At 61.2% G+C, this 57671-nt stretch carries 53 protein-coding genes (1 of these 53 running past the window's edge); 24 read left to right on the top strand and 29 right to left on the bottom strand.

The annotated features are described in order from the left end of the window. The 5 genes from CO666_RS17820 to CO666_RS17840 form a co-directional block, all read right to left on the bottom strand. The coding region (locus CO666_RS17820; RefSeq protein WP_179869707.1) for a ThuA domain-containing protein at positions 1 to 372 on the bottom strand (372 nt) is incomplete at its 3' end. A 50-nt stretch (positions 373 to 422) separates the two neighbouring features. After that, the gene (locus CO666_RS17825) at positions 423 to 1448 is read right to left on the bottom strand and encodes an ABC transporter ATP-binding protein (protein WP_097613484.1); all 1026 of its coding nucleotides are present in this window, start codon (positions 1446 to 1448) and stop codon (positions 423 to 425) included. Positions 1449 to 1459: 11 nt separating this feature from the next. Beyond that, a complete protein-coding gene (locus tag CO666_RS17830) occupies positions 1460 to 2290 on the bottom strand; it encodes a carbohydrate ABC transporter permease (protein WP_097613486.1) in 831 nt (276 codons plus the stop codon). Then, positions 2290 to 3276: a carbohydrate ABC transporter permease gene (locus CO666_RS17835; protein ID WP_097613488.1), complete on the bottom strand. Its 987-nt coding sequence runs from the start codon at positions 3274 to 3276 to the stop codon at positions 2290 to 2292. The genes CO666_RS17830 and CO666_RS17835 overlap by 1 nt, the downstream gene beginning before the upstream one ends. Before the next feature lie 68 nt (positions 3277 to 3344). After that, the gene (locus CO666_RS17840; protein WP_097613490.1) at positions 3345 to 4607 is read right to left on the bottom strand and encodes an ABC transporter substrate-binding protein; all 1263 of its coding nucleotides are present in this window, start codon (positions 4605 to 4607) and stop codon (positions 3345 to 3347) included. Between the two features lie 270 nt (positions 4608 to 4877). Between CO666_RS17840 and CO666_RS17845 the strand changes: the two genes are divergently transcribed. After that, on the top strand, positions 4878 to 5891 hold the full coding sequence (locus tag CO666_RS17845; RefSeq protein WP_097613492.1) for a substrate-binding domain-containing protein: 1014 nt from the start codon (positions 4878 to 4880) through the stop codon (positions 5889 to 5891). Between the two features lie 67 nt (positions 5892 to 5958). On the opposite strand, the gene CO666_RS17850 is transcribed toward CO666_RS17845, so the two are convergent. From CO666_RS17850 to CO666_RS17895, 11 genes are all read right to left on the bottom strand, one after another. Then, positions 5959 to 6960, bottom strand: coding sequence for a sugar kinase (locus tag CO666_RS17850; RefSeq protein ID WP_097613494.1), 1002 nt, complete (start codon positions 6958 to 6960; stop codon positions 5959 to 5961). A gap of 18 nt (positions 6961 to 6978) precedes the next feature. Next, complete coding sequence (locus CO666_RS17855) at positions 6979 to 7794, bottom strand: carbohydrate ABC transporter permease (RefSeq protein WP_097613496.1); 816 nt, start codon at positions 7792 to 7794, stop codon at positions 6979 to 6981. After that, complete coding sequence (locus CO666_RS17860) at positions 7794 to 8732, bottom strand: carbohydrate ABC transporter permease (protein WP_097613498.1); 939 nt, start codon at positions 8730 to 8732, stop codon at positions 7794 to 7796. The genes CO666_RS17855 and CO666_RS17860 overlap by 1 nt, the downstream gene beginning before the upstream one ends. Next, entirely contained in the window at positions 8732 to 10060 is a 1329-nt protein-coding gene (locus tag CO666_RS17865; RefSeq protein ID WP_097613500.1) for an ABC transporter substrate-binding protein, read from the bottom strand. Before CO666_RS17865 ends, CO666_RS17860 begins: the two co-directional genes overlap by 1 nt. 55 nt (positions 10061 to 10115) lie before the next feature. Then, the gene (locus tag CO666_RS17870; protein ID WP_179869708.1) at positions 10116 to 10793 is read right to left on the bottom strand and encodes a GntR family transcriptional regulator; all 678 of its coding nucleotides are present in this window, start codon (positions 10791 to 10793) and stop codon (positions 10116 to 10118) included. 7 nt (positions 10794 to 10800) lie between these two features. Continuing rightward, complete coding sequence (locus CO666_RS17875; RefSeq protein WP_097613504.1) at positions 10801 to 11685, bottom strand: dihydrodipicolinate synthase family protein; 885 nt, start codon at positions 11683 to 11685, stop codon at positions 10801 to 10803. 112 nt (positions 11686 to 11797) lie between these two features. After that, on the bottom strand, positions 11798 to 13102 hold the full coding sequence (gene repC / locus CO666_RS17880; protein WP_097613506.1) for a plasmid replication protein RepC: 1305 nt from the start codon (positions 13100 to 13102) through the stop codon (positions 11798 to 11800). 153 nt (positions 13103 to 13255) lie between these two features. Continuing rightward, positions 13256 to 14257: a plasmid partitioning protein RepB gene (gene repB / locus CO666_RS17885; RefSeq protein ID WP_097613508.1), complete on the bottom strand. Its 1002-nt coding sequence runs from the start codon at positions 14255 to 14257 to the stop codon at positions 13256 to 13258. 4 nt (positions 14258 to 14261) lie between these two features. Beyond that, positions 14262 to 15455: a plasmid partitioning protein RepA gene (gene repA, locus CO666_RS17890; RefSeq protein ID WP_097613510.1), complete on the bottom strand. Its 1194-nt coding sequence runs from the start codon at positions 15453 to 15455 to the stop codon at positions 14262 to 14264. A gap of 284 nt (positions 15456 to 15739) precedes the next feature. After that, the gene (locus CO666_RS34190; RefSeq protein ID WP_179869709.1) at positions 15740 to 15910 is read right to left on the bottom strand and encodes a hypothetical protein; all 171 of its coding nucleotides are present in this window, start codon (positions 15908 to 15910) and stop codon (positions 15740 to 15742) included. A 3-nt stretch (positions 15911 to 15913) separates the two neighbouring features. Continuing rightward, entirely contained in the window at positions 15914 to 16666 is a 753-nt protein-coding gene (locus tag CO666_RS17895; RefSeq protein WP_097613512.1) for an SDR family oxidoreductase, read from the bottom strand. Positions 16667 to 17008: 342 nt separating this feature from the next. Between CO666_RS17895 and CO666_RS17900 the strand changes: the two genes are divergently transcribed. The 5 genes from CO666_RS17900 to CO666_RS17920 all read left to right on the top strand — a co-directional run bounded on the left by CO666_RS17900 (position 17009) and on the right by CO666_RS17920 (position 22895). Then, on the top strand, positions 17009 to 20641 hold the full coding sequence (locus CO666_RS17900) for a PAS domain-containing protein (RefSeq protein ID WP_097613675.1): 3633 nt from the start codon (positions 17009 to 17011) through the stop codon (positions 20639 to 20641). Further along, complete coding sequence (locus CO666_RS17905) at positions 20638 to 21279, top strand: response regulator transcription factor (RefSeq protein WP_097613514.1); 642 nt, start codon at positions 20638 to 20640, stop codon at positions 21277 to 21279. The genes CO666_RS17900 and CO666_RS17905 overlap by 4 nt, the downstream gene beginning before the upstream one ends. Positions 21280 to 21281: 2 nt before the next feature. Further along, entirely contained in the window at positions 21282 to 21659 is a 378-nt protein-coding gene (locus CO666_RS17910; RefSeq protein WP_097613516.1) for a response regulator, read from the top strand. A gap of 1 nt (position 21660) precedes the next feature. After that, positions 21661 to 22353 carry a response regulator transcription factor gene (locus CO666_RS17915; protein WP_097613518.1) on the top strand — a complete coding sequence of 231 codons (693 nt, stop codon included), beginning with the start codon at positions 21661 to 21663 and terminating at the stop codon, positions 22351 to 22353. A gap of 188 nt (positions 22354 to 22541) precedes the next feature. Beyond that, positions 22542 to 22895, top strand: coding sequence for an ArsR/SmtB family transcription factor (locus CO666_RS17920; protein ID WP_085740363.1), 354 nt, complete (start codon positions 22542 to 22544; stop codon positions 22893 to 22895). Between the two features lie 338 nt (positions 22896 to 23233). Here CO666_RS17920 and CO666_RS17925 read toward each other — a convergent pair whose 3' ends face one another. The 6 genes from CO666_RS17925 to CO666_RS17950 all read right to left on the bottom strand — a co-directional run bounded on the left by CO666_RS17925 (position 23234) and on the right by CO666_RS17950 (position 31571). Further along, positions 23234 to 24421 (bottom strand): galactarate dehydratase, encoded by a 1188-nt coding sequence (locus CO666_RS17925; RefSeq protein ID WP_097613676.1) that lies wholly within the window; start codon positions 24419 to 24421, stop codon positions 23234 to 23236. A 12-nt stretch (positions 24422 to 24433) separates the two neighbouring features. After that, positions 24434 to 25639 carry a mandelate racemase/muconate lactonizing enzyme family protein gene (locus CO666_RS17930; RefSeq protein WP_097613520.1) on the bottom strand — a complete coding sequence of 402 codons (1206 nt, stop codon included), beginning with the start codon at positions 25637 to 25639 and terminating at the stop codon, positions 24434 to 24436. Then, positions 25636 to 27387, bottom strand: coding sequence for an ABC transporter ATP-binding protein (locus CO666_RS17935; RefSeq protein WP_097613522.1), 1752 nt, complete (start codon positions 27385 to 27387; stop codon positions 25636 to 25638). Before CO666_RS17935 ends, CO666_RS17930 begins: the two co-directional genes overlap by 4 nt. Positions 27388 to 27394: 7 nt before the next feature. Further along, positions 27395 to 28516: an ABC transporter permease gene (locus tag CO666_RS17940; protein ID WP_097613524.1), complete on the bottom strand. Its 1122-nt coding sequence runs from the start codon at positions 28514 to 28516 to the stop codon at positions 27395 to 27397. 9 nt (positions 28517 to 28525) lie between these two features. Continuing rightward, on the bottom strand, positions 28526 to 29512 hold the full coding sequence (locus CO666_RS17945; protein ID WP_085740648.1) for an ABC transporter permease: 987 nt from the start codon (positions 29510 to 29512) through the stop codon (positions 28526 to 28528). A 118-nt stretch (positions 29513 to 29630) separates the two neighbouring features. After that, positions 29631 to 31571 carry an ABC transporter substrate-binding protein gene (locus CO666_RS17950; protein ID WP_097613526.1) on the bottom strand — a complete coding sequence of 647 codons (1941 nt, stop codon included), beginning with the start codon at positions 31569 to 31571 and terminating at the stop codon, positions 29631 to 29633. Between the two features lie 302 nt (positions 31572 to 31873). On the opposite strand from CO666_RS17950, the gene CO666_RS17955 reads away from it, so the two are divergent. From CO666_RS17955 to CO666_RS17995, 9 genes are all read left to right on the top strand, one after another. Continuing rightward, positions 31874 to 32587, top strand: coding sequence for a FadR/GntR family transcriptional regulator (locus tag CO666_RS17955; protein ID WP_097613528.1), 714 nt, complete (start codon positions 31874 to 31876; stop codon positions 32585 to 32587). A gap of 21 nt (positions 32588 to 32608) precedes the next feature. Beyond that, positions 32609 to 33439, top strand: coding sequence for an NAD-dependent epimerase/dehydratase family protein (locus CO666_RS17960; RefSeq protein ID WP_097613530.1), 831 nt, complete (start codon positions 32609 to 32611; stop codon positions 33437 to 33439). Further along, a complete protein-coding gene (locus tag CO666_RS17965; protein ID WP_097613532.1) occupies positions 33436 to 34311 on the top strand; it encodes an SMP-30/gluconolactonase/LRE family protein in 876 nt (291 codons plus the stop codon). Before CO666_RS17960 ends, CO666_RS17965 begins: the two co-directional genes overlap by 4 nt. 34 nt (positions 34312 to 34345) lie before the next feature. Then, positions 34346 to 35299 (top strand): dihydrodipicolinate synthase family protein, encoded by a 954-nt coding sequence (locus CO666_RS17970; RefSeq protein ID WP_097613534.1) that lies wholly within the window; start codon positions 34346 to 34348, stop codon positions 35297 to 35299. A gap of 146 nt (positions 35300 to 35445) precedes the next feature. Beyond that, positions 35446 to 37032 carry an ABC transporter substrate-binding protein gene (locus CO666_RS17975; protein ID WP_097613536.1) on the top strand — a complete coding sequence of 529 codons (1587 nt, stop codon included), beginning with the start codon at positions 35446 to 35448 and terminating at the stop codon, positions 37030 to 37032. Positions 37033 to 37037: 5 nt separating this feature from the next. Continuing rightward, on the top strand, positions 37038 to 38135 hold the full coding sequence (locus CO666_RS17980) for an ABC transporter permease (RefSeq protein ID WP_097613538.1): 1098 nt from the start codon (positions 37038 to 37040) through the stop codon (positions 38133 to 38135). A gap of 4 nt (positions 38136 to 38139) precedes the next feature. Beyond that, positions 38140 to 39075, top strand: coding sequence for an ABC transporter permease (locus tag CO666_RS17985; RefSeq protein WP_097613540.1), 936 nt, complete (start codon positions 38140 to 38142; stop codon positions 39073 to 39075). Further along, positions 39072 to 39929: an ABC transporter ATP-binding protein gene (locus CO666_RS17990; protein WP_097613542.1), complete on the top strand. Its 858-nt coding sequence runs from the start codon at positions 39072 to 39074 to the stop codon at positions 39927 to 39929. Before CO666_RS17985 ends, CO666_RS17990 begins: the two co-directional genes overlap by 4 nt. Next, on the top strand, positions 39926 to 40669 hold the full coding sequence (locus CO666_RS17995; protein WP_097613544.1) for an ABC transporter ATP-binding protein: 744 nt from the start codon (positions 39926 to 39928) through the stop codon (positions 40667 to 40669). The genes CO666_RS17990 and CO666_RS17995 overlap by 4 nt, the downstream gene beginning before the upstream one ends. Positions 40670 to 40693: 24 nt before the next feature. Here CO666_RS17995 and CO666_RS18000 read toward each other — a convergent pair whose 3' ends face one another. Further along, positions 40694 to 41779: a hypothetical protein gene (locus CO666_RS18000; protein WP_097613546.1), complete on the bottom strand. Its 1086-nt coding sequence runs from the start codon at positions 41777 to 41779 to the stop codon at positions 40694 to 40696. 275 nt (positions 41780 to 42054) lie between these two features. Here CO666_RS18000 and CO666_RS18005 point away from each other — a divergent pair, with 275 nt between their 5' ends. The 3 genes from CO666_RS18005 (at position 42055) to CO666_RS18015 (ending at position 43685) form a co-directional block, all read left to right on the top strand. Further along, on the top strand, positions 42055 to 42714 hold the full coding sequence (locus CO666_RS18005) for a methyltransferase family protein (RefSeq protein WP_097613548.1): 660 nt from the start codon (positions 42055 to 42057) through the stop codon (positions 42712 to 42714). A gap of 151 nt (positions 42715 to 42865) precedes the next feature. Next, a complete protein-coding gene (locus tag CO666_RS18010; protein ID WP_097613677.1) occupies positions 42866 to 43372 on the top strand; it encodes a hypothetical protein in 507 nt (168 codons plus the stop codon). A 109-nt stretch (positions 43373 to 43481) separates the two neighbouring features. Further along, positions 43482 to 43685: a cold-shock protein gene (locus CO666_RS18015; RefSeq protein WP_097613550.1), complete on the top strand. Its 204-nt coding sequence runs from the start codon at positions 43482 to 43484 to the stop codon at positions 43683 to 43685. A gap of 170 nt (positions 43686 to 43855) precedes the next feature. On the opposite strand, the gene CO666_RS18020 is transcribed toward CO666_RS18015, so the two are convergent. From CO666_RS18020 to CO666_RS18035, 4 genes are all read right to left on the bottom strand, one after another. Next, entirely contained in the window at positions 43856 to 44098 is a 243-nt protein-coding gene (locus CO666_RS18020; protein WP_097613552.1) for a DUF982 domain-containing protein, read from the bottom strand. Between the two features lie 185 nt (positions 44099 to 44283). Beyond that, positions 44284 to 45630, bottom strand: coding sequence for an SLC13 family permease (locus CO666_RS18025; RefSeq protein WP_097613554.1), 1347 nt, complete (start codon positions 45628 to 45630; stop codon positions 44284 to 44286). A 207-nt stretch (positions 45631 to 45837) separates the two neighbouring features. Beyond that, on the bottom strand, positions 45838 to 47352 hold the full coding sequence (locus tag CO666_RS18030) for a malonate--CoA ligase (RefSeq protein WP_097613556.1): 1515 nt from the start codon (positions 47350 to 47352) through the stop codon (positions 45838 to 45840). After that, on the bottom strand, positions 47349 to 48737 hold the full coding sequence (locus CO666_RS18035; RefSeq protein WP_097613559.1) for a malonyl-CoA decarboxylase: 1389 nt from the start codon (positions 48735 to 48737) through the stop codon (positions 47349 to 47351). The genes CO666_RS18030 and CO666_RS18035 overlap by 4 nt, the downstream gene beginning before the upstream one ends. A 172-nt stretch (positions 48738 to 48909) precedes the next feature. Between CO666_RS18035 and CO666_RS18040 the strand changes: the two genes are divergently transcribed. From CO666_RS18040 to CO666_RS18050, 3 genes are all read left to right on the top strand, one after another. After that, positions 48910 to 49560 (top strand): GntR family transcriptional regulator, encoded by a 651-nt coding sequence (locus tag CO666_RS18040; RefSeq protein ID WP_097613561.1) that lies wholly within the window; start codon positions 48910 to 48912, stop codon positions 49558 to 49560. 162 nt (positions 49561 to 49722) lie between these two features. After that, complete coding sequence (locus tag CO666_RS18045) at positions 49723 to 50640, top strand: DMT family transporter (protein ID WP_097613563.1); 918 nt, start codon at positions 49723 to 49725, stop codon at positions 50638 to 50640. A 311-nt stretch (positions 50641 to 50951) separates the two neighbouring features. Beyond that, positions 50952 to 51944 carry an Lnb N-terminal periplasmic domain-containing protein gene (locus CO666_RS18050; protein WP_097613565.1) on the top strand — a complete coding sequence of 331 codons (993 nt, stop codon included), beginning with the start codon at positions 50952 to 50954 and terminating at the stop codon, positions 51942 to 51944. Between the two features lie 73 nt (positions 51945 to 52017). Here CO666_RS18050 and CO666_RS18055 read toward each other — a convergent pair whose 3' ends face one another. Next, positions 52018 to 53265, bottom strand: a complete 1248-nt coding sequence (locus tag CO666_RS18055; protein WP_097613567.1) for a DUF763 domain-containing protein — start codon at positions 53263 to 53265, stop codon at positions 52018 to 52020. A 110-nt stretch (positions 53266 to 53375) separates the two neighbouring features. Between CO666_RS18055 and CO666_RS18060 the strand changes: the two genes are divergently transcribed. Beyond that, positions 53376 to 54884 carry a phospholipase D-like domain-containing protein gene (locus tag CO666_RS18060; protein ID WP_097613569.1) on the top strand — a complete coding sequence of 503 codons (1509 nt, stop codon included), beginning with the start codon at positions 53376 to 53378 and terminating at the stop codon, positions 54882 to 54884. Here CO666_RS18060 and CO666_RS18065 read toward each other — a convergent pair. After that, complete coding sequence (locus CO666_RS18065; protein ID WP_097613571.1) at positions 54831 to 55790, bottom strand: lysylphosphatidylglycerol synthase domain-containing protein; 960 nt, start codon at positions 55788 to 55790, stop codon at positions 54831 to 54833. The genes CO666_RS18060 and CO666_RS18065 overlap by 54 nt on opposite strands. A gap of 181 nt (positions 55791 to 55971) precedes the next feature. Between CO666_RS18065 and CO666_RS18070 the strand changes: the two genes are divergently transcribed. Beyond that, the gene (locus tag CO666_RS18070) at positions 55972 to 56700 is read left to right on the top strand and encodes an endonuclease/exonuclease/phosphatase family protein (RefSeq protein ID WP_097613573.1); all 729 of its coding nucleotides are present in this window, start codon (positions 55972 to 55974) and stop codon (positions 56698 to 56700) included. Positions 56701 to 56904: 204 nt separating this feature from the next. Continuing rightward, positions 56905 to 57671, top strand: partial view of a methyl-accepting chemotaxis protein gene (locus CO666_RS18075; protein WP_097613678.1) — the 5' portion only. Its footprint extends 1738 nt past the window's final position; the window shows 767 of its 2505 coding nt (coding positions 1–767); its start codon is at positions 56905 to 56907; its stop codon lies off the right edge, out of view.

Raw genomic sequence — 57671 nt, forward strand, 5'->3', positions numbered from 1 at the left:
GCCCGCCTCGCGCCATTTCAGCGCGCAGGGTGTTCCCATCAGCCGCTTGAAGATCTTCGAGAAATGGCCGGAATGCAAAACGAGAAGGCCCATGCCTTCCCAGACGCGCTTGGCAACGCGCTCGACGACGACGTCGGAGACCGCACCGTGATCCTTGTGGCCCCACCAGGTCAAGACGTCGGTTTCGGCAAGGCGGGCTTCGCTCAAGCCGTGCTCCGGTTCCTGCAGCGTCGCCGTAGTGGCGGATATGGCGGGATCGGTATTCAGCGCATTGGCGATCGCCGTGTGCATGCCTTCGGGATAGATGCCCCGGACGATCTCATTGGTAGTCTCGTGGATATTCTCTCCCCAGACGATGGTGCGAATGGTCACGTCGTTCACTCCTGGCAATTAAAGGGATCGGGTTTTGTGAGGAAAGAAGATCAGGCCGCCTGCATCGATACGCGCTCCAGCGCCCGGCCCGACCGGTCGAACCGGTGGACATGACCGGCAAGCGGCGCAAGCCCAAGCGTCTGGCCCGGCTCGTGACGGGCGACACCCAACTCCCGCACGATGAGCGGCTCGTCTGCTCCGATATCCAGATAGACGAAGCTGTCGGAGCCGAGGATTTCCGAATGGATGACCGTGCCGGTCCAAGCCGGCGGCTCGGCTGTGACGCGAATATGCTCGGCGCGCACACCGATCGTATGGCTATCATAGGGCTGCGCCAGCCCGCCCGACAGGAAGTTCATTTTCGGCGACCCGATGAAGCCGGCGACGAAGACCGAATTGGGGCTTTCGTAAAGTTCGAGCGGCGTGCCGATCTGCTCGACGACACCGTCCCTCAACACGCAGATCCGATCGGCCAGCGTCATGGCCTCCACCTGATCATGCGTCACATAAATCATCGTCGTACCGTGCATGCTGCGATGAAGCTTGGCGATCTCAAGCCTCGTCGCGACGCGAAGCGCCGCATCGAGGTTGGACAGCGGCTCGTCGAACAGAAAGACCTTGGGATCGCGTACGATCGCCCGGCCGATGGCGACGCGCTGACGCTGTCCGCCGGAAAGCTGCCGCGGCAGGCGATCCAAGTAGGGTGAGAGCTGCAGCATGCCGGCGGCATGTTCGACGCGCCGGCAGCATTCATCCTTGGTGCTCCCGGAAAGCTTCATGCCGAATGCCATGTTGTCGAAGACCGTCATATGCGGATAGAGCGCGTAGGACTGGAACACCATGGCGATCCCTCTCTTCGACGGCGCGTGCCGGTTTACCGTCTCGTTGTCGAAGGAGAGTGTTCCCGAGGTGATGTCTTCGAGGCCGGAGATCAGCCGCAGCAGCGTGGACTTGCCGCATCCGGACGGCCCCACGAACACCATGAACTCGCCGCGGCGGATGTCCATCGTCACGCCCTTGATCACCTCGAAAGCGCCGAAGCTCTTGCGGATGTTTTCCAGTCGGATTTCTGCCATGTCCTACTCCCTCAACCCTTCACGCCGCCGGCGGTCAGCCCGGAAATGATCCGGCGCTGGAATATCAAAACGAGAATAACAACCGGGACGGTGACGATCACCGAAGCTGCCATGATGTTGCCCCAGGGGATTTCGAACTCGCTGTTGCCCGAAAGCAGGGCGATGGCAACCGGGACGGTGCGCTGCGTATCCGACGATGTGAACGTCAGCGCAAAAAGGAACTCGTTCCAAGCGGTGATGAAGGCGAGCAGCCCTGTTGTCACCAGCGCCGGCCACATCAGCGGCATGAACACCTGGGTGACGATGACCCATGGCGAGGCGCCATCAACGATCGCCGCCTCCTCGATCTCGATCGGCAATTCCCGCATGAAGGTCGTCAGCACCCAGACGGTGAACGGCAGCGTGAAGATCATGTAGGAAAAGATCAGCGCGAAGGGTGTGTTGAAGATGCCGATCCAGCGGATGAGTTCGAAGAGGCCCGCAAGGACGGCAATCTGCGGAAACATCGACACCGACAGGATGGTCAGCATCAACAGGGCTCGTCCACGGAAGTGCACCCGTGCCAAAGCGAACGAAGCGGTGATCGAAAGCAGAATCGATGCTGAAACCACGACGCACGCGATCATCGCGGAGTTTGCAAGACTGCGGGCGAAACTGCCCTGGCCCACTACAGAAGCATAGTTGCCGAAAGAGATCGAGGTCGGCCAGTAGTCGACCTGGAAAAGCGCCGTACCGGTCTTCAGGCTCGTGAGGATCGCATAATAGAATGGAAACACCGCAATGATGACGATGATCATGACCAGCAGATAGAAGAGCGTATTCTTGGCGATCGAAAGCAGCATCAGCGTTCCTCCCCGCCGAGCCTGACGCGGCCGAGCCAGATGTAGAGGATGGTGACGGAGGCGATGATGAGGAAAAGCACCGTCGACGCCGTGGCGCCGTAGGCGAATTTGTCGAAGTCGAACAGGTTTTCGCGGGCCATGACCGACATGGTCTTCGTCTGCGCATTGTTTGGCGTCAGGACATAGATCAGGTCGAAGATGCGCATCGCATCCAGCATCCGGAAGATCACGGCAACCATGATCGCCGGCCGGATCAGCGGCAGCGTCAGACGCCAGAAAACCTTGATCGGATTGACGCCGTCGATCCTGGCCGCTTCGTAAATGTCCGCCGGAACCATCTGAAGTCCGGCCAGGATCAGCAGCGCCATGAAGGGCGTCGTCTTCCAGACGTCGACGATCAGCACCGCGACCATGGCCGTTTCCGGATTGGCGGTCCAGGCAATCTTCTCGCTGATCAGGCCGAGGCCGAGCAGAACATCATTCAGAATGCCGAACTGGTCGTTGAGCATCCAGGCCCACATCTTGGCCGAAACGATGGTCGGGATCGCCCAGGGGATGAGGATTGCGGCCCGAACGATCCCACGCCCGACGAACTGCGCGTTCAGCACCAGCGCGACGATCAACCCCAGCACTGTCTCGATCGCCACCGAAAGAAAAGTGAATTTGGCCGTGTTCCAGACGGCATTCCACCAGACTGGATCGGCAAGCAAACCGCGATAGACGGTCTTTCCGCTCTTCAGCGTCACCCACGACAGGTAATTGGCGAAGCCGACGAACTGCGCATTGCCAAGGTCGTTGAGCGACGCATTCGTAAAACTGAAATAGATCGTCCTGAAGAGCGGCCAGCCGGCGACGATTGCCAGGATCAACAGCGTCGGCGCCAGAAAAATCCATGCGGATCGAATGCGCTCGGACCGCAGTTCCGTCGAGGCTCGGAGAACGGAAACCTTCGGTTCGATTGCTTGTGGAGCTACAATTTCAGTCATGAAACGCCCATCCCTGTTTGGCCCTGCGGAGACCGGACCGGCGACCTCGCGGTCGCCGGTCCCGGTACTCACCAGGCGTCACCCTTGAGGGTCGTCAGGTCGGCTTCGAGGAGCTCGAGGTTTTCGGCAGCCGAGCCGCTGCCGGACAGCGTGTTATGCACTGCCGTCCAGAACTTCGAGGATACTTCATTGTACTTTACCTTGGCTGTCGCCGAAGGACGCGGCACTGCGTCCTGGAAAATGGGTTTCCAGTTCGGCATGAAGGGCTGCGCGGCGGCAACGTCCTTGTCGTCATAAAGGTCTGTCAGTGTGGGCAAGTTGGACAGTTCGATCGCGCGCGCCTTTTGAACGTCCTTCGAGGCCAGGAATTTTACCAGCGCGATGGCTGCCTCCTGCTTTTCCGAATATTTCGAAACCGCGAGATTCCAACCGCCAAGCGTCGAGGACGGCTTGTCGCCAGCGGCCGCCACCGGCAGCGTCATCACGTCGAACTTGCCTTTCACGGCGCTGTCGGCTCCATTGCCGAGAGAATAGGCATAGGGCCAGTTGCGCATGAAGACGGCATTGCCGGTCTGCCAGACGCCGCGCGATTCCTCTTCCTGATATGCAAGCACGCCCGGCGGGGAGATCGTGCCGATCCAGCCCTTGGCGCGTTCAAGCGCTGCCGCCGCCTTCTCGTTGTTGATCGAGATCGTCCCGTCCGGCTCGACGATCTGGCCACCGCCCGACGACTTCACCCATTCCAGCGCGTTGCAGGTCAACCCTTCATAGGAATTGCCCTGGAAGACGTAGCCCCAGAGATCCTTCTGGCCCGCCTGGCGTTCCTTATCCTGAACCTCCTTGGCGGTTGCGGCCATCTCGTCCCAGGTCTTCGGCGGCTGCTTGCCATATTTCTCCAGCAGGTCCTTTCGGTAGTACAGCGCCGGAGCATCGGTAAACAACGGCAGCGCCACGAGCCGGCCATTGACCGTCTGCGAGGCGATGATCGACGGAAAGAACTGGCCGGCCACGTCCTTCGTAGCCTCCTTGAGATCGATGAACTGGTCGGCAAGCTGCGGCGCCCAGATGACATCGGTCTGATAGACGTCGATATCTTTGTTTCCGGCGGCAAGCCACAAGCGATATTGGGAGAACTGCTCGCTGCTCGATGATGGCATGGTGACGAGCTTGACCTGGTTGCCGGTATTCTTCTCAAAAATCGCCAGCTGCCTGCTCAGGAATTCGACGTTTTTCCCCGTCGTGTTGGCGGCGAATGAAATTTCAGCCGCATGGACAGGTCCGGCAGCGATAGCGACGCTGAGCACGGAAAAGGCTAAGGCAAATGTTTTCATGATCTCCTCCCAGAAATTGAAATCGATTTGGTATGCAAACCATTGCAGAAGGTCACGCCAGCGTCAAGCCATTATAAACATCATCCATTAGTTGCATTTTGACAGGAAAATAGCCAAGTTACAGGGTTAAGGCGGTATTTTGCGATCCCCACAGGCAGCCGCTCAGGGCAATAAATTGAAATCGCTTTCAATTTTGGTCAAACTGTCACTTGTCCGTTGCGCATTGCCAACGCTTCGTCCATTGATTTGCCGGGACAAAGAAGACATCCGATGAAACTTCGTGAATTTGCAAAGCAGCTTGGGCTCTCTCCGACAACGGTCAGCCGTGCGCTCAGTGGCTACCCCGAGGTGAGCGAAGCCACGCGCGCCCGAGTGGCGAGCGAGGCAATGCGGCTTGGCTATCGCCCCGATATCAATGCCGTGCGGCTAAAGACCGGGCGAGCCGGAGCGATCGGCGTCATGATGGGGCGCTCGGGCGAAATCCATTTCGCTGAATTCATGGCAGGGATGGCACAGCGCCTGGAAACGGCCGATACGGATATTCTCATCACGCCTATTACCGCACACAATGACGATGACGAGATACAGGCCTACCGGCGCCTGATCGAAAGCCGCCGCGTGGATGCAGTGATCATCCATTCGCCTCGCCCCAGGGACCCGCGGATCGAAATGCTCAACAGCCTGGGCCTGCCTTTCCTGGTCCACGGCCGCTCGGAGACCGAGCACGTTCATGCCTGGCTCGATATCGACAATGAAAATGCCGTGCGTCGAGCCACCGAACACCTGCTCGATCTCGGGCACCGACGCATTGGCATGATCAATGGCCTACGGGGCAAGACCTATTCTATTCATCGCGAACAGGGTTTTCGGATAGCCCATCAGGAGCGTGGGCTGGCCGCAGATCCCAATCTGATGGTCTGCGATAAATTCTCCGACGAGAGCGGCTTTCGCCACGCCCGGTCTTTTCTGGAGAGCGTTAATGCCCCGACCGCCATCGTTGCCGGTTCCACGATGACAGCCCTTGGTGTCTACCGCGCCGTCCGTTCGCTTGGGATGACGGTGGGCCAAGATGTTTCCGTTATCGCCCATGACGACGTCTTCCCCTATCTGACGGCCGAAAATATGGTGCCGTCACTGTCGAGCACGCGATCCTCCATGCGTGCTGCGGGCACACGCTGCGCCGAGCTGACACTGCAGCTTATCGCTGGGCGCGCCGCAGACGATATCCACGAATTGTGGCCGGTCGAACTGATACTTCGAGAGAGCACGGCGCCGCCGCGCTGACTGAGCAACCTCTCTGGACGTCGGCATCAACCTCGACCACTTGGGTGTAAGCGGGGAGAAACTGAACTCATGACGCGGGCGGATCGCTTCTTCGATCTGCCTGCCCGCACGATTGCTGTCCAATGCCCCAACCGCGGAGGGCATCGCAAAGCTCCGCTCTGGTGGGCGCGCCTGTGCGCCCGCCGAACACCTGGCATTTGAGCGCTGCCGCCATGGACGACACGCGCATCGTCTCTGCGATCGGCAAGCCTTCCGCGGTAGCCAGCGCGAAAGCGCCATGGAAGATATCGCCGGCTGCGAGCGTATCGACCGCCCTCACCTTCGGAGCGGCAAGATGGACGATTTCTCCGGTTGCGTCATCGAACCAGAAGCTGCCGTTTTCACCTGCCGTAACGCTGATGAAGGCATGCTCGAATTTTCGCTTGAGAAGGCCGATGGCCTTGACCGGTTCGGTCGTTCCGGTCAGGCGCTCGGCGGCCGGCTGTGAGAAGACGATATGGCTGGCGGCCGGCGCAAGCATCTCGATCACCCCCTCGCCCGCCACGTCGCCATCGAGAATGGCCGGCCTGCCCGCCTCTCTCGCCGCCGACAGCGTCCGCAGCGCAAGCTTCGGCCATCGGACGTCGACGAGAACCGCATCGAAAGCGGAAACATCCCGGTTGGTGACCGGCTTGACCGTCTCGTGCAGGGCCGCATCGTAGAAGGGTACGATCAGGCGCTCGCCCTCGTCATCGACGAGGATCGTCGAGACGGCCGAGCGGGCGCCTGCCACACGCACCATACCGCTCGTGTCTATGCCGCTATCGCCGAGCTCGGCAATGATCCGGTCGCCGGCGGCATCATCGCCGACCGCACCCCAGAGGCTGGCATTGCCACCCAGCCGGGCGACGGCAAAGGCGGCACTCGATGCCATGCCCTCGGCGACCTGCAGCATATCATAGGGCAGAATTTTGCCCTGGCCGGTCGGTAACGAGCGCACGCGAAACAGCGTGTCCAGGACCGCCGCGCCGACACACAAAACGCTGCGCGCCGGACCGGCGGGCGGGTCGAAGGCAGAAGAAGTCGCCAAAACCGTCCTTTCACCCGCCTACTTGACGGCGCCGGCCGTCAGGCCGGCCACGATCTGCCGTTGTGCAAACACCGTCAGGATCAGCACCGGCAAGGTGACGATCAAGGCGGCGGCGGCGAGTGGCCCCCAGCTGACCTGTTCGAAAGATAGCATATTGTAAACGGCGACCGGAAGCGTGCGCGTCTCACGGCTGGCGAGCACGATGCCGAAGACGAAATTGTTCCAGGAGAAGATGACCGAGAGGATGAAGGCGACGACGATGCCGGGCTTGGCGATCGGCAAGGCAACCAGGCGGAAGACCTGCCAGGGTGTCGCGCCATCGATGCTTGCAGCTTCTTCCAGCTCCATCGGCGTCGTCTCGAAATAGCCGATCATGATCCAGACGACGATCGGCACGGTGACCACGAGATGGATGATGATCTGCGGCAGGAGCGTGCCGAGCAGGTTCAGCCATTGGAACAAGAGGAAAAGTGGGATCAGGAAGGAAAGGCCGGGCGTCATACGCGCGATCATGATGACCATGGCGGACTTTTCCGCCTTCAGGCGGGCGATTCCATAACCGGCCGGCACGCCAATCACGAGCGCCAGAAGCGTGGCCGCACCCGTCACCAGCACCGAATTCCAGAGATAGAGGAAGAAGTTGTTCTCCTCGAACACCTTCACATAATTCGACCAGGCGAAGCGTTCGGGGATGAAGATCGGCGGATAGGCGCCGTTGTCGATCTCATATTTCAGCGACAGCGAGATCATCCAGAGGAAGAACAGGACGACCGGCGAGATCATCACCAGAGCAACGAACAGCAGTCCGATGCGATCGAGCGTCTTGCGCTTCATCAGCGTGCCTCCCCGTCGGACCAGTTCACGCGCTGCCGGATCATCATCAGGACGAAGGAGAGCAGCACGATGAGGATGAAGAAGACGACTGCCATGGCCGAACCATAGCCGATGTCGTAATAGGCGAAGGCGGTGTTGTAGAGGTAGATGTTGATCGTTTCCGACGCCGTGCCGGGGCCACCCTGGGTCATGGCATAGATGATGTCGAAGCTCTTCACCGCATCGATGCTGCGGATGATCACCGCGATCATCAGGAACGGCGCGATCATCGGCAGCGTCAGGTAGCGGAATTTCTGCCAGACATTGGCGCCGTCGATCTCGGCACTTTCATAGGGCTCGCGCGGCACCGCGGCGAGACCGCCGAGCACGATCAGCATGACGAGCGGCGTCCACTGCCAGCTTTCGACCAGAACCAGCGAGGGGATGACGCTCGCCTGATTGTAGATCCATTCCTGCGGGCCGATGCCGACGAAGGAAAGGAGATAGTTGAGCACGCCGAGCTGCGGATGGTACATCATCGTCCAGACGAGGGCGATGGCGACCGGGGTCGCCATCATCGGCATCACGAAGATGCCGCGGATCAGACCCCGCAGCGGGAATTGAGCATCGAAGATCAGCGCGGCGAGCGTCCCCAGAAACAGCGGAACCACCACGGAGAGCGTCGTATAGAGCACCGTATGCCAGAGCGACTCCCAGAAGCGCATGTCGGTGGCAAGTCTGATATAATTGTCCAGCCCCGCAAAGACCTGCGATTGGCCGAGCGTCCAGCTGTTGACGCTCATCCACACCGTAAACACCCAGGGAAAGACGATGACGGCGGATATGACGATGAGCGCCGGGATGACGAAGGGCCAGTAGTTGGGAGCAAACCGATCCGGTTTGCCCCCTCCCTTCGACGCCTTGGCCGCCGCTGATGTTTCGAGGCTTGCCGAGGTCATTATCCCTCGCTTTTCGCCAGGACGGGCTCGAATTGCGCCGTCGCGGCTTTGAGCTCCGTCTCAGGATCGGCGCCGCCGATCATGTTGGTAAGACCGACGCCATAGATGTCGCGGAACTCGGTGACCGGAATGATGACCGGCAGGGCAAGCTGCGAGATCTTGCCGGAGCCGACGACGGCATCCAGCCATGCCCCCGGCATCTTGACGCCTTCGCGGACCTTGGCATCCTCCAGCACGGACTGGCGGAAGGGCACGCCGGCGCCGGCCTGCAGCAGGCGTGCGCCCATTTCATGCGAAATCGCCCATTGGCAGAAGAGATAGGCAGCTTCCTTTTTCTGGCTTGCCGCGACTACGCCAAGCCCGTCGCCGAAGGTGCCGGCGGCCTGTGCCTTCGGGCCTTTCGGCATGATGCCGTAACCGACCTGGCCGACGACGCGGGACTTTTCCGGATTTTCGATCGGCGGAGCAAAGCCGACGCCATCGAGCCACATGCCGATCTTGCCCTGCAGGAAGGCCGACTGCGCCTCGGCCCAGTTGAAGCCGGAGACGCCGGGAGGGGCGGTCTTGGTCATCAGCCGCTGATAAAGCTTGGCCGCATCGACGGCTTCCGGCGATGTCGTGCGCAGCTTGCCATCGGGGCCGAGCGGGCTCGAGCCGTAGCCGAGCAGCAGCGACGTCCAGACCGGCGTATTGGCGTTCTTCAGGCCGCGGGCAACGAAGCCATAGGTGTTGGTCGAGGGGTCGGTCAGCGCCTCCGCAGCACTTGCCAGCTCATCGAAGCTCGTGGGGTAAGCAAGCCCCTTCTTCTCGAACAGCGTCTTGTTCCAGTAGATGATCCAGTAGTCGACCGAGAAGGGAAGAGAGCGCAGAACGCCGCCGGCATCCTTGGCGAAGGCGAGGCCGGCTTCGGCGAAATCGCCCTCCGTCAGCGATGGGTCGGTCAGCGACGGGTCCTTGAGGAAGCCGCTGATATCGGCAAGCCAGCCGCCCTTTTCGAACTGCCGCTTCTGGACATGATAGCTCATGTGCACGACGTCGAAGCTCGGCTTGCCGGAGCTGAGCTCGATCGTCGTCTTCTGGCGCTGCTGCTGTTCCGGCGTCGCTTCGGCATTGACCTTGATGCCGGTGAGCTCCTCGAATTCGGGCAGGTACTTCAGCAGTATTTCGCTGCGCGGGCTCTTGACCAGGTTGACTTCGAGGGTGGTGCCGGCGAAGCGCTTCCAGTCGACCGCGGCAAATGCCGCGCGCATGCCGAGCATGCTGCCGGCCCCGAGCGCGGCCGTCCCCGCCAGAAAGCCTCTCCGCGTCGGATTCAAAAATGATGGCATGTGAGTCCTCCTCCTTTTGCCGGCGATCTCCTCACCTCCGGCTGATTATTCCCGGTTATATCCTCAGCGCACGATCCCTTGCACCGTTGATGTGTGCGACAAGGCTGTTGACGGCGTCTTCCGCCGATCGTCGTTCGATCGCCTCGAGCACTTTCAGGTGCTCGTCCATGACAGGCCCGACGTGACCCTCGATGCGGAAACGATCCTGACTGATCAGTCGCATCTTGATCGAGTTCACGCGGTAGGCGTTCGAGATGATGGTATTGCCAAGCGCATCGATAAAAGCGTCATGCATGCCCCAATCGACGGCCTGCGCATGCGCCTCCAACTCGTGCGAGCCATCGCCGCTGCGGATGGCGTCGGCGATATCCCGGTGCTGCTTCAAAAGCCCGGCGATCGTCTCGTCCGACGCCGACCGGGTGAAGAGCGCCACGGCCTCCTTCTCCAGGAAGACGCGCAGCTGGAACGCCTCACGAATAAGGTTGAGATCGATGTGAGCGATCTGCAAACCCCGTTGCGGCACGGTCTTGATCAGCCCTTCGGCTTCGAGCCTGGGGATGAGTTCACGGATGGCGCCGAGCGTCAGTCCCGTCAGTTCCACGAGACGGCGCTGGGAAACGAACTGGCCGGGACGCACGTCACGCGCAAGAAGATGGCGCGTGAAGCTCGCATATGCCTTTTCCCTGAGTGTCGGCTGCTCCTCCGTTTCGTTCATCGCCTCCCCCACCAACATGGCTGACCTATGCGGCTTTCGAGCGGAAAAGAGTATCGAAAGCGGCAGCGAGCTGCGCCTGCGCTTCGCCGGAGATCGAAATGAGCGGCGGACGAACCGCAATCCACGTCTTCTCCGTCGTCGTGTTCGCGATCATCGCCTTCACGGCCGGGATGACGGGGTGTTTCAGCAGTTCCACCACCATATTCTCGATGCGGATGTCGTCCCTGCCCTCCTCGGCCAGCGGCTTGAGTTCGCAGGACGCGAAATTCGCCATGCCCGATATGGCGCCCCGGCCGCCGAGCCGCACGGCTCTCGCGAGGTGCCGCTCGTCGCCGACCAGGATGATGAGATCGCTATGCGCCTTGAGCAGGCTTTCGGTGTACGGCCAGTCGCCGGAGGAATCCTTGACGCCGGTGACGACACGGGGAAAGGCGGCCTTGAGACGGCCGATTAGCGACACGCTCAGCGGAACCATGGTGAGCGACGGAAGGTTGTAGACGATGATATCACGCGCCTTTTCTCCCAGCATGGCGAAGACGGCCGCAAACCACTGGAAAACACCGTCGTCGCTGACATTCTTGAAATAGGACGGCGGGGCAAGAAGGATATTGCGAACGCCGTGGGAAAGAGCATGATCGGCCTGCATCGCCGCGTCCTCGGCGGCATCGACCAGCACGCCGACGATGATGTTTCCTGCCGCGATCCCGGCATCGAGGAAGGCCGCGAAGACGCGCTCACGTTCCCGGTTTCCGATGGAGGAGCCTTCCCCCGTCGTTCCGAACAGGGTTACGCTGGAACATCCGGCAGCGAGGCATCGCCTAGCCTGCGCGATCATAACGTCGATCGCAATATCGCCATTGCTGTCGAACGGCGTAGCAAGAGCGACGGACAGCCCGAATTTCTGGGTCAAATATGCTTCCTCCCGATTGTCGGGATTAGATGTAGCAGGCTAACATGTTAGTTGTAAAGAGGTGATTGCATGCTATCCCGCCATGCGATCGTCCACTGCCGTTTCCTTGCAATCAGCCCACATGTTTTGCCGTACTACCGTTCGCCCGCACGAGCGCCATCAGCATCGGGCCGATCGCAAACTCGCCCCTTTCGGTCCTTCGCGTGAGATCGCGGAGATAGCCGCCGGGCGAATTTATGTGTCCGCCCCTTTCCAGGATGCAGGCGATCACCGTCGCAGCATTTTCCGGCCCCATGCCGGCGCAGGCTTCCTCATAGGCCGACGGGCTGACGCCGAGCATCGAGCGGACGACGACCGCAGCCGACATCAGGTCGCGCCAATTGCCGATCGTTCCGCCCGGCCCATAATCGAGAATTTGCGGGCAGGCCTGAAGAACCAGACCAAGCGGGAAAGATTTCAACGTATGTGCCGCCGCCGGTTCGGCCGCGCGGGATCTCTTGCCGTTGACTGCGGCGGATGATGCGGGATGTTTCACCCTTTGCTCGTCCGGCGGCCCGGCAATCGGGTCGTTGTCGGCCGGCGGCTTCACGCCCTGCTTCGGTTCGAAGCTTGGTTCAAGTTCAGACATGGAGTTGGGGTTTGAATTCTGTTTGTGGCGCTCAGTTTGAGACTCATTGGCGTCTATTTTTTTTGATTTTATATGTCTTTCCAGCAGGTTGACGGCTTCGTCGCGCAACAGACCCATCTCGTCGAGCAGTGATGCCAATTCCTCGGCTCCCGCCACGCGCGGAATCTTGCGAACAAGATCTCGAAACATCGACGACATCTGCTCCCAGTCGCCGGGCACCGCTTCCTCGAGCGCTGCTGAGATCAGCTTGGAGACATCCCGCCGGCACACGGTGAGGCGTTCCCTGGTCACCCTGATCAGTTCCCGGTCGGCAATCACCTCGGCGGCCAGATCTTCAATCTCAACCGCACGTGCGAGCAGTGGGGCGACGCTGAAGCCGAAAGCCTCACCGATCTCGCCTGCCCCGTCGCGGCGCGCATAGCGCTTTCCGTTCGGGCTGTCCTTGCGCAGGATCAGCCCGGCCTCGACGAGCACGGCAAGATGCCGCCGGAGCGTGGCCGGCGTCATTCCCCGGGCACGCAGCGACAGCTGCGCGTTCGACGGGAAGACGATCAGGCCCTTCTCCTCGGAAATCTCGTCATCGGGGTAAAAGGTCAGAAGCGCGTCGAGCACCGTCAGCGCCCGATCGGTCACACCGAGTGCCGGCCGCGCCTCGCAGATTGCCCTGAACAGCTTCCACTTACTGCGTTTCATTCCCGGCTCGATGGCCTCGGCCAGTTGCTGGCTTGCCAGCATGCCAAGTGACATCGGCCGCCGCCCAAAGGGCGTCGTCACATATCCACTCTCCATTGCCTTCACCTTTGTTCAGGCAAAAGAAAACAGTCCACCAATTTGGTGCCTAAGACGCTTGACTGTGATTCGTGGAAATGCGATTCTCGATGTGCTTAAGATCTGAGAAGGGCTTCCACGACGGCGTCGTTGGGGGCCTTTTTCTTTTGCTCGTTACGCTCCTCTGTCCTTTTTGAACTCCTGAAACAGGCCCTGCAGCCTTTCCTGGACGAATTGATCGAAACCGGGGGCGGTCTTGCCGTCGAAGACGAAGGTCGCACCGGACGCGGTTTTCTTGACCATCACAGGCACGCCGCTGATCGCGGTTTTGGCAATTGCTGGCTTCGGCGCAGCGGTCCGCTTCGTTGCCAGCGCAAGGGTGCGGTGAAACCGCTCGTCGCTCGCCATTTTGCGCGCGTCGTCCGCGGACAACTCAGCGATGATCTTCTCGATGTCGGCGTCTTCAAGACGCTCACCCAGTTCCAGCCACCGCCGACGGCCGATATCCGGCGCCGCACCGATGGCGTTGATGAGATCAAGGGGCACCTGCCGGATGACGATCAGCATTCTCGACAGGGCCGCCTTGTCAACGCCGAGGGCCGCCATGATGACATCGCGGCCGAAGCTGCGTTCTTCGAGCCGCGACGCAAACAGCGCCCGCTCGATGTAGGAGAGATTGGTGCGGGCGCTGTTTTCCTGGCCCTGGCTGACGACCAACTGGCCGTCTGTGAGATCGCGGACGACCGCTCGTACCCTGATGCCGATCTCTTTCGTGGCCGCCAGGCGACGATGACCGTAGGCAACCTGATAGCGCCCCCTGGTTTCGGGGTGCGGACGCACCAGGATCGGAACCTGCTGCCCGTGCTCGCGGATCTGCTCGACGAGCTGGGCGAGCTCAACCGCGTCGATCGCCAGGCGGTCGCTGACGAAAGAGGCGTCGATCAGGCCGGTATCGAGCTCGACGATGGTCTGGCCGGCGGCGAGCTGTCGTTCCAGTTCACTCGCCCGCTCCATTTTCTCGGTAATGTTTCCGAGCGTTTTGGTGATGCCGCCGACCGGCGCGGAGCTACGCTCCTGCGGCACGAAACCGGCGATCGGTCGATTGTCGCGCGGTGCGACTGCTTCTGTTCTAGCCGGGCTCGGAGCGGAAATCTCGATGAGGTTCTTACGCGCCATCTCTCTATTTCCTCCCCCAGGTCGAACGAATATGCGCTTCGATCTCGCCGTTCACCAGGTTGAGGGAGTCCAGTGCCCGGTCATAGGTTCCGCGGGTGAACTGCGACCGCTCGACCTCGTAGAGGGTCTGCTTGGTGACGCCGGCGTCGGCGACCGCCGTCGATTTCACCATCGCATTGTGAAGCATGCGATTGCCGAAGATCGCCCGCATGAAGCCGGTCATCTGGCTCTGCGGCCCGTCGTTCGGTTCGAACCGGGTCACGAGATAGCGCATCCAGTCATAGCTGGTGCGTCCGCCGGCCTTCTCGACGACCGACATCAACTCGCTCGTCATCGTCAGAAACTGCGACATCGACATGACGTCAAGCATCTGCGGATGAACCGTGATCAGGACCGAGGTTGCCGCACAGAGCGCCGACATCGTCAGGAAACCCAGCTGCGGCGGGCAGTCGATGACGACGATGTCGTAAAGGCTTTCGATCTCCGTCAGCACTTCCCCGATGCGGGCGAAGAACATCGTCTCCGCGGTGCCCGACGACATCGCCTTCGGCGTCTCGTGCTCGAACTCCATCAGCTCGAGATTTCCCGGAATGAGATGCAGATTGGGCGTGTAGGTGGCGCGCACGATATCAGCGATGGCGCGCGGATCCTCATAGCGGATCGCGCCATAGATCGTTTCGCCCTCGCCGACGTCGAATTCCGGCTGATGGCCAAACAGGGCCGACAAGGAGGCTTGCGGATCGAGATCGACGGCGAGCACCCGGTAGCCCCGCAGCGCCATGAACTGCGCCAGATGGGCCGCCGTGGTGGTCTTGCCCGAACCGCCCTTGAAGTTCATGACGGAGACAATCTGAAGCTTCTCTCCCGGCCTGCGGGCCGGCACATATTTCGGCGTGCCGTTTCGCTCGTCGAGGACCCGGCGAATCCGATCCATGTCCGTTGCGCTGTAAAGCCGCCGTCCGTTTGCCAGCGGATCGGGCCCATGGCCGTCGGCCGCCACCTGCCGGAGATAACCTTCGCCGATGCCGATAAAGGCTGCAGCCTCCGCCGGCGAAAATGTTCTGATGGTCTTCTGTGACAGCGGGGGGAAGATTTTTGCCTGATGCTGCTGAAGTTGATAGGACAACTCCTTGGCATCCGTTGCCAGAAGCGACGGGAGATGCTCTTGATCGTCCTGAAGAGCAAGACTCGGCTGCATGATCTTTTTCCCAAATAACTGCGCAATTTTGAACGAAAGCGCTTCAGTTGCGCAGTTACTATATGCCGCGATTCGTGACCGAATTACAAATGCTTAACCAAAAGGCAGGTCGAGCGACGCGAAACGGGTTCGTCAATCCGGCAATTTCCGGGTCCAATTGCCGGTGATTCGCACCCGCCAAAAGCGCCGGCGAGCAAGGCCGACGCCCTCGTTATGCACATGAAGTTCATTGAATTTTTTGCGACGTCACCGGCGGCACCGAAAGCCTGTTGTCCGTCTTTTTTTCAGATGGTTGTTACCGGCAGCGCGTAACGGTTGCTTGCGCCCGGCGGTTGCCCGACGGGGTGATCCAGGATTGCGATCGACCCGCAGACGAAAATAAGCCGCCGGTCCGTTTGAGAAGGCTGCGAAAAGGCGATGCGAGAACAAACGGCCGGCAAAATGCCGATCGGCATGATCTAATCCGCCATCGATTGATAGAGCCATTCGGAGAGCGTCTCGGATGCCACCCGCGCGCCAGTGCCCGGAAGCAGTGCATCCTCGGTCAATCCGACACCGAAATAAGACGTGGACGGATCGGTTATCACCTGCCGCTCGTCTTCGTTTGCGGTGAGATAGATCCGTGCGATCTCATCGACACCGAACTGTTCCGGGCCGCCGATTTCGACGATACCGCCCAAAGGCGCCGAGACGGTCAATTCGGCCAGGAAGGCGGCGACATCTGCGGCTGCAACCGGCCTTATCAAGGCGGGCGGCAATCGAACGACATCGCCTTGCGCACCGATGTCGATCAATCCGCTGATGAACTCGTAGAACTGTGTGGAACGGAGGATCGTATAGGGGCGATTCGACGCCCGGATAAGATTCTCCTGCACCATCTTCGCGCGAAAATAGTCGCTTTCCACGAGCAGAGGCGTGCCGACGACGGAAAGGGCGAGATAATGCGCAATACCGGTTTCAGCGGCGGCCGCGAGCAAATTCTTCGTCGATGCCTTGAAGAAATCCAGGGCAGCGCTGTCGCCGAAGGAGGCGGCGTTGGTCACATCGACGACGATGTCGGTTCCCGCTATCGCCGCTTCGAGGCCCTCGCCGGTAACCGTATCGACGCCGAGCGACAAGGATGCCGCCGTAACTTCGTGGCCTGACCGGCGCAGGCATTCGCTGAGCCGCGTTCCGATGAGGCCGCTTGCTCCCACCACGGTAATTTTCATGTCGGCATCCTCGCGATCGATTGCATCGACAATGACCGGAAAGCCAAAAGCCTTCCATCATGCGCGAGGGTGGCTATCTTAGCCCTAGGTATAGCCAAGCAGACCCAAGGTTTAGGATAGCCATCGGGAACCACAAACGGCCTTCCCTCCTCGTTGGCGCTAAAGATCCGGCCGGCGGGTGCAGCGCTACCTCTCCGCGCAATGTATGGATTTCCATGAGTTGCGGCTGTGGTGCGGCGGGATTACGGTTCAATTATGAACGCGCCGGCCCCGACATCAAGAACGAGTGCTGCACCGAATACCGACGATCCCCGGGCTTTGCCTGCCCGACAGGAGCGGTTGATCATGAGCGTCTGGTCACACCGCCCCCGCGCTCTGTATCTGTGGCTCTTCACCGCAGCCTATGTGCTTGCCTGCGGCTTCGCCCAGTCGCTCGCGATCGTGCCGGGAACGGGTATTTCCATCTGGCCTCCGGGCGGACTTTTCATCGCGACACTCATTCTCGCCTCCAGGCGCAGCTGGCCATGGTGGATATTGGCCGGCTGCCTGGCTGAGCTGTTCAGCAACGCCCTTTGGTTCTACAGTCCGCTACCTGCGGCCTTCCTGATCTATGTCGGCAATGCTCTCGAAGCGGTCGTCGCGGCATGGTTGGTCAATCGGACCTTGAAGCGCCCGGCTCAACTGGAAACCTTGCAGGAGGTTCTTGCGTTCGTCGTTCTGGGCGCCGGAATTGCGCCAATCGTCAGCGCAACGATAGGAAGCGCAACGCTCGCCTGGTTCGGCATTCAATCGCAATCCTTCGTGACCGCCTGGCCTCTGTGGTGGATCGGTGACGCGACCGGTATCCTGATCGTTGCGCCGCTGGCGCTCACCGTCTTCCACAACTGGCGCGACAAGACCCGGCTGACGGCAGCGCAATGGCTGGAGGCTGGCGTCCTGGGCCTGATTTTTCTCGGTGTCGCCGCGCTTTCGCTCAGCGGCTATCTTCCCTTCGCCTACATCATCATGCCGCCGCTTCTTTGGGCCGCGGTCCGTTTCGAATTCAAGGGCGCGGCCATATCGCTCGCTCTCCTCGCCCTGATCACTGCCATCTTCACGATCACAGGCGCCGGCCAATTCGGCGATCCAGAGTCCCAGAAACACAAGCAGATCATGCTGCAGCTTTTTCTGGCCATCTCGGCGTTTTCGGCGCTCATCGTCGCGGCCATATCCAGGCAACACCAGCTGGCCGTGCTCACATTACGGCAAAGTGTGGAAACGCTGCGCGAGCGGGAACAGGAGCTCTCGCAGCTCGTCGATATGGTTCCGAGCCACGTCTGGCGCCTGACGCCCCAGGGCGAACCGACCTTTTTCAATAGACGAATGGTCGATTTCCTCGGTCTCGATGTCGCGGATTCGGACAGGACCGATATGAGCCGGCTGGAAGCGCTCATCGAGGCCGTCATTCATGCCGATGATGCGGCCGGCTTCAGGGAGGCGCTCAACCACTGCCTCGCCACCGGCGAAAACTTCGCCATGCGGTATCGGCTGCGCCGCGCCGACGGCATCTATCACTGGATGTCGAGCCGCGCCGAGCCGATGCGGGATCAGGCCGGCAGCATCGTCCAGTGGTATGGCCTTTGCCACGACATCGACGATCAGGTCCGCGCGGAAGAGGCGGTGCGCCAAAGCGAGCGAGCGCTGCAGCAGATGATCGACGCGGTGCCGGTTCGCGTCTGGAGCGTCGAGCCGACGAGCGGGTCGGTCTATTTCAACAAACGTTATCAGGACCATTTCCGCGCCGCCATCGCCGATTTCGACGCTCGCGGCGAGCCGCGCATCGAAGAGCTGCTACAGCAGCTGATTCACCCCGAAGATGCGCCCGGCGTTCAGCGCACGTTGAAAAATTGTTTCGAAAACGGCAGCGGCACCGCGATGCGGTTTCGCTGGCGAGAAAAAGACGACGTCTACCGCTGGGCGGAATGCAGGGTGGAACCCCGGCGCGATGACGACGGAACGGTCGTGCAATGGTACGGCGTTTCCCTCGACATCGACGAGGAAGTCCGTGCCCTGGAGGCATTGCGTGATCGCGAGCGCGAACTCTCGCAGCTCGTGGACATGGTGCCGGTTCAGATCAGACGCTTGACGCCGAAAGGCGAGCCGGTCTTCTTCAACAAGCGCCTGATCGATTTTTTCGGTCTCGACGTAGGGGATATGGATAGGCCCGGCATGAGCCGGCTCTCATCGATCATTCACACCCTCGTTCACCCCGATGATTCAACGAGACTGTTGGAGACGGTTCACCGCTCCCTTTCCAGCGGCGATCCCTTCTCGATAAAATACCGCATGCGCCGTGTCGATGGAGCCTATCGCTGGGTCGACGGCCGCGCCGAGCCGCTGCGGGATCAGAACGGCGCGATCATCCAATGGTATGTGATATCGGTCGACATCGATGATGAGATGCGCGCGCAGGAAGCACTGCGCGACCGGGAACGGGAGCTTTCGCAACTCGTGAATATGGTTCCGAGCCTGCTCTGGCGGCTTAATCCGGAAGGCGCTCCGACCTTCTTCAACCAGCGTCTGATCGATTTCCTGGGTCTCGACATCGTTCATATGGAAAAGCCGGGCGTGAGCAGCCTCGCGGCACTCATCGAAGCTGCCGTCCATCCCGACGATGCGGGGAGCCTCGCCGAAGCTCTCAACCATTCCTTCGCCACTGGCGAGCGCTTCTCCAAGCAGTATCGCCTGCGGCGTGCCGACGGCGTCTACCGCTGGGTCAAAGGCAGCGCCGAGCCGCTCAGGGACGAAAGCGGGCAAATCATTCAGTGGTACGGCCTCACCAATGACATCGACGATCAATTGCGCATCGAGGAGGAGCTGCGCGAGAGAGAACGCTCGCTCTGGCAGATCGTCGAAACGCTGCCGGCAATGATCGATTGCGCAGCGCCTGATGGAGAACCGGTATACCGCAACCCTCAACTCCGCGACTTCCTCGGATATAAGCTCGAAGAGCTTGACGGAACAGGAAAAACCCGGCTGGACGGCACACTCGATGCCGGCGTTCATCCCGACGACGTGGCGGGGGTCAAGGAGAATTATGCCCATTCATTGGCTACCGGCGAGCCCTATGCGCGCCGGCATCGTTTGCGGCGCTTCGACGGCGAATATCGCTGGGTCGAGACACGCGCTGCGCCGATGCGCAATGCCGAAGGCGTCATCGTCCAGTGGAACGTCATCTGCCTCGATATCGACGGAGAAGTTCGGGCGGAGGAGGATCTGCGTCAGGCGCGGGAGGGCCTTGCGCGGGCGAGCCAAGTTGCGAGCCTCGCCGAGCTTTCGGCCTCCATCGCCCATGAGGTGAACCAGCCGCTGGCGGCCGTCGTCGCAAACTCACATGCCTGCCAGCGCTGGCTCCTGGCCGAACCGCCGAACATGGAGCGGGCGCAAAGGACGGTCGAGCGCATCATCCGGGACGCCAACTCGGCCGCCGATGTCGTCAGCCGAATCCGCGCCCTGTTCAAACAATCCGCAGACAGGAGGGTTCATACAGCGCTTTCGGGCGTCGTCAACGAAGCGCGCAACCTCATAGCCGCGGAAGCAGCGCGCCGCCGCGCCCGGATCGAGGTGGAGATCGATAGCAACCTTCCGCTCGTCGCCATCGATCGCGTCCAGATCCAGCAGGTTCTGATCAATCTCATCCGCAACGGCATCGAGGCGATGGACACTATTGCCGGCGACAGGGTGATCGAGATGCGTTTGCGCCACACGGGGAATGCCGTCCAGACCGAAATCAGCGATCGCGGCCAAGGCATCGAATTTCCCGAGAAGATGTTCGAGCCGTTCTTCACGACGAAGGAAAGCGGCATGGGCATGGGCCTGGCGATCTGCCGTTCGATCGTCGAGCTGCATGGTGGACGATTGTGGGCCGAGAACAACAATCCGCACGGAGCGACGTTGATCTTTACCTTGCCGATAGAAACGAAGGCGGAGTCATGACGGCCGATGATCATATCGTCTTCATCGTCGATGACGATGAACGTATCCGCGAGGCGCTCGGCGAGCTGCTGGACTCGCACGGCATGCGCGCCGTCGCCTTCGAATCGGCCTGCGATTACGTGAGAGCGGATAAACCCGACGTGCCCGCCTGCCTTATCCTCGATATCGAACTGCCTGACATCAACGGCCTCGATCTGCAGAGCCAGATCGCCGACGGGGACCATCCGCCGATCGTCTTCATCACAGGGCATGGCGATATCCCTTCCTCCGTGCGTGCGATCAAGCATGGCGCGGTGGACTTCCTGACCAAACCCTTCAGCGATGCAGACCTCATGACGGCAATCCATGCGGCGATCGCCGAGGATCGGACAAAGAGATCGGGCCGCGCCGAACTCGACATGCTCAAACGGCACTACCTCGAGCTGACGCCGCGAGAGCGCGAGGTGCTGCCGCTCGTCGTCAGCGGCCTTCTCAACAAGCAGGCGGCGGCTGAATTGGGGATCAGCGAAGTCACGCTGCAAATCCATAGACGAAATGTGATGCAGAAAATGGCGGCGGCATCGCTCGCCGATCTCGTCCGGATCGCGGAGAGATTGGAAATACCGATAACCCACTCGCGCCGGGTGGGAGGGAATTGAACATGAACAAGACAAGACACATCGTGGCAATTGTCGATGACGATCCGAGACTGCTTGAATCGATGGGCGACCTTCTGGAATCGGCGGGTTATGTGGCCCGCGGCTTCTCGTCGGCGGGCTCGCTGCTCATCAACGGGCTGTCGGACCTCGACCTTCTCATCACCGATATCGGAATGCCAGGCATCGACGGGTTCGAACTGCGTGATCTGGTGAGCAAGTCACGCCCGGAGCTGCCGGTATTCCTGATCACCGGGCGCCACGAGATAGCGGATCAGAGCCGAGCTCAAGGCGTGGGCGGGTTTTTCCGCAAGCCTTTCGATGCCCAGGCCCTGCTGGCAGCCATCGCCAACGCTTTGCATAAATCGACAGATGGAGGGTAACATGAGAGTTGATCAGCCGTTGCTGCGGAGATCGGCGCCGTTATCATTGCAATACAGATCTGAAGAGGCTGAGCCGCTCGTCATTATCGTCGATGACGACGTATCGGTTCGCGAGGCGCTGTCGGAGCTGATCCTGTCGGCGGGTTTCCGATCGGCCAGTTATGCCTCGACCCGCGAACTGCTTGACGCCGATATCCTGGATAGTCCCGGCTGCCTGATCCTCGACGTGCGCATGCCGGGGGCAAGCGGCCTTCACCTGCAGCGCCATCTGGCCGAAAACGGCATTCCCAAACCGATCATCTTCCTGACGGGCCATGGCGACATCCCGATGACCGTCCAGGCGATGAAGGCCGGCGCCGTGGACTTTCTCACCAAGCCGGTGCGAGACCAGACGCTGCTCGACGCTATCACCGCGGCCATTGCGATGGACGCCGAACGAAGGGCGGAAGCCGCGGTCTCCAAGCGCAACATCGAGCGCCTGGAGACGCTGACGCAGCGTGAACGCGAAGTTCTGCACGAAGTGGCGCACGGCCGTCTCAACAAACAGATCGCCTTCGATCTCGGCATCAGTGAAGTGACGGTCAAGCTGCATCGCAGCAATGTCATGCACAAGATGGAGGCCGCCTCGATCGGCGAACTGATCCGGGCCTGGGAGACATTGCCGGCGCAGATGCGTCAGGCTGGGTCGCGTTAGCTTTTAGCCCGCATGCCTATAAGGGATCCCGGCTGTCCAATTTAATGCGCGCCGTATCCGATTCGCGCCAAAAAAGACGATCGGGCACAGACAAAGGGTTTCGGCGTCGCACCCTTGCGTTATCTCTAAATTAAAGCTCGGGGATATGATCAGGTGCCCGGCTTTGATTCCCCATAGGAGATCACGCCTTGAACAATCTATCGTCCGCCGCGCCTTCCCCTGAAACCGACGCCTTCGGCAACGAAGCAACCTTCCTGTCGGCCCTGGGGAATGCCAAACGGCTTCACATTCTGCATCTGTTGAGCGCAGGAGAAATGTCCGTGACCGTCCTGGCTGACGAGGTGGGATTGAGCCAATCTTCGACGTCCCAGCATTTGGCAATTCTTCGGGAGCAGGAACTCGTGCAGACGCGAAGGGCTGCCCAGACGATCTATTATTCACTCCAATCGAGAGCCGCCAGGGTGATGCTCGATACGCTCGCCGACATCTTCGGATCGCATCCTCGTACAATAGTGGAACGTGTCCGAACCGTGAACGCCTGATCCAAATAGGGAAGGTACTGCGGCTGACCGCATGCCGATGCGCATTGACGGCACGGATGCCATGCCGGCAATTCTCCCGAAAAACCGGCAGGCAGACATAGGCTTTGGTTTGCCGAGCGCTCCGGGCGTATAGCTGGGCGAACTGCGCGGCTTCTGGGAGGTTCGGGGCGTGAGCCGTGTTAACCGAACCCGACAGGGATGATGAGCACAGGGGTTTTTTCGGTTTTACCCTGTGGCCGACGAATTGGCAGGCGAGCGTCCGACCTGTCCGGTTCCGCTTTTTGCTGCAGGACCGGCCGCGTCCATGCGGAAAACGGCCGTTCCTGTTTTTCAGCGGATCAGGCGAAAGCGTAAGAGCCGTCCGGGCGCTTCGGCACGCGCCGCTGCCAATGGATGTAACCTTCCTCCTCCATTGCCTTCTCGTCCATTTCGACCCCCCAGCCGGGCCGGTCGGGGCGCAGTTCGAGATAGCCGTCCTTCGGCAGATAGGGATCGACGACGTAGCGGGTTTCCCCTTCCCGTTTCTCGATATCGAGGCCGCCATAGACATAGGCCTGCCCCTTTGGCAGCCGGTATTCGAGAATGCGGAAATTCTGCGCCGCAGCTGAAAAATGAACGTTGACGGCGGTCGCAAGCGGACCCATCGGGTTGTGTGGGGCGACGCCGACGAAAAAGGCTTCGGCGAGCGTGGCAATGCGGCGCATTTCGCTGATGCCGCCGACGACGCAGATATCCGGCTGGATGAGATCGGCGCCCTTGACCTGCAGCAGCCGCAGGAACTCGTTCCTGTTGTAAAGCGACTCGCCCGTCGCCAGCGTGCAATTGAGACCCTGTTTCAAGTCGCCCCAGGCCTCGATATTCTCAGGCCGCAGCGGCTCCTCGAAAAATAGCGGATCGTAGGGGGCAAGCGCATTGCCGAGCTGGCGCGCGGCGACCGGCTCGAAAATCTTGGCATGCGCGTCGAAGGCGATCTCGTATTCGTCGTTGACCGTTTCGCGCAGCGAACGGAAATAATCCGCCGAAGCTTTGACGACATTGCCCCAGCGATTGGAATGCATATCGACCCGCCAGGGGCTGAGCTTGAAGGCGGTGAAGCCCCACCCCTCCTTCAGGCGATCAAACTCGTCGCGAGCCGCCGGTGCATCCGGGGCGGTATAGACCCCGGCATAGACCTTGATACGGTCGCGCACCTCGCCGCCGAGCAGCTTGTAAACAGGGACGTTCGCTGCCTTGGCCGCAAGATCCCACAGGCAATGATCGAGCGCGGAGATCGCGGCAAGGCCGAGCGCGCCCGGCGGGAACCGGCTTTGCTGGATCAGCAGATTGACGAGATACTCGACACGTGTCGGGTCCTGGCCTGATATAAAGCCGTAGAGATAATCGAGCAGCGGCGGCAGCGCCTTGTCGGGGCCGTGATTGTAGCATTCGCCCCAGCCGGTGAGCCCGTCATCGGTATCGAGCGCGACGATCACGCGCGGACGGTCCTTGTCGCGGGTCATGAAAACCCGCATGCGATCGATCTTCATCATTTTGTCCTTCTAGCGATTGAAATAGCTGCGGCGCGCCACGCGCGTCTGCACGTAGACATGCTCGTTGTCGGTTCCGGGATTATAGGCGCCCGCGGCTTGCGGCACCGAGAGATTGCCGCTGCTCGGGAAGCGCGCGACGAAGGCCTCGTCGATATCGCAACCAAGTCCCGGGCCGTCGGGAACGGCGAGCAGACCGTCGACCTGTTGCGGATGCGGCACGATCGTCTGGCGGCGGCCGTCCCAGTCGTCGTCGAGGCGCTCGAGAATGAGGCCGTTCGGGATCGCCGCCAGCAGATGCAGCGCCGCATATTCCGCCACCGGCCCGAGCGAGCCGGAATGCGGCGCCATCTGGATATGATGGGCTTCGGCTATGGCGGCGATCTTCTTCATCTGGGTGATGCCGCCGGCCCGGCCGGTATCCGGCTGGATCACGTCGACCAACTCCTTCTCGATGAGTTCGCGCTCGCCGAAAATGGTCGCCGAGCGCTCGCCGGCTGCAAGCGGCACATGAGCTGCGTCGCGGATGCGCCGGTAGCCGTCGATATTCTCCGGCGCAATCGGATCTTCCACCCACATCAGCTCATAGGGCTCGAGCGCCCGCACCAGGCGGCAGGCATCCGCAGGCGTCAGCCACGGCGGCCCGTGCAGATCGATGGCGATGTCCATGCCGTCGCCGACCGCGTCGCGGAGTGCGGCGACTTTGCGAACGGGATCTGCGACGCCACCGCACTTGATCGCCCTAATGCCGCGCTCCTTGAGGGCAAGCGCGCGCTCGGGCGTATTGGCATGCGAATAGATCGGAATCCGGTCACGCACCTTGCCGCCGAGCAGCATCCATATCGGCACGCCGAGCGCCTTGCCCTTGATGTCCCAAAGCGCCATATCGATGCCGGTCATCGCCCCGCCGCCGACCGTTCCGAGCATGCCGTGGCCCATCATGGCGATATGCATCTTCTGCCACAGCCGCTCGATATGGACCGGATCTTCACCGATGAGCAGGGGCGCAAGATCATGGATCGCCGTCTCGACGACACGCGGCCAGCCCGAGCACTCGCCGATGCCGGTGATGCCCTCGTCCGTATCGATCTTCAGAAAGAGCCAGTTTCTGGTGCCTCCGAACTGCTTGGACGCGCCATCGCCGGACTGTTGGTCGGCCGCCCAGTTCGAGGGCTGACCGACATGCATGAGAAAGGTGCGTATCCCGGTGATTTTCATCTCTGAGAACTTCCGTTCTTGAGACTGTCTGGCTTGAGACTGTCTGGCTTGAGATTATCGGGCGCGACATAGCGGAAGCGCTTGGAATGATCGCGGTCCCGCGGATCGGGGCGCGGGATCGCCGATATCAGCGCCTGCGTATAGGCGTGCTCGGGCGTGCGGCAGACCCTTTCCGCGTCGCCGATTTCAACGAGCTGGCCTTTGTACATGACGCCGACGCGGTCGCACATGTAGCGGATGACGCCGATGTCATGGCTGATGAAGATATAGGCGAGGCCGAGTTCGTCCTGCAGGCGCATGAGAAGATCGAGAACCTGCGAGCGCACCGAAACGTCAAGCGCCGAGGTCGCCTCGTCGGCAACGATGACACGCGGATTGAGCGTAATGGCTCGAGCAATACCGATGCGCTGGCGCTGACCGCCGGAGAATGCATGCGGGTAGCGTTCGCGCGCCCTGGGATCGAGGCCGACCTGTTCCATCAGATGGCAAACGCGCTCATCCAGCGTCCGCCCCTTGGCAATGCCGTTGACGAGCAACGGTTCGCCGATGATCTGGGAGACGGTCATGCGTGGATTGAGAGAACCGAAAGGATCCTGAAACACCATTCGCAATTCCCGCCGTGCGGCGGCCAGCGTCTGGCCTTTTGCCGTTGCCAGATCGATGATGTCGCCGCTGGCGTTGCGATAGAGGATTTCGCCAGCCGTGGGATCGAGCAGCCGCATGATCGAGCGGCCCATCGTCGTTTTGCCGGATCCGCTTTCACCGACGATACCGAGCGTTTCGCCCGGCAGAAGCGAAATGGAGACGTCGTTCAGCGCTTTCACCTCGCCGAAGTCCATTGACACGTTGCGCAGTTCGAGGATCGGCGCTTTCGTCCTGTCGAGCGGCGGGCGCGCCAGGCGGATCTCGGCCTTCTGCTCCAGCTTCAGCACCGAGCCGATCAGCATGCGGGTATAGTCGTCTTGCGGCGCATGAAAGATCTGCTCGACCGGCCCGTATTCTTTGGCAACACCGTGATGCATGACGAGCACATCGTCGGCGATCTGCGCCACGACGCCCATATCATGCGTGATGAAGAGAACGGCCATGCCGTTGGCTTTTTGCAACCGGGCGATCAGGTCTAGAATTTCGGCCTGTGTCGTCACGTCGAGCGCCGTGGTCGGCTCGTCGGCGATCAAGAGCTGCGGCTTGCAGGCAAGCGCCATGGCGATCATCGCACGCTGGCGCATGCCGCCGGAATATTGGAAGGCATAGCGATCGAGCGCCTTTTCCGGTGAGGGAATCTCAACCTGCTTGAGCAGCGATATAGCTTCGGCCCGCGCCTCCGCCTTGCTCATCCTGGTGTGGAGGCGAAGCGCCTCGACGATCTGGTTGCCGACGGTGTGGATCGGCGACAGCGACGACATCGGCTCCTGAAAGATCATCGCGATGTCGCGGCCACGGATCGCCCGGATCTGGCGCCCGCGCGGATTGAGGCTGGTGAGATCGGTCGAGCCGCCGTGTTGATCGTTCAATACGATCGATCCGCCGGCGATGCGGCCGGGCGCATCGACGATCTGCAGGATCGAACGCGCCGTCACCGACTTGCCGGATCCACTTTCGCCGACGACACAGAGCGTCTTGCCCGGCTCGATCGAGAAAGACAGATCGCTGACGGCGCGAAACACGCCGGTGCGCAGAGGGAACTCGACGGTCAGGTTTTTCACCTGGAGCAGCGGCCTGCCGGCAATGGGAACGATATCGGTCATGCCGGCCTCATTTATTGTAGGGGTCGGCCGCGTCGCGCAGGCCGTCGCCGAGAAGGTTGAGCGCCATGACGGCGACGACGACGGCACAGCCCGGCATGAAGAGCCAGGGCGCGGTGGCGATCGAGCGAATGTTCTGGGCTTCGCGCAGAAGCACGCCCCAGGAGATGGTCGGTGGCTGCAGCCCGAGCCCCAGGAAGGAAAGAGAGGTTTCGGCAAGGATCATTGCCGGCACAGCAAGCGTGATCGACGCGATAATGTGGCTGGCGAAGCTCGGCAGCATGTGACGAAAGATGATGCGCCCTTCGCGAACGCCGTCGAGCCTGGCGGCGGCGACGAATTCCTCAGTGCGGAGCGACAGGAAACGTCCGCGAACGACGCGGGCGAGCTGCGCCCAGCCGGTCAGCGACAGGATGATCGTGATCATCATATATTGCAGCGTCGCCGGCCAATCCTGGGGCAAGGCCGCGGCCATCGCCAGCCAGATCGGGATCGTCGGCAGCGACAGCACGAAATCGATCAGCCGCTGCATGAAGAAATCGATGCGGCCGCCGTAATATCCCGAGATACCGCCGATCACGATGCCGAGCATCAACGACAGGAAGACGCCGACAAGGCCGATCGACAGCGATACCTGCGAACCCTGCACCGTTCGGCTGAAGACATCGCGCCCAAGCCGGTCGGCGCCGAAGAGAAGCAGCGGCATCGTCTTGTCGGGCGAGGCGATCAGATGGATGTTGGTGTTGAAGAGGCCGAACACGGAATATTCATAGCCACGCCCGAAAAATTGGACATCGACACGTTTGGTCGTGTCTTCCTTGAAGATGGCGGCCAGCGTTTCCGGATCGCGGGTCAGCTTCATCGGATAATAATGCAGGCCGAAGGAAAAGCCGTTCTCGGTATCGATCAGATGCAATCTCTGGGGCGGATGAAAGGTTGCCCGCGCATTTTGCAGGTTCGGATCGTTGATGGCAAAGAAACCGGGAACCAGGGCGACGATATACATCATCACGGTGACGACGAGCGCCACCATGGCCAGCTTGTGGCGGCGGAACGCCCACCAGATCAGTTGCCACTGCGATGCGACGGCCGCGCGGTCCGGCTGAATGTTTGTAACGGCAATGTCGGCCATATCAGGCTCCTATTCCAACCGGATGCGGGGATCGACCAGCGCAAGCAGGATGTCGCTGATCAAAGAGCCTATCAGCGTCAGCGCGCAGATCAGCAGAACGAAGGCGCCGGCGAGATACATGTCCTGAGCCATCAGCGCCTGCAGCAGCAAGGGTGCTGCCGTCGGCAGATTGAGGACGATAGCGACGACGACCGAGCCGGAGATGAGGTTGGGCAGCAGCCAGGCAATCGTCGAGATGAACGGATTGAGCGCGATCATCATGGGATATTTCATCAGCAGCCGGAATTCCGAGAGCCCCTTTGCCCGTGCCGTGGTCACGTAAGGCTTCGGCAGTTCGTCGAGCATGTTTGCGCGCATCACGCGGATGAGGCTCGCCGTCGAGGAGACGGCAAGGATGATGACCGGAAGCCAGAGATGTGAGAAGAGATCGCCCATCTTGGCAAAGCTCCAGGGCGCATTCTCATATTGCGGCGAAAACAGCCCGCCGACATCCTGGCCGAATTCGACCGCCGCGATATACATCAGCACCAGCGCCAGCAGGAAGGACGGAACGGCCAGGCCGAAAAATGTGAAGGCAGTGAAGAAATAGTCGCCAATCGAATATTTGCGCACGGCAGAAAAGACGCCGATCGGCAGGGCAATCGCCCAGGTGGCGATCAATGTCGAAAGAGCCAGGACGAGGGTCAGCGCCATGCGCTCCCAGATCAGATCGGAGACGGGCTGCTGCCATTCGAAGGAGATGCCGAAATCGCCGCGCGACAGGATGCCCCACATCCATTTGAAATATTGAATGAGCATCGGATCGTCGAGGCCGAAGCGCTCGCGCAATTGTGCCGCCGTGTTCTGATCGACGATCTCGTTGGAGGCTGCCAGCGTCGCGATATAGGTGGTGACATAGTCGCCCGGCGGCAACTGGATCAGCACGAAAGCGAGGAAGCTGACGGCAAAAAGCGATGGAATCATCCATAGAAAGCGTTTGGCGATAAAGACCAGCATGAGGCGCCTCTTGCATTAAACGCCGCCCACCCGGCCCTGTCGGCTGTCAAAGCCGGCAAGGCATCTCGGAAGGCGAACCGAAGGAAGCGCCGTACCGTCGGTACGGCGCTCGATCAAATCAGCTCGTGAAGGTGAACTGCTGCGGCATCGCAGGCCCCGGATTGGGCCAAGACCAGCTGTCCGGCTCCTTCTCCGGAACATTGCGCAGATTGTTGCGGATGATGCCGAAGCCGCCGACCGCAAGACACAGACCCACCGTCTCGAATTCTTCCGCCGCAATATCGAAGATCTGCTTCATGATCGCGCCGCGCTTGTCGAGATCGGCCGTCGAGCGCGCTTCGTCGAAAAGCTTCATACGCTTCTTCTGGCTTTCCGGCGGCTCTTCGCCGCGTGCACCGTTGGAGGTGTACCACAGCGTCCACGGAATGGCGTAACGAGAGCCCTGCGGATGGAAGGCGAAAAAGTCGCGCGGATCGAGCATCGGGTCGAGACCACCCGGCCCCGGCCACACCTGCGCATCATGGGCATTGTCGTCGCCGCGGGTATAGTAGAGCGCCCGCTCGATCGTGTTGACCTTCATATCGATGCCGATCTGGACCCAATGTGTCTTGACCAGTTCGAGCGCGTCGACGAGGTCGGGATAGAGCGTCGGAATGACGTCGATCGAAAAGAACACCTTCTGGCCGTCCGGCCGCAGGCGGAAACCGTCGCCGCCTTTCTTGTAGCCGGCCTGATCGAGCATCGCGCCGGCCTTGTCGGCGTCATATTCGGTGAACTGGCGCGCATATTTCTCGTGATACCAGGGGTGGGTCGGGCGCGGCCCGGCCTGGTAGGGCTCACTCTGTCCGAAATAAACGATATCGATGAGCTCCGGGCGATTGATGCCGATCGACAGCGCCTGCCGGAACGACTTATCCGCAAACATCTTGCGCATCGCAGGATCTTTGTGGGTGATGTTGAAGTAGATCTGGCACTGTTGCGACGCCGAGGGTACGAGCGTCAGCAGCCGATAATCGCCCTTCTGCATGTTCTGCGAGAGCGTCGGCTTGTTGGCCAATACGCTGATGTGACGTTCCTGAATATCGATCTTGCCGGAGATGACGTTCAGCATCAGCGATTCGACATCCTGCGAGATGCCGAAATTGATCTCATCGATGTAGGGAAGCTGGTTTCCTGCCGTATCGACCTGCCAGAAATAAGGATTGCGGGTCATGACGACGCGAGTTGCGCCGCCGACATAGGGTTCCTTGACAACCCATGGATCGAGCGTCGGCTTGTCGACATTGCCCCAGCGCGTCGGGATCTCGATATCGCCGCAGCGGCTGCGGAACAGCTCCGTCCAGCTGGTGACGCCGGCCTTCTTCGCGTCGGCCTCGATATTGGGATTGTATTTCGGCAGGAACTGGCTGCAGTAATGCTTCGGAAACAGCGTCGGATGCTGGCCGAGCGGCGTGGCGAGATTTTCCAGGTAAAGCGCGTTGGCCGCCGCAAAGGTGAACTTCACCGTATAATCGTCGATCTTCTCGACCGTGACCGGCTTGCCGGCAACGGAAAGCTGCGCCGGTGTCGAGCTGTAGAGCTCGGTGTTCTTGACGCAGTCTTCGATCGCGAAAACGACGTCATCCGATGTAAAGGGGTGACCGTCCGACCAGCGCACGCCTTCGATCAGATGGAAGGTGAATTGCGTTGCATCGTCGCTGACTTCCCAGCGCTCGGCCAGATTCGGCTGTACGGCGGTAAAATCGAGGTTCCAGCGCACGAGACTCTGATTGCCGACCATGCGCAGAATGCCGTTATGGTCGGATGAACCACGAAGGCCGCGCCGCAGCGAGCCGCCATAGGTGCCGACCTTCTCGTACGGCGTCACCACCATCGGCTTCTTCGGCAGGCGCTCGGCAAGCGGCGGCAGTTTTCCATCTTTCACAAGCTGCGCAAGTGCGGGCGCTTCACCACCTGCGGCGGCGGAGACGCGACCAGCGATAGACAAGGCAGCGACGCCGGCCATGCCACCAAGCACAGTGCGGCGGGTAACGCCACGCGACAGTATTTCATTGGGCATCGAGTTCCTCCCTTTCTACGCCGGTGCAATTTTTGAACCGGCTGATGCGGCGGGTTCCCGACCTGCCGCTTGCGCCCTCCTCGGCGCTGGGACCGAACCATAGACACGTTCCCAAATGATTACAAGAGTTGACAGATAATTACAAATTTCGTAGCGATGCAACATCGGGATCTAGATTTCCCGCCCTGAAATCAAAGCTGCAGCGAGCAAAAGGCGACGACCTGTCAGAATCTGTGCGCTGCCATCGCGATCATCGGCCGGCGCCGGCAAGAGCCCGCAGCGTTCAAAGAAAAAGGACGATAATGACATTTGAGGTCGACGCCGTTTCGAACAGAGGCGCAACGCGCTTCAGCGACATCATCTACGAGAAGATCGTGGGGATGATCGCCGACGGCAACTTTCCGGTGAACGAACGGCTGCCGTCGGAGACGAAGCTCGCCGCCGATTTCGGCGCCTCGCGACCCGTCGTGCGCGAAGCGCTCGAGCGCCTGCGAGCCGATGGCCTCGTGGTTTCACGCAAGGGCTCCGGCTCCTATGTCCGGCAAAGACCGGACTCGTCGATGCTGAAGATGGTGCCTGTGGGATCGCTCGCCGATGTCCAGCGGTTTTTCGAATTCCGCGCCGGCCTCGAAGCCGAGGCTGCGGAGCTTGCCGCACGAAACTGGCAGCCGGAGGACCGGGAGCGGATAACGGCAGCGCTTCTTTCGATCGAGCAATGTCTGCGTAACGGAGAACTCGGCGCCGAGCAGGACCAGGCTCTGCACGATGCCATCGCCATGGCGACCGGCAACCAGTTCCATATCACCGTGCGCGAATGGTTCAGGCCGCATTTCGCGATCGGGCATTCCGTTACGCGAAGCTTGAGCCTGAAACGGACGCTGGAGCAGATCCGCAGCGTCCAGGATGAGCATGCGGTGATCGTCGAGGCGATCTTCGCGCGCAATGAAACCGAGGCCCATGACGCCATGAAAAGACACATACTGAATGCCCGCGCCCGTATGTTCCAGGGCGTTTGAGCGATAATGGGAGGAGGAACGATGAGAAGGGTCGCTCTTACAGGTGCTGCCGGACGTGTCGGAACGCTACTGCGCCCACATCTTCAGCCGCATGTCGAACATTTACGCCTGATCGATCTCCAGGAGCCTGCCGGGCTCGGTGAAAACGAGGCCTTCGTAAGGGCCGACCTTACAAAGCCCGGCGAGGCATCTGCTGCGCTGAAGGATATTGACGGCGTCGTTCATCTCGCCGGCATCGCAAGCGGCATCGACATGAATGCCATTCTGCACGCAAATGTGCTTGGAACTTACAATCTCTACGAAGCCGCGCGGACCAACGGAGTCCAGCGGGTCGTCTATGCATCGAGCAACCATGCGACCGGCTTCTATCCGCGTGGCGAAATCATCTCGCCGCTCGATCCCATGCGCCCTGACAGCCCCTACGGGCTTTCCAAATGCTGGGGCGAACTGGTGGCGGGGCTTTACTACGACACGGCGGGCATTCGTTCCCTTTCCATCCGTATCGGCAATGCCGGCACCTATCCCAACAGCGAACGATCGATTGCGATCTGGATCAGCGCGCGGGATCTGGCACAACTGGTGCGGATCGGGCTGACCCACCCGTTGATTGCGGCGACGGTCGTCTATGGTGTTTCCGATACCGACGAGACATGGTGGGACAACGATCTGGCAACGAGGCTCGGCTACCGGCCACAGGACCGGCCGCGCGATCACGCCCGCATCGAACAGGGAGCCGAAGGGCCGGTCGCACTGGCGTTCCAGGGTGGTGGATTCTGCGAGATCAATCATGACGGCACCATCCGCATGCGTGACGCCGAAGGTTTGACCAAGAGCCTGGAGGCTGCCGAATGACGGCGCCTCGGATCATCCACCCGGACGTCCGTTCCGTGATCCGGCAACCGTTGACGGTCGGTGAATCGCCGGTATGGGACGATGAGACCGGCACCCTGTGGCTGGTCGATATTCTGGCGCCGGCGGTTGTGCGGCTGTCGGCCTCGGGACGGATCGATCGCTTCGACATGCCGGCCGCAATCGGTTGTCTCGGGCTTTGCCGCGATCACAGGATCGTCGTAGGCCTCCAGACGGGCGTCCATCTCTTCGATCCCGTCTCCGGTGATATCGAATTTTTGTGCGATCCGGTCGGACGCGATTTCAACGGCCGCCTCAACGACGGAAAGGTCGGTCCCGACGGACACTTCTGGGTCGGCTCGATCAGCGAAGCCAAGCCGCAGGTCGATGAGGCCGCACTTTACCGCGTGGGGCCCGACGGCAGCGCGCGGACCGTTGCAACCGGACTGACGAGCTCCAACGGCCTCGCCTGGTCGCCGGACGGCCGGCGGATGTATCACTCCGACAGCCGGCAATGTTTCCTGCAGGCGTTCGACTTCGATCCGGCGACAGGCGATCTCGGCGACGGACGCCGGCTTCGCAGCTTCACCGAAGACGACGGGCGGCCGGACGGCGCAGCCGTCGATCGTGACGGCTTTTACTGGAGCGCCGGCGTTTCCGCCGGCCGTCTCAACCGCATATCGAGCGAAGGGGAAATCGTCGAGATCTACAGTCTGCCGGTGGCAGCACCGACGATGCCGTGTTTCGGAGGGCCTGAACTCAGGACCCTCTTCGTCACCAGCCTGTCGACGGACCGCACCGGACGTTTCGAAGCAGGCACGGTCATCGCCTTCGACGTGGATGCGGAGGGCTTGGCGCCCTTCCGCTTCGGATGACGATCATTTTGATGGAAGCTAACGGGGAAGAAAAATGAGCATCGCGATCATGCGCAAGGCGCTCACGGGCGTGTCGGGCGTTCCCGTCACCGCCTATGACGGTAAAGGCGAAGTCGAACCGCGGATGACCGCCAATGTCTATGCGCGGGTGGCTGCGGCCGGCATTCACAACATCGTCGCGGCCGGCAATACCGGCGAGTTCTATGCGCTGACGCCGCAGGAGATCCGGATCGTCCATGAGGCGGCGGTTTCAGGCGTTGGCGGCCGGGCACCGGTGACGGCGGCGATCGGCCGGTCGCTGCGCGAGGCGATCGGTATGGCGAAGGATGCGGCGGCGATCGGCGCATCGGCCGTCATGTCTCATCAGCCCGTCGATCCTTTCGCAGCACCGTCGGCCCAGATCGACTATTTCTGCAATCTTGCCGATGCGTCCACCCTGCCGCTCGTCGCTTATGTCAGGGCCGAGGGCTTCAGCGTCGCCGAGATCGTCCGCCTCGCAAACCACGGCAATATTGCCGGCATCAAGTTTGCCACAACGGATCTGATGCTGCTGTCGCGCGCGATACCGGCCGCCGATCCGGCCGGCGCGCTGTTCGTCTGCGGCCTGGCGGAGAGCTGGGCGCCGACATTTACCGCGGCCGGCGCGCGCGGCTTCACCTCGGGCCTCGTCAATGTTGCGCCGCAGCTGTCACTTGCCGTTCACGCTGCGCTCGAAAAAGGTGATTTCGCCGCGGCACGGGCGATCGTCAACCGGCTCGAACCCTTCGAGCGCATGCGGACCAAATTCCGCAACGGCGCCAACGTGACCGTCGTCAAGGAGGCCGTCACCTATTCCGGCCTCGATGTCGGTCCCGTACGCGTGCCGGGATTGCCGTTGCTCGACCAGCATGATCGCGAGGAACTTCATCACCTGCTTCGAGGTTGGGAGGCCGAGGGCAGCATTCAAACCGATCCGGACCGGCAGCAGTCTGCAAAGGCGGCCGGCTGAGTTCGACACGAGTGCGGTTCAGCTTTTCATGGAAGCGCAGAGCCGCTCTAACCCTTTGTTTTTACGCAATTCCGGACGGAAAACCGCTTCGCACTTTTCCTGGAATTGCTCTATTTCCGCAAACAACAGGATTGGGAGGTCTAGAGATGCTGAAACAGCTACTGACAACGATCGCAATTACCGGCGCCCTGATGACGACGCAGCCCGTCTGGGCGGCATCGCCGCCCAATATGCTGGTGATCGGCACCAATCTCACTGGCATCCGGACGCTCGATCCGGCCCAGAACAATGCCCGCACGGTCTCCGAGCTGATCTCGAACCTCTACGACAACCTCGTGCAGCTGTCGCCTGACGATCTCAAGACGCTGAAGCCGATGCTGGCGACGAAATGGGAGGTCTCGCCTGATGGTAAGGTCATCACGCTGACCCTGCGCGACGACGCGGTCTTCCAGAGCGGCAACACGGTCACCGCCGAGGATGCGGCCTGGTCGATCCAGCGCGTCATCAAGATGGGTCAGGTCGGCTCCACCGACGTCGCGCTCTGGGGCTTCAAGGCCGATAACGTCGAAAAGCTCGTTCGCGCCAAGGATGAACACACGCTCGAGATCGAGCTGCCGCAGGCGGTCAATACCGATCTGGTGCTCTATTCGCTGGCCGGCTCATCGCTCGGCATCGTCGACAAGAAGACGGTGTTGTCGCATGAGGCGAACGGTGATTTCGGCGGCGCCTGGCTTTCCGCCAATTCCGCCGGCAGCGGCCCGTTCAGCCTGGCGCAGTGGCGGCCGAACGATGTGGCGATCTTCAATGCGCAGCCGAAATATTGGGGCGGCAAGCCGGCCATGGCCCGCGTCGTCGCCCGCCACATCCCCGAATCCGGCAATCTCCGGCTTCAGCTCGAAGCCGGTGACGTCGATGTCGGCCAGTATGTGGCAAGCGGCGATCTCGATGCGCTCGCCACCAACAAGGATATGGTGATCGAGAACGTCCCGGGTCTCGGCTTCTACTACATCGCCCTCAACCAGAAAGACCCGGACCTGCAGAAACCGAAAGTCCGAGAGGCCTTCCAGCACGCCTTCGACTGGAAGGCGATCTCCGGCAACATCATGCGCTATACCGGTTTTCCCTGGCAGTCGATGATCCCGCGCGGCATGATCGGCGCTCCCGGCGAGGCTGATGTCCGCTACAACTACGATCCCGCCAAGGCCAAGCAGCTGCTGGCGGAGGCCGGCTATCCCAACGGCTTGAAGAAGGTCCTCAATCCCTCGGGCGCTGCAACCCTGCCCTTCGCCGAAGCACTACAGGCAAGCGCGCGCGCCGCCGGCCTCGATCTCGATCTCGTGCCCGGCGAATTCACCCCCGCCTTCCGCGAGCGCAAATTCGAAGTTCTGCTCGGCAATTCCGGCGCCCGCCTGCCCGATCCTTTCGCCGTCGCCACCCAATATGCCTTCAATCCCGACAATAGCGACGAGGCGCGCCTCGGCAGCTATTATCTCTGGCGGACGGGCATGAAGGTGGACGAGCTCAACACGCTCATCGATCAATCGATGAAGGAGCGCGATACGGCCAAGCGTACCGACATTTTCAAGAAGATGGACGGGATCTATGCCGGCATGGCCGCCCCGCTCGTCATCTTCTTCCAGCGAACCGACCCCTACGTCATGCGCGCCAACGTCAAGAACTATCACGGGCATACGACCTGGTCGACGCGCTGGCACGACGTGACGAAGGAGTAGAGCGCGTGGCGAGCGCCGAGCTGACGTCGAAGCAGGAGAGCAGCCGTCATTCTCAGGCGGGCGGGTTCACCGAAGCGGCCCCGCATCCGTTGATGAGCTTGCTGCGGCGCCTGGCGGGGCGCGTGGTGGCTGTCGTCACCACGCTGCTCGGCCTGCTCTTCCTCACCTTCTCGATGGGCCGCCTTCTGCCCGCCGACCCGGTGCTATCAATCACCGGGGCGGAGGTCAGCAAGGAAGTTTACGATCGCGTCTATAACGAGCTGGGGCTCGGCCAGCCCATCTGGATGCAGTTCCTCTCCTATGTCGGCAAGATCGCCACAGGCGACCTCGGCATGTCCGCGACGACGGGCCAGCCGATCCTCGCCGATCTGATGACGATCTTTCCCGCGACCATCGAGCTTGCGATCATCGCCATGATCATCGGCGCGATCGTCGGCATCCCGCTCGGCATCACGGCCGCCGTCAGGCGCGGTACAATCATCGACCACATCGCCCGGATCGTTGCGCTTGCCGGCCATTCCGTCCCGATCTTCTGGACCGGGCTGATGGCGCTCTTCATCTTCTATGCGAAGCTCAAGCTCGTCGGCGCATCGGGTCGGATCGACGTCTTCTACGAAGGCCTCGTCACGCCGATGACCGGCTTCCTGCTGATCGACGCGGCGCTGCAGGGCCAATGGGAGGTGTTTCACAATGCGCTCGGCCACATCATCCTGCCGGCGGCGATCCTCGGTTATTACTCCGTCGCCTATATCAGCCGCATGTCGCGCAGTTTCATGCTCGAACAGCTCAGCCAGGAATACATCATCACCGCCCGGGCAAAGGGGCTCGGCACCCGCAAGGTCGTCTGGCGCCATGCGTTCAGAAACATTCGCGTGCAGCTGCTGACGATCCTGGCGCTGACCTTCGGCGGCCTTCTCGAAGGCGCGGTGCTGATCGAGACGGTCTTCGGCTGGCCCGGGCTCGGCCAATACCTCACCCGCGGGCTGCAGATGAACGACATGAACGTGGTGATGGGTTCGGTGCTGACGATCGGCGCCGTCTTCCTGATCATCAACATCCTGTCGGACTTCCTCTATCGCATTCTTGATCCGAGAACACGGTGACGCCATGACGATCTCCACCGAAGACGCAGACAGCGCCAACGCCGGCGGCCTTCGCAGATGGCTGCAGGCGCCGGAGCCTCGGGACTGGTTTCAGTCGTCGATGCAGCAGATCCATCAGGGCTGGCTGAAGTTCAGCCTGCACCCGCTTGGCCTGGCCGGCCTCGTCATCATCGTGCTCCTGATCGTGGTGGCGACGGCCGCACCTCTGCTGACGAGCTACGATCCGATCGTGCAGGATATGGCCGGGCGGCTTGCGCCCCCCTCGGCCGCCCATATTCTCGGTACCGACAATTTCGGCCGCGACGTCTTTGCGCGGGTGATCTACGGCGCCCGCACGACGCTCTACATCATCATGCTGGTGACCATCATCGTCGCCCCGCTCGGCCTGCTGATCGGCTCCTTCTCCGGCTATTTCGGCGGCATCGTCGACGAGATCCTGATGCGCATCACCGATATATTCCTCTCCTTCCCCGGGCTGGTGCTGGCGCTCGGTTTTGCCGCAGCCCTCGGCCCCGGCATCACCAACGCGATCATCGCGATCTCGCTGACGGCCTGGCCGCCGATCGCCCGGCTGGCACGCGCCGAGACGCTCAGCCTGCGCAAGGCGGACTATATCGCCGCCGTGCGCCTGCAGGGCGCGACATCAATTGCGATCATCACCCGCCACATCCTGCCGATGTGCATTCCCTCGGTGATCGTCCGCGTTACCCTCAACATGGCCGGCATCATCATCACCGCCGCCGGCCTCGGCTTTCTCGGCCTCGGCGCGCAGCCGCCCTGGCCGGAATGGGGCTCGATGGCGGCGAGCGGCCGCGAGTTCATGCTCGACAGCCCCTGGGTGATCGCAGCACCCGGCATTGCCATCGCGCTCGTCAGCCTCGCCTTCAACCTCGTCGGCGATGCCCTTCGCGACGTCCTCGACCCGAGAGGTTCGGAATGACTGGGCCCCTGATCGATATTCGCAATCTCGAAATCGCTTATGGCGGCGGCCACATGCGCGCTGTGCGCGGCGTGAGTTTTACACTCGGACAGGAGAAGCTCGGCATCGTCGGCGAATCCGGATCGGGAAAATCCACCGTCGGACGCGCAATCATGAAGCTGCTCCCGCCGACCGCAAAGGTCAGCGCCGAGCGAATGCGCTTTCGCGACGTCGACCTCATCACGGCAGACGAACGGAGGATGATGACGATCCGGGGGCGGCGGATCGGCCTGATTCTACAGGACCCGAAATATTCGCTCAATCCGGTCATGCGGATCGGCGAGCAGATTGCCGAGACCTACCGCTTCCATCATCCAAAGGTGAGCAAGGCAAAAACCTACGCCCAAGCGCTCAACATGCTCGAAGCCGTCCAGATCCGCGATCCCGAGCGCGTGGCCCGCCTCTATCCGCACGAGATATCGGGCGGCATGGGCCAGCGCGTGATGATCGCCATGATGCTGATTGCCGAACCCGAAGTGCTGATCGCCGACGAGCCGACCTCGGCGCTCGATGTCACGGTCAGGCTGGAGATCCTGGCTCTGCTCGATGAACTTGTGGCCCGGCGCAATCTCGGCCTGATCTTCATCAGTCACGACCTCAATCTCATCCGCAATTTCTGCGATCGCGTCCTCATCATGTATGCCGGCCGCGTCGTGGAAGTGCTCGAGGCGCGCGATCTCGGCAAGGCCAGACACCCTTATACGCAAGGGTTGCTGGCATCCCTGCCGACGATCGAGAATCCCCCCGCCCGGCTGCCGATCCTGAAGCGCGATCCCGCCTGGCTTGACGACCTCGCAGTGGAGCCGCCGCGATGATCAGGATCGACAATCTCACCATCCGCTTCGCGCACGGCCAAAGGCCTGTTGTCAGGGATGTCAATCTCGCCGTCGAAAAAGGGACGGCCTTCGGCCTGGTCGGCGAATCCGGCTGCGGCAAGTCCACGGTTCTCCGGGCGCTTTCCGGCCTCAACGCCAATTACGACGGCCGGATCGCGCTCAACGGCGAGACGCTGGACCGCCATCGCGGCCGGCCGTTTTTCCGCCGGGTGCAGATGGTGTTTCAGGACCCTTACGGATCGCTTCATCCCCGCAAGACCATCCGTTCGCAGCTGCAGGAGCCGCTGCGCAACCAGGGGCTGGACAGGAATTCCGTCGACGTGAACGCCGTGCTGAGATCGGTCGGGCTCGATCCGGCGCTGAGCTACAGATTTCCGCATCAGCTCTCCGGCGGGCAGCGCCAGCGCGTGGCGATCGCCAGGGCCCTGATGCTGAACCCCGACGTGCTGCTTTTGGACGAACCGACATCGGCGCTCGACGTGTCGGTGCAGGCCGAAATCCTCAATCTCCTGCAGGATCTGCGCAAAGAGCGCGGCCTTACCTATCTGCTGGTCAGCCACGATCTCGCCGTCGTCTCCCATATGTGCAGCCGCGTCGCCATCATGGAAGCCGGCGAGATCGTCGAGCAGGTCGAGATCGAGGCGCTGCGCAGAGGCGCCGTCGAACATCCCTATTCGCAACGTCTGCTGCGGGCGAGCCGGATGTACGGAAGGGCGTAACCCCTACCGGCACGCCCCTTGTGTCTATTTCCAGCTGGTATAATCGGCGGCAACACAGCCAAACGGTGCCCGATCCTGACCAAACCGCTTCTTCAGCTGCTCGCATCCCCACTCGTTCAGCGGCGCCGGCATGAGATTGTTGATGTCCATGCCAGGCGATTGGAATTGAGTCGTGGAACTCGTCACGTACCAAAGCCAGAAACCGACCACACCGACGACGATCAGAAGCAACACACCGAAGAAAAGCTGCAGCCGCTTCCATACCGATACCGTCCTTGTCGGTTCTTCGATCAATACGGGCCCACTTTGATCGCCGTCCCGCCGATATGGGGCAAGAGCCGCAGCGCGTTCGGCATCGGTCAGCTCAACGCGCTGCAGACGATCGTCCAGAAGCACCGGCAGAGCTGTAGTGCCATGCCTGACGGCCAGTCCGATCGCCTTGCCATTGGCTTCGCCGACGATCAGGGGCTCCTGTCCTTTCATGCGCGTGTAAGCCGATCGCCCCGTTTTGTCGGCGGCAATCTTGTCATTGTAGGTGATGGAAAGGACGCCGCGCCTGCGGTCGAATGCGCTGATCTCGACCGGGACGGGGATCAGCCTGGCAGGCCGGCGCAATTGGCCCTTGACCCGCCAAATGCGAATAGCGAGAAAAATCGTTCCCAGGCTCGTGCCGCCAAGCAGGACCACAAACAGAGCGAGCGTGATGATCCTGTTCCAAAGCATGTCCAGACCCAGGCTCATCGTCGCGAGTTCCGGATGATCGGCCGAAATCACAAGATCGGTTTCGTAATCGCCGGTATGGAAATCGACGAACATGATCTCGACCTCGGTGTCGTAGTTTCGTCCACCGTAGCTGTAGACAAGGCGCGCCTCGCAGTCGGTAAAGACGGCCTTGCGTGTGGTGCATCGGCCGTTTTGCACGTCGCCATCGTCGAGCACCAAAGGGTTCTGGCTGATCTGAAAATCGCGGATCACGCCCGGTGCTTCCCAGACGAAGAAAAAGACAGCCAATGCCAGGATGACGGGCGTTGCCCAGAAGTAAGCGCTCGGCGTGGAAATGACGTCGCGCGCCAATGAAAGCGGGCGGCTGGGAAGAACAAGCGAAGACAATGGTGCGGACCCCTCGTGTGACAGCGCAGCGCGCCGATAAAGCTTCAGACAGCGGCGTGATGAACGCGCGGAGTGACGTCATTCCGACCGGCTTACGCAATCCCCTTGTGCGATACTGATCTACAACCTGAGGAAGGCGATCTGCAATCCCTTTCAGCGTGTGGTCTTTGCAAGTATTGACGGCGCCGAATGCCACGTCCCTGTTGGCCCAAGCCAGACATCGGGATAAACTGGACACCGTACTTCGCTTCTCCTTTAAGGTGGTAAGGTAGCGGATGCCCATCTCGGCGTACTTCAAGGCAGGATTGTTTGTCGTCGCCGCGGCTGTGGCATTGTTCGCGTCGGCCGGCACGATCGCTGTCCCGGGCTTTTGGGCCTATCTCGCGATCTTCGCTGTCGTCATGATCGTTTCGTTCGCGGCGCTCGATCCGGACCTCCTGCGCGAACGCATGCGGCCGGGTGGCAAGAAGCCGCCGCTCTCGCTGAGGGTCTTCTCGCTCGTTCTGTTCATGCACTGGATCGTTGCCGGGCTTGACCGTGGCCGTTTCCATTGGAGCGACAACGTGCCCGATTGGCTTCAGGCCGTTTGCCTGTTCACGGTCGCGGCCGGCTACGCCCTTGCACTATGGGCTATGCGCGTGAACCGATTTTTCTCCTCAGTCATTCGCATCCAGGCCGACCGCGGCCAGCACGTCGTCAGCACGGGACCTTATGCCTTCGTCCGCCACCCCGGCTACACCGCTGGATTTCTGATCATAGCGGCAAGCGGACCCGCGCTCGGATCGTGGCTTGCGGCTGCACTTGTTGTGTTCTTCAGCCTGCCGTTTCTGCTCTACCGCACCATCACGGAGGACCGAGTTCTTCGCGCGGAGCTTGCGGGCTACTCGGATTATGCTGCGCGAGTCCGATGGCGGCTTCTGCCAGGTATTTGGTGAATTGGCGCTTTTGAGACCTTGGTCTGGCGACGTCTACGAGACTAAACAGCGCATCCCGTATGGAACGAAATCAACGTGCGGCGGTTATATGACCGCCTTCCTCCAGCCGAGAGTGATGGTCCCGATGTTGCACGGTCCGAATATGACTCACATGTTCAAGGTCTTTGCATGCGCTGTCGCTGTGGCGACGGCGTCAATGGCCGGCGTCGCCAATGCAGACGAATCGGCTTTTTTGAAAACGCTTGCGGGAAGTTGGAACGGCAAGGGGACGGTGAAAGTGCGGACAAACGCACCCGTCCTGAACGTCACTTGCCAGTTTAAATCGGATACGAATGCCAGATCCCTTTCGCTCAATGGGCGTTGCACCAGCCTCATGGTTTTTTCCCGGGCCATCAGCGCCAACCTCAAGGCCAGCGGCGACAGATACACGGGCTCCTATATCGGCGCCGGGAGCGGCACCGCGGGACTTGGCGGGAGGCGCAATGGGGACGCCATAAACCTCGCGATTAAATGGGCGAAAGAGGTAAATGGCGATCGGCGTGCACAGATGACGATCGAAAAAATTGGCGCGTCCGGCATGCGCCTCACCACAGTCGACACCGACCCCGTGACAGGTCGATCGGTCGTTACAAGCCGCATTGAGCTACGTCGAAGCTGAAGCGGCCATACGTTTAGATTTGTCTTCGCTAATGCAGGTTGATAGAGGAGCGGCGGTGTTATAGTTTCGCGTTCGCAAATCGACGCATGATACAAGGAATGGTTATCTTATGCCGACAGGTACGGTTAAATTCTTCAATGACGACAAGGGCTTCGGCTTTATTACCCCGGAAGGCGGCGGACAGGACGTGTTCGTGCACGTGTCTGCGTTGCAGCGCGGCGGCTCGCTCCGCGAAGGTGACAAGGTCAGCTTCGAGGTCGGACAGGATCGCAAGACCGGAAAATCGAAGGCTGAGAACGTCTCGACCATCTGATCGAAAATCGACGATCCCCAGCCCGCGTTGAGCGGGTTGGGGGGCTCGTCGTCACGATTCGCAGGCGCGAATGCCTGGTTGCCATAAGCCGTCACGGCGGCGATCGAGCTTATATCTGTCGTTTTGGGTATCCGGGACGGCAAGAATGTTTTACGCATTCACTTCGCCGGCTAACGGAGCACGCCGGCTTCATCAGCCGCAACTTTGAATGCCAGTGCGGCCGCAGATGAATCGGCTCGTCCGTCGACGGCGTCCGTGCAGATCCTCTTCGCGACGGCGTAGGATGCCGCCTTCTCGCGCGGCCAACAGGTCATGAGATATGCGAGCGCGTCCCTGCTGCTGCAAATACTCTTGAGGTGGTCGCCATCCCCAATGATGACCTCAACCGGCTCGTCCCAAAAATCGCGGCGCATCGACAGTTCCTCAGCTCTTGCGGCTATCGGCTGAACGTCATCTGCGCGGGCTCGTTCCGGCATGGGACTTTGGTCTTATATGACCCGAAGTCACAGCGGCACGCGTGAGCGATCTCTCATCTTAATCGCAGCGCCCGTGTGCCGAACAGGCTCGGCACACGATTGGTGGGAGCAGCAGCCTGCCGTCAGACCAGTCCCGGCACGACGAACACCAGCCAGGCGACGATCGGGCCGATGATCGCGATCAGCGCGCTGTAGATCAGCAGCTGCCGCAGCACCTGCTCGCGCCTGTCGTCCGGCGCATTGGCGACGACAAGCGCGCCGTTGGTGGAGAATGGGCTGGTATCGACGATCGTCGTCGAGATGGCGATCGCCGCGACCACGCCGACGGCGCTGACATGCCCTTGAAGAAGGAAGGGAACGGCGAGCGGGATGATCGCGCCGAGCAGCGCGGTCGAGGAGGCAAAGGCCGAGACGATGGCGCCGGTAAAGCAGAGCAGGAGCGCCACCAGCAGCGGCATGCCGAGACTGGATATGCCGTTCGCCACATAATCGACCGTCCCGGCCTTCTCCATGACGCCGACATAGGTGATGATGCCGGCAATCAGCAGCACTGTGGACCAACTGACCTTGTCGATGGCCGCCTTCTGCGTTTTCGGCGACAAGAGCGCGAGGGCGACGGCGACGGTCATGGCGACGAGGCCGACGTTGAACTTGAAGACCAGGGCGCCGATGCCAAGCGCCGTCAGGCCGATCAAGGTGGTGATTCTCTCATTGTTGAGGCGCAGCCCCGTCGCGGTATCGGCCGCCGTACCATAGGCATGTTCCCGGATCGGTTTTGCCGGCGTGCCGCCGTGACCTCTGATCGACGCCGATACACCCTCGGGATGCAGTTCGGGCAAGGGACCAAGCGATGCAGGGTTCTGCCTCATCACCTTTGCGCCGCCGAAAATGAAGAAGACCAGCACCGCGATCGCCAGGTTGAAGAAGAAGCTGGAGAGAAACAGCGAGGTCGGCGCGAAAGGCAGGCCGGCCTTCGCAACGATCTGGTTGGTGATCCCGCCATAGATGCTGATCGGCGAAAAGCCGCCCGCCTGCGCGCCGTGGATCACCATCAGGCCCATCATGACCGGGTGAATGCGGTACTGCACGGCAAAGCTCAAGGCGACGGGTGCGAGAATGGCGACCGCGGCGGGGCCGAGAGCACCGAAACCGGTAATGACGGCGGCGACCAGGAACATCACCCAGGGAATCAGGCCGATCCGCCCGCGCACCAGGCGCACGGCATATTCGACGAGCCAGTCGATCGTGCCGTTGATCTGCGCTATGGCGAAGAGGTAGGTGACGGCGACGAGCGTCAGGAACAGATCGCTCGGGAAGCCGTCAAATATATCGTTGGTTTTCATGCCGATGACAAGCGTGCCGAGCACGAAGGCGCCGGCAAAGGCGAGCGCCCCCATATTGATCGGCTGGATCGTCGCAATGACGAACATGGCGACCAGCAGGCCTATGGCCAATAATTCGATACCCATGATTCCCCTCCCTCCGGCGCCTCCAGCGCCGTAGCTGTTGTGTTCAAACTTGATGCGGAATGCCGGCGCACCCTCCTCCCAGAGGGCGGGCGCCTTAGAACAGGATGATTTTAGGCCGGGTCGGCCCAAAATCTGAATCCTGTTCTAAATTAAATAGTTAGAGCATGATGTCGCCCGAAAACCGCTCACACTTTTCGGCATCATGCTCTAGCTCCTGGTGTAAAGATCGGCGTATTGCTGCCGCAGGATATTTTTCTGCACCTTGCCCATCGTGTTGCGCGGCAGGTCCTCGGCGAAGATGATGCGCTTGGGTTGTTTGTAGCGGGCGAGACGGTCCCGGAGAGCGCTGACGATGGTCTTTTCATCCAGGATGGCGCCGGGCTTGCATACGACGACGGCCGTGACGCCTTCTCCGAAATCGGGATGCGGCACGCCGATCACAGCACTCTCGACCACACCGTCGATCTGGTCGATCTCGCCCTCGACCTCTTTCGGATAGATGTTGTATCCGCCCGAAATCACCAGATCCTTGCCGCGGCCGACGATGTTGACATAGCCGTCCCGGTCGATCTTGCCGAGATCGCCGCTGATGAAGAAACCGTCCGCCGTGAATTCCGCCGCCGTCTTTTCCGGCATGCGCCAATAGCCTTTGAAGACGTTCGGCCCCTTGATCTCGATCATGCCGGTTTCTTCAGGCGGCAGCACCAGCCCGGTGGCGGGATCGGTGACGCGCACCGTCACACCAGGCAGCGGGAAACCAACCGTTCCGGCAATCCGTTTTCCCTCGTAAGGGTTCGACGTGTTCATATTGGTTTCCGTCATGCCGTAGCGCTCGAGAATGGCGTGACCGGTGCGGGCCTGGAACTCGGTATGGGTTTCGGCAAGCAGCGGCGCCGAACCGGAGATGAACAGGCGGATGTTGGCGACGACCTCTCTGTCGAGGCGCGGACTTTGCAGGAGACGCACATAGAAGGTCGGTACACCCATCAGCATGGTTGCCTCAGGCATCAACGAAACGACCTCGTCGGCGTCGAATTTCGACAGCAGGAACATCGAGGCGCCGGCGAGCAACGTGACATTCGTGGCGACGAACAGCCCATGGGTATGGAAGATCGGCAAGGCATGGATCAGCCGGTCGTCCGATGTGACGCGCCAATAATCCCGCAAGGTCAGGGCGTTCGAGAGCAGGTTTCCATGGGTAAGCATCGCCCCCTTGGAACGTCCCGTCGTTCCCGAGGTGTAGAGGATCGCAGCCAGATCGTCGGCGGCGCGCGAGGCGTCGACAAAGTCGGCCGGTTCATCGCGGGCGAGATCCAGCAGCGAGCCGCTGCCATCGGCGTCGAGTGTTTCGACGATCGCGCCGTGGGGTTTGGCGATCGTCTCCACGCCTTCCCGGCCAGCCGGCGCCACAACCACCAGACGCGGCTCCGCATCGCCGATAAAATAATCGAGCTCGGCCAGCGTATAGGCGGTGTTGAGCGGCAGGTAGACGGCGCCGGTTCGCAGACAGGCGAGATAGAGGATCAACGCCTCGGCGCTTTTCTCGACTTGCACCGCCACCCGGTCGCCGGGGCGAATGCCGAGCGTGTCCATCGCGCCAGCAAGGCGGCCGGAAAGAGCGAAGGCGTCGTCATAGGTCCATGTGCGGGCGCTATCGATCCGGATGAACGGTGCGTCACCGGGCGCGGCCGCCCGCATGGCGTCGAAAAGATGGTTGCTCACTTGAGCCCTCCTCCAAGCGTTGAATTCATGATCTGTGCGAATGGCCGGGAGCCTTGCTGGCCATTGCCGCCACGGCGGCTTTCGTCGTTCTGGCTGAGCAAGCTCTTGACGGCAGGCGAGGCAATCACTTCGCCGCGCTGCGCCAAGGCCTCGTGGTTGGCCACGATGTCGTCGAGCTTGTAGAGGTAGTTGACCATCAGGCCGTGGGCCTGCTGCATCGCCTTGGCCGAGCGGTCGCCGAGAAAATTCAGTCTTTCAAGCCGAGCGCCGTTGCCGAGATGGAAGCGGGAGACGGGATCGACGGGGCGGCCCTCCGGCGTCCGTTCGGTCAGGAAATAACGCGCCGCAAGCGGCAGCAGCACGCGCTCCACTTCGGCCACGGTCTTCTCGTCGTCGGGCCAGTTCGGATCGTCCAGCGCCGTCGGCGTTTCCGCGCGCGCCTTGGCAAGCCAGCGGGCAAAGCCCGGCACCGGCGACAGCGTGACGAAATTCTTCAGGCCGGGCAGGTCTCTGCGCAGATCCTCCACCACCTGCTTGATCAGGAAGTTGCCGAACGAGATACCGCGCAGGCCATCCTGGCAGTTGGAGATCGAATAGAAGACCGCCGTCGTCGCCTCGTCGGCATTGATCGGCTCCCTGCCCTCGTCGAGCACATCTGCGATCGCGCTCGGCACCGATCGTGTCAGCGCCACCTCCACGAATACCAGCGGCTCGTCGGCCAGGCGGGGGTGGAAGAAGGCAAAGCATCGGCGGTCGGCGGGCGCCAAACGACGTCGCAGCTCCTCCCAGCCGGCGATCTCATGCACGGCCTCGTATTTGATGATCTTTTCAAGGATGTAAGCCGGCGTCGTCCAGTCGATCGGGCGCAGCGTCAGGAAACCGCGATTGAACCAGGAGCCGAACAGGTGGGTAAAGTCGGCGTCAAGCGCGTGATAACCTTCGGATTGGTCTTTGGAAGCAAGCAGTTGCTGGCGCATCCGGACGAGCTTGGCGGTGCCGTTCGGCGCGTGGTTCAATCGGCGCAGAAGCTCCTGTCGCCGCGGCTCGGCTGCCTGGTGGAGAGCAATGACGGCGGCCGAGCTCTTATCGGTGCGGTAGTTTTCGATCGCCTGGTCGAGCCTGGCCGTGTCGGGCCCGAATTTTTCATGCAGCATATTGAGGAATGCCTGCACGCCCTCGCCGTCGAGCGCCTCCCAGCGATCGAGAATCTCGGCCGCAAGCGCCATGCCCGAGGCTTCGCCGCGGCTCGACAGCAGCATTTCACAAAGCGTCTGGAGATCGGCCTTGGCTGCGGCCTGCGTCGCGCGCACACCGGAAAACAGCAGCTGGCGCCCGCGATCGGTGATGCTCTGCAGCATGTCGGTGAAGAAGGAAGCCTCAGACATGACATTCTCCTCTCTTCCGCTGGTCTCTTCAGCCGGCCGGGTGCACGGACCGTTTTAACGGCTGCTTCCCATCGTCGGGTTTCGCCGGTAGTATGTAGAATGCCATTCTTCGTACACGATATCAACAATCGTGTATACAAGAATTGTGTTTATGTATGATGGAGTGAGACGAATGTCCGAAAATGCAGGCCGATGGCTTCGGGATGAAATTGAAAACTCAATTCTTTCCAACGAGTTCGCCCCCGGTGAGCGGCTCGACGAAACGGTGCTTGCGACGCGGTTCGGGGTTTCCCGCACACCGGTGCGCGAGGCGCTGATGCAACTCGATGCGATCGGCCTCATCGAAATCCGGCCGCGCAGAGGCGCTGTCGTCATCGATCCCGGGCCGCACCGCGTCTACGAGATGTTCGAGGTGATGGCCGAGCTGGAGGGCCTGGCCGGGTCGCTCGCTGCCCGACGGCTGGACAAGACCTCCCGGGAAGCGATCACGGCCACCCACAGCCGCTGCGAGCAATCGGCCGGCGCCGGCGACAGCGATGCCTATTATTACGACAATGAGGAATTCCATAAGGCCATCTACGCAGCCGGCCGCAGCGAATTCCTCGAGGAGCAATGCGTGCAATTGCACCGTCGCCTGCGCCCCTATCGCCGCCTCCAGCTGCGCGTGCGCAACCGCCTGTCGACCTCCTTCTCGGAACATTGCGCCATCGTCGATGCAATCTTTGCCGGAGACGGAGACGAAGCCCGCCGCCTGCTGCGGACGCATGTCGGCATTCAGGGCGAGAGGTTCAGCGATCTGGTCGCGAGCATGTCGGCCAGATGAACTTCGTTAGCGACACCACCGCGCATTCGGCAGCAGGTGCTGACGATCAGTCTCTGCCCAATTTAAGGGCAAGTGCCTTTCACTGACCATTGACATTGGAAGCGTTAAGGCCGAAGCCGCACTCGCCCGCACATGCGTGGTCGCTTCGCGAGGATAACAGAGATGAAGACCAAGGCGGCTGCAGCCAATGCCGGAAACCTGATCATGACGGGTATCCTGCTGATGTTGCTCGGCGATCTGCTCTTCGCACTGAACGATGCGATGGGCAAGTGGCTGGTCGCAAGCTTCGCCGTCGGCCAGGTGCTGGTGATCCGCTCGGTCGGCTCCTTCATCGTACTCGGACCGATGATCGCACGGCAAGGGCCGATGGCCCTGTTCCGCGTCGAGCAAAAGGGCCTCCAATTCATACGTGTTCTGATGGCCACCGGCGATGTCGCCCTGTTCTACGCCGCCGTCGCCTATCTGCCCCTCGCAGACGTCATGACCTTCTATATGGCCGGGCCCATCTATATTGCGGCGCTCTCGCATTTCTTTCTCGGAGAAAAGATCGGCTGGCGCCGGTGGCTCGCCGTTCTGGTCGGTTTCACAGGCGTCGTCATCGCGCTGCGCCCCTCCACCGCGATGCTGTCGCTTCCGTCACTCTTCGGCCTTGCAGGCAGCTTGGCCTTCGCGCTGTCGCTTGTCATGAGCCGCTATCTGCGCTCGACCAGCGACACGACGCTGGTGACATGGCAGACGGTTGCCGCCCTTGCCACCGGCATCGTGCTCAGCATTGGCCACTGGCAGTCGGCAACGCTGATCGATTGGTCCGGCATGCTGCTGCTCGGGATCGTCGCCACCTGCGCGCATTTGCTCATCACGCGCTCGCTGAAGCTTGCCCCGGCATCGCTGCTCGCGCCGCTGCAATATACGCTGCTGCTCTGGGCGATCGTGCTCGGCTATGTCTTCTTCAACGATATTCCCGACATGCAGATCGTCGTCGGCGCCGCAATCATCGTCTTTGCCGGCCTGTTCATCTTCCACCGGAAGAACCTGAAGGAGACGGTGCCGGCGGAAGCCGTCCCGCCGGACGGGCATTGAGAGACGAGCCGGATCGGCATTCCGGAATGCGTCTTGCCGATCATCTCTTGCTGGCACCGCTCCGAATATATTCGACTGTCGTCCGCTCGTAAGACCTTTTGTTTTGTCCGATGCGGACTGGACAAGCGCCCTCAGTTCAAGACAGATTATTCGCCATCCCGCCCGCCACGGGAGCCGGACCATCCCGAGCATCGAAATCATCGATTGACCTTCAACAAGGATAGGAAGGCGTCATGAGTTTCAACAACAGCCAAAGTGCGGCAAGATCTGCGGGCCGCGGGCAGCGGCAAGCGCCCCTCACCGTTCGGATAATGTTTCGGGCTGCAAAGGCTGTCTTCGGTTTAGCGTTTCTGCTGGCGACCATATGGGCCTCTCTCGCGCTATTCTACCGTCTGCCGGTTTCCCTGCCGGTCCGAGAGGTCGCGGCAGGCGTCCTCGCGCTGGTCGGTGTTGTCGCGGTAATTTCCATCACCTGGAAGCCGCGCCTCGTTGTTATCCTTCCTTTCGTCCTGTGTTTTGCAGGCATCACCGTGTGGTGGAACTCGATCAAGCCCCCGGTGACGGCCGACTGGGCGGGAGACGTCGCCAGGCAGGTGACAGGCACGGTCGACGGCAACATGCTCACGTTGACCAATGTCAGAAATTTCGCCTGGAAAACGGAGGGCGGTTTTGTGGAGAAATGGGAAACGCGCACCTACGACCTGAACAAGCTCAGGAGCCTCGATTTGTTCATGTCCTATTGGGCAGGACCTGAGATGGCGCACATGATCCTGAGTTTCGGGTTCGATGACGATCAATACCTGGCATGGTCGATCGAGGTGCGGAGAACGGCCGGAGGTAAATTCTCTCCGATCGGCGACCTCTTCAAAAGCAATCCCCTCGTCATCATCGCGGCCGCCGAAAGTGACGTCATTCGTGTCCGATCCGACATACGCGGCGAGGACGTCCAGCTCTTTCGCATGCGCGTTCCGCCGGCCAATGCCGCACGGCTGCTCCTGCAATATGTGAGCGATGCCAACACGCTCGCCGAACACCCGCGCTTCTATAACTCGCTCACCACCAACTGCACCACGACTGCCGCCAAAATGATGCGGGCCGTCGGCGCTACATTTCCGTTCGATTGGCGGCTGATCGTGAACGGTTACCTTCCGGAATTCGCCTATGACCGGAAAGCGCTCGACATGAAGCTGCCGTTTGAGGAGCTGAAAGCGGCGGCGCATATCGCCGCACGGGCAAAAGGCGCCGACGCCTCCGGGGATTTTTCGAAAGCGATCCGTGAGGGTGTGCCGTCACCGCTCGATTGAACGGCGCATTGGCCCACGAAAGTTGGAATCGACGGCGCCCGAAATCGCTGACACTTTCGCCGTCATGGCCTAACTAATCCTCACCCCCGGGCGGCTCCCAGCCGAAGACGCTGCGGCCGCCGAAATCGGCGGATTGGCGGAATTCGCCGGCGATGATTTCCTTGAGGTCGGGGCCGGTGACATAGCGTTCCATCTGCCGGGATTGTTCATCCAGGCGCCTGAGCGCCTGCAGCTCCTCCTCCCGCCCGAGCCTGCCTTTCTGCACCGCCGATTTCATCACGCCGATCGTCTCGTCATAGACCTTGAGCGGCACCGGGAAAGGATGGCGGTCCTTACCGCCATGGGCGATCGAAAAACGTGCCGGATCGGAAAAGCGACAGGGCGCGCCGTGCACGACTTCCGCCACCATCGCCAGCGCCCTCACCGTGCGGGCGCCGACGCCGGGAACGAGCAGCAGTTCCTGGAAGTCCGCCGGCCCGCGATCGGCGGCGGCGGCCAGATTTCCATGAAGGCGGCGCATATGCACATCGCTCTCGCGCACGTCGTGGTGGGCGGGCATGATGAGATGCGGCAGCATCGGCTGTGCGGCGGGCTCGGGTGCGGGCTCTTCGGTGCGCAGCAGCGCGGCGGCCTCGCGGACGATCCTGTCGGGACCGAGCGTTGCCAGCAGGTCGAGCTGACCGCGCCGCGAGCGCTCGGCGCGCCTGTCGGCGAGATTGACGATCTCGCCCTGGCTCCGTCCCTCGATCGCCGCATGCGGCGAGTCGACGAAACTCTCGAGTCCTTCCGACAGCCAGTGATAACGCCGGGCCTGCCGCCTGTCGCCGTTCATGCCCTGCTGCACAACCACCCAATGACCGTCATCGGCGATGATAAAGCCATGGAGATAAAGGTCGAAGCCGTCCTGGAGGGCGGCGCTGTCGACCTTGGCAATGAGACGGCTCGTCATGGCCAGTCCCTCCCCGTCGAGGCCGACGCGCTCGCCGATCGAGACGAGTTCCTGCGGGGTCTTGCGCGATTGCGCGCCACGTCCGCCGCAGACATGCAGGCCGAGTTCGCCGGCACGCGGCTTCAGCCCGCGCTTCAGCGCGCCGAGAACGCTCGTCGTAATGCCGGAGGAATGCCAGTCCATGCCCATCACGGCGCCGAAGGACTGAAACCAGAAGGGATGCGCGAGCCTGCGCAGGAATTCGTCGCGGCCATAGTGATGGATGATCGCCTCGGTGATCAGCGTGCCGAGCCGCGTCATCCGGTCGCCGAGCCAATGCGGCACACGTCCCCCGTGAAGCGGGAGATCGGCGCTGCCTACTCGTTGTGACATTTCTTTTCCTATACCCTCTACGCCCGAACGCTGATGCACCGCAGCCTCCTGCCCTCGGGAACCGTGTGAAACTTCAAGCGTTTGCTTTCAGTCAAACGGCCGAGGCAAACATGAGCGCATTCGAAACCACATCCGAACAAGCGTACCTGACCCGAACAAAAGCGCAACATCCGGGCAGCGAAAAAGAGGGAAATACGGCATTGCGGCTCCAAGGACGCGCAGAAAAAGCCGCCTTTCTGATCAACGGCAACCAATATTTTGCTGAAATTTCGCGAACGTTGCGGCAGGCGCGGCGCGCCGTCTGGATCATCGGATGGGATTTCAATCCCGACATCCTGTTGGAACCGGAAAAATCCGACGAAACATTGGCCGATCTTCTGCATTCCCTGGCCGAGGCAAATCCCGAGCTCGAAATACGCATCCTCATCTGGGCGCTCGGGCCGATCTATTCGGGAAAATCCCTACAGGTGCTTCGCAAGAAGAATTTTCCCAGGAATGCGCGGATCGACCTGCGCTTCGAACTTCAGAGCGCCCTTCGCGGCTGTCATCATCAGAAACTCGTCTGCATCGACGATGCGGTCTCCTTCATCGGCGGCATCGACCTGACATCGCGGCGATGGGACACCCGGCGTCATCGCGCGACGGAAAAGATGCGCCGCGACCCTGAAGGCGTTTCCTATGATCCGCTGCACGATGTTCAGGCGATGGTTACGGGCGACGCCGCCCGGCTGATCGGCGATATCGCCAGGCGACGCTGGGAAAACGCCACCGGCGAAAACCATATGCCACTTGCCGAGCGGGCGCCCTTCTCCTGGCCGGACGATCTTGCCGTCTCGCTGCGGGAAATCCCGGTCCGCTTCGTCCTTACGGAACCCTCGACCACTTCGCGCGCCGGCGTCAGCGACGGCATCACATCGACGCTCGATATCATCGCCCGGGCGCAGCGCCAGCTCTATATCGAAGCTCAATACCTCGCCTCCTTCCGCGTCGCCGACGCCATTGCCGCACGGCTGCAGGAGGAGGACGGGCCAGAGGTCGTCGTCATTTGCACGCGTAGCGCTCACGGGCTGATCGAAAAGCTCGTCATGGGCAGCAACCGCGACCGCGTCATCCGCCGCCTCAAACGCGCCGATCGCGCAAACCGCTTGCGGGTCTACTATCCCGTTGTGCCCGGGCCGCCGGTGCCGGCGGCGGCCAGCGAGGTCGAGGTGCTCATCCATTCCAAGCTGCTGATTGCCGACGACGAATTGGTCCGCATCGGCTCTTCCAATCTCAACAATCGGTCGGAAGGTCTTGATTCAGAATGCGATCTGCTCCTTGAGGCCGGAAACGGCGAACAGCGTCGCGCAATTGCGAGCCTGCGCGACCGCCTGCTGGCGGAATATCTCGGAACGGCTCCCGAGACTTTTGCCGCGGTCTGCGCGGAGAGAGGCTCGATGATCCAGGCGGTCGACGCGCTGAACGACGGGCCTCGCGGCCTTCGGGATTTCAGGGTCGAACCGTCCGGCAGCATCTCGCCGATTACAGGCACGGCGATCTTCGACCCGGCCCGGCCTTTCATGCCCTTACACCGACTGGGCCTCCGCGCGCTCGTCCGCCTCTTCGTCCGCCCCGCCTGACCGCCGGAACACCACCTCGGTGATGAGAAGAAGCGTTGTGCCGAGCGCCAGCGGAATGAAGAAATAGGTGCAACGGAACGCAATCAGCGCGCCGATCGAGGCCTCTTGCGGCACGGCATAGGAGACCGTCGCTTCCAGCACACCGAGACCGCCCGGCACGTGGGTTGCAAGGATCGCCGAATTGGCGAGAACATAAGCCGTCACCGAGCGGAAAAAGGCGACGTCGCCAAAGACCGAGAGCATTTGGTGCAGGCAGGCGGAAACGAACATGAAATTGATTGTCCCGATCCCGATCTGCGCGACGGCGATCGAAAATCGCGGCAGCTGGAACGACCAGCGCCACAGGCGCAGCCTGCCGCGGATAAAAAACGCCAGGCCGGCATAGGTGGCCGGAACGATCAGCGCCATCGCGCCCAAGAGGCGAGCACTCACCGCGTCGAGGCGCAGCAGACGCGCTGCATCCTCGGGATTGACGATCAGGGCAAGGCTGCCGAGGGTGATGAGCCCAAGCCCCACCGTGACACCGCAAAACAGGATGATCTTCGCCACGTCCTCCGTCGTCAGGCCCCAGCGGGAATAATATCGATAGCGAAAGGCGCCGCTGCTCAGCCCGGCAAAGCCGATATTGTGGCCGAGCGAAAGGCTGATGAACGAGGCCAGCGCGATCTTCCGATAAGGCAGGGACTTGCCGAGTGAACGGATCGCCAGGAGATCGAAGCAGCTGAGGCAGAGATAGGATGCCGCAGCAAAGAAAAGCGCCATGCAGAAATTCGAAAAAGGGATACTCCCAACCGACTTGACGATCTGCTCCAGGCTGTACTGCTGAAATATGCGGTAGAGAAGAAAGATCGCAAGGCAAAGGGCGGCTAGGAGCAGTCCATTCCAGATTATGCTTTTCAAGCTCATCGATCATTCCATTTCGGGGTGCGAGCGCCCAACGCATCGTGCTTTCCGCAAGAAGGCACGGTGCGCCAGGCTCGATTATCCGGAACGATCAAACGAGTTCTGTGTTCCCCCGCAGGAGCACTTCGCTGTTCTCCCCGGGAAACGCGTTCTGAGTTGGGACGAACGAGCTTTCAGCAGATCTATGCCGGATAAATCGATCAAACTCCTGACCTATAATGTGCACAGCTGCATCGGCAGCGACCGGAAGCTCGATCCCGGTCGCATCGCTTCCGTCATTGCCGAAGCGGAGGCAGACATCGTGGCACTTCAGGAGGTCGACGTCTCAAGGCGCAGGACCGGCGGCGTCGACCAAGCGCATGCGATCGCCTCGCTTCTGAAGATGCAGGCACATTTCCACCCGGCATTGTCTATCGCCGAAGAGCAGTATGGCGATGCGATCATCACCGCGCTGCCGACAGGCGCGGTGAAGGCCGGCCCGCTCCCGTCCATCGGCGAACAGCGCGGCGCGCTTTCCGTCGAAATCCTGGTCGACGACCGGAAGCTGCTCGTCGTCAACACCCATCTCGGCCTTCGCGGGCGCGAGCGTATCCGGCAGATGACGACCCTGTTGAACGCGGGTTGGCTGCGCGGGAGCGCGGACGAATCCCTTCCCGCGATCCTCTGCGGCGACTTGAATGCCATTCCGTCATCGGCAACGTACAGGCTGGCTGCGCGGTCGTTGAAGGACGCCCAGCTCGCAGGCAGCACCGCGCCGAGAGCGACCTTTCCCGCGCGTTACCCGCTGATGCGCCTCGACCATATCTTCGTAACCGACGATCTCGTCGTGAAAAGATCGGCGGTCCTGGAAAACCGGCTGACGAGAGTGGCATCCGATCACCTCCCTCTGCTCGCGGAAATCGGCTTCGCCTGAGCGCCGGTGTCGTGCCGGCTCCGGGATCCGCCCGAAAAACGACATTCACCAGCACTCACAACGACATTGAAACGAATATTTCACAAATTTCATGGTATGGAATATTCATTCCGCCATGACGACATGCGTCCGGGCGGGAAGTGCAGTCGGTTCGAGCGGATCAGAGCGAAATCGATTGTTCTCCTGGAGGAAGAGGAGGGGTTGATGTTGGGCAGGCTGTTGTCACGTGTGCGCATCCAGACGCAGGTGATGGTATTCATCGTTCCGTTCATCTTGAGCATCATGGCCGTGGGCGCGATGGGCCTTTATGCTTCGAGCCTGCTTCAGGGGCGGATGGATATTTCCAACTCCGTCCTGCAGTCCTTAAGCGGCTTTCGCAATCTATCCGCCGCAATGGCCGAATTCCTGGCCAACGCCACGCAGGAAAACCGGGACCTTGTCACCGCAAAGCTTGCCGATCAGCGCAGCCTTCTGAGATCCGGCCTCGACCGGCTTGCCGCGGATCGCAGCGGCAAGCAGGAACTGGAACAGACGCTCTCTTCCATCGACGGAATTTCCGCACGCATGGACTCGCTGTGGCAGCTTCAGGAGAGCCGTACCGCCCTCCTCGCCGACCTCCAGAAGGCGCTGAGCGTCGTTGTCTCCTCTCAGACCGATATTGTCGAAGGCTCCAAGGTTCTCCAGCGGGCTGCTGACATGAAAGAAGATGAAGCGCGCAATACGCTGGGCGATGCCCAGCGCATATCGGACTTCGTCTCTTTCGCCCAATCATTGAACGACAAGGCTCAAGCCGCAGGCCCGATCGGCGGTCCTGATATGGAGGAGCTTGGCCGGCAGCAGCGGGTTGTCGGAATGGGGCTTGGCGGCGAGGCGCCGGAGGCCAAAAAGGCGATCGATGATGCCATTGCTGCCTTGAGGCCGCTGATCGAAGCCACCGGCCAGGCCGAGGAGCGCGCAGCCGGCATCAAGGA

The organism is Rhizobium chutanense (genome assembly GCF_002531935.1).
GTDB classification, from domain to species: domain Bacteria; phylum Pseudomonadota; class Alphaproteobacteria; order Rhizobiales; family Rhizobiaceae; genus Rhizobium; species Rhizobium chutanense.

Coding starts and splice junctions, on each gene's coding strand:
- CO666_RS17825 (WP_097613484.1), bottom strand. CDS start 1,448: ATGGCAGAAATCCGACTGGAAAACATCCGCAAGAGCTTCGGCGCTTTC.
- CO666_RS17830 (WP_097613486.1), bottom strand. CDS start 2,290: ATGCTGCTTTCGATCGCCAAGAATACGCTCTTCTATCTGCTGGTCATG.
- CO666_RS17835 (WP_097613488.1), bottom strand. CDS start 3,276: ATGACTGAAATTGTAGCTCCACAAGCAATCGAACCGAAGGTTTCCGTT.
- CO666_RS17840 (WP_097613490.1), bottom strand. CDS start 4,607: ATGAAAACATTTGCCTTAGCCTTTTCCGTGCTCAGCGTCGCTATCGCT.
- CO666_RS17845 (WP_097613492.1), top strand. CDS start 4,878: ATGAAACTTCGTGAATTTGCAAAGCAGCTTGGGCTCTCTCCGACAACG.
- CO666_RS17855 (WP_097613496.1), bottom strand. CDS start 7,794: ATGAAGCGCAAGACGCTCGATCGCATCGGACTGCTGTTCGTTGCTCTG.
- CO666_RS17860 (WP_097613498.1), bottom strand. CDS start 8,732: ATGACCTCGGCAAGCCTCGAAACATCAGCGGCGGCCAAGGCGTCGAAG.
- CO666_RS17865 (WP_097613500.1), bottom strand. CDS start 10,060: ATGCCATCATTTTTGAATCCGACGCGGAGAGGCTTTCTGGCGGGGACG.
- CO666_RS17870 (WP_179869708.1), bottom strand. CDS start 10,793: ATGTTGGTGGGGGAGGCGATGAACGAAACGGAGGAGCAGCCGACACTC.
- repC (WP_097613506.1), bottom strand. CDS start 13,102: ATGGAGAGTGGATATGTGACGACGCCCTTTGGGCGGCGGCCGATGTCA.
- repB (WP_097613508.1), bottom strand. CDS start 14,257: ATGGCGCGTAAGAACCTCATCGAGATTTCCGCTCCGAGCCCGGCTAGA.
- repA (WP_097613510.1), bottom strand. CDS start 15,455: ATGCAGCCGAGTCTTGCTCTTCAGGACGATCAAGAGCATCTCCCGTCG.
- CO666_RS34190 (WP_179869709.1), bottom strand. CDS start 15,910: ATGCCGATCGGCATTTTGCCGGCCGTTTGTTCTCGCATCGCCTTTTCG.
- CO666_RS17895 (WP_097613512.1), bottom strand. CDS start 16,666: ATGAAAATTACCGTGGTGGGAGCAAGCGGCCTCATCGGAACGCGGCTC.
- CO666_RS17905 (WP_097613514.1), top strand. CDS start 20,638: ATGACGGCCGATGATCATATCGTCTTCATCGTCGATGACGATGAACGT.
- CO666_RS17910 (WP_097613516.1), top strand. CDS start 21,282: ATGAACAAGACAAGACACATCGTGGCAATTGTCGATGACGATCCGAGA.
- CO666_RS17915 (WP_097613518.1), top strand. CDS start 21,661: ATGAGAGTTGATCAGCCGTTGCTGCGGAGATCGGCGCCGTTATCATTG.
- CO666_RS17925 (WP_097613676.1), bottom strand. CDS start 24,421: ATGAAGATCGATCGCATGCGGGTTTTCATGACCCGCGACAAGGACCGT.
- CO666_RS17930 (WP_097613520.1), bottom strand. CDS start 25,639: ATGAAAATCACCGGGATACGCACCTTTCTCATGCATGTCGGTCAGCCC.
- CO666_RS17935 (WP_097613522.1), bottom strand. CDS start 27,387: ATGACCGATATCGTTCCCATTGCCGGCAGGCCGCTGCTCCAGGTGAAA.
- CO666_RS17940 (WP_097613524.1), bottom strand. CDS start 28,516: ATGGCCGACATTGCCGTTACAAACATTCAGCCGGACCGCGCGGCCGTC.
- CO666_RS17945 (WP_085740648.1), bottom strand. CDS start 29,512: ATGCTGGTCTTTATCGCCAAACGCTTTCTATGGATGATTCCATCGCTT.
- CO666_RS17950 (WP_097613526.1), bottom strand. CDS start 31,571: ATGCCCAATGAAATACTGTCGCGTGGCGTTACCCGCCGCACTGTGCTT.
- CO666_RS17955 (WP_097613528.1), top strand. CDS start 31,874: ATGACATTTGAGGTCGACGCCGTTTCGAACAGAGGCGCAACGCGCTTC.
- CO666_RS17960 (WP_097613530.1), top strand. CDS start 32,609: ATGAGAAGGGTCGCTCTTACAGGTGCTGCCGGACGTGTCGGAACGCTA.
- CO666_RS17965 (WP_097613532.1), top strand. CDS start 33,436: ATGACGGCGCCTCGGATCATCCACCCGGACGTCCGTTCCGTGATCCGG.
- CO666_RS17970 (WP_097613534.1), top strand. CDS start 34,346: ATGAGCATCGCGATCATGCGCAAGGCGCTCACGGGCGTGTCGGGCGTT.
- CO666_RS17975 (WP_097613536.1), top strand. CDS start 35,446: ATGCTGAAACAGCTACTGACAACGATCGCAATTACCGGCGCCCTGATG.
- CO666_RS17985 (WP_097613540.1), top strand. CDS start 38,140: ATGACGATCTCCACCGAAGACGCAGACAGCGCCAACGCCGGCGGCCTT.
- CO666_RS17990 (WP_097613542.1), top strand. CDS start 39,072: ATGACTGGGCCCCTGATCGATATTCGCAATCTCGAAATCGCTTATGGC.
- CO666_RS17995 (WP_097613544.1), top strand. CDS start 39,926: ATGATCAGGATCGACAATCTCACCATCCGCTTCGCGCACGGCCAAAGG.
- CO666_RS18005 (WP_097613548.1), top strand. CDS start 42,055: ATGCCCATCTCGGCGTACTTCAAGGCAGGATTGTTTGTCGTCGCCGCG.
- CO666_RS18010 (WP_097613677.1), top strand. CDS start 42,866: ATGTTCAAGGTCTTTGCATGCGCTGTCGCTGTGGCGACGGCGTCAATG.
- CO666_RS18015 (WP_097613550.1), top strand. CDS start 43,482: ATGCCGACAGGTACGGTTAAATTCTTCAATGACGACAAGGGCTTCGGC.
- CO666_RS18020 (WP_097613552.1), bottom strand. CDS start 44,098: ATGCGCCGCGATTTTTGGGACGAGCCGGTTGAGGTCATCATTGGGGAT.
- CO666_RS18025 (WP_097613554.1), bottom strand. CDS start 45,630: ATGGGTATCGAATTATTGGCCATAGGCCTGCTGGTCGCCATGTTCGTC.
- CO666_RS18035 (WP_097613559.1), bottom strand. CDS start 48,737: ATGTCTGAGGCTTCCTTCTTCACCGACATGCTGCAGAGCATCACCGAT.
- CO666_RS18040 (WP_097613561.1), top strand. CDS start 48,910: ATGTCCGAAAATGCAGGCCGATGGCTTCGGGATGAAATTGAAAACTCA.
- CO666_RS18045 (WP_097613563.1), top strand. CDS start 49,723: ATGAAGACCAAGGCGGCTGCAGCCAATGCCGGAAACCTGATCATGACG.
- CO666_RS18050 (WP_097613565.1), top strand. CDS start 50,952: ATGTTTCGGGCTGCAAAGGCTGTCTTCGGTTTAGCGTTTCTGCTGGCG.
- CO666_RS18055 (WP_097613567.1), bottom strand. CDS start 53,265: ATGTCACAACGAGTAGGCAGCGCCGATCTCCCGCTTCACGGGGGACGT.
- CO666_RS18060 (WP_097613569.1), top strand. CDS start 53,376: ATGAGCGCATTCGAAACCACATCCGAACAAGCGTACCTGACCCGAACA.
- CO666_RS18065 (WP_097613571.1), bottom strand. CDS start 55,790: ATGAGCTTGAAAAGCATAATCTGGAATGGACTGCTCCTAGCCGCCCTT.
- CO666_RS18070 (WP_097613573.1), top strand. CDS start 55,972: ATGCCGGATAAATCGATCAAACTCCTGACCTATAATGTGCACAGCTGC.